The organism is Amycolatopsis sp. NPDC003865 (genome assembly GCF_053605345.1).
The window spans coordinates 1-54,732 of record NZ_JBSGJA010000016.1; the positions used below are offsets into that span (position 1 = coordinate 1).

At 73.4% G+C, this 54,732-nt stretch carries 57 protein-coding genes (1 of these 57 only partly in view); 25 read left to right on the forward strand and 32 right to left on the reverse strand.

Annotation, left to right across the window (positions count from 1 at the left end; genetic code table 11):
* The first annotated feature begins 115 nt into the window (after positions 1-115).
* On the forward strand, positions 116-1,993 hold the full coding sequence (locus ACWEVP_RS32360) for a glycoside hydrolase family 5 protein (RefSeq protein ID WP_452066349.1): 1,878 nt from the start codon (positions 116-118) through the stop codon (positions 1,991-1,993).
* On the opposite strand, the gene ACWEVP_RS32365 is transcribed toward ACWEVP_RS32360, so the two are convergent.
* The 3 genes from ACWEVP_RS32365 to ACWEVP_RS32375 all read right to left on the reverse strand — a co-directional run bounded on the left by ACWEVP_RS32365 (position 1,990) and on the right by ACWEVP_RS32375 (position 4,885).
* A complete protein-coding gene (locus ACWEVP_RS32365) occupies positions 1,990-3,342 on the reverse strand; it encodes a protein kinase domain-containing protein (RefSeq protein ID WP_452066350.1) in 1,353 nt (450 codons plus the stop codon). The genes ACWEVP_RS32360 and ACWEVP_RS32365 overlap by 4 nt on opposite strands.
* Positions 3,343-3,433: 91 nt before the next feature.
* A complete protein-coding gene (locus ACWEVP_RS32370) occupies positions 3,434-3,895 on the reverse strand; it encodes an HNH endonuclease (protein WP_452066351.1) in 462 nt (153 codons plus the stop codon).
* Between the two features lie 63 nt (positions 3,896-3,958).
* Positions 3,959-4,885: an alpha/beta hydrolase family esterase gene (locus tag ACWEVP_RS32375; protein WP_452066352.1), complete on the reverse strand. Its 927-nt coding sequence runs from the start codon at positions 4,883-4,885 to the stop codon at positions 3,959-3,961.
* 154 nt (positions 4,886-5,039) lie between these two features.
* Here ACWEVP_RS32375 and htpG point away from each other — a divergent pair, with 154 nt between their 5' ends.
* Entirely contained in the window at positions 5,040-6,935 is a 1,896-nt protein-coding gene (gene htpG, locus ACWEVP_RS32380) for a molecular chaperone HtpG (protein ID WP_452066353.1), read from the forward strand.
* Positions 6,936-7,004: 69 nt separating this feature from the next.
* On the opposite strand, the gene ACWEVP_RS32385 is transcribed toward htpG, so the two are convergent.
* The 6 genes from ACWEVP_RS32385 to ACWEVP_RS32410 form a co-directional block, all read right to left on the reverse strand.
* Positions 7,005-8,447, reverse strand: coding sequence for a glycoside hydrolase family 76 protein (locus ACWEVP_RS32385; RefSeq protein ID WP_452066354.1), 1,443 nt, complete (start codon positions 8,445-8,447; stop codon positions 7,005-7,007).
* A gap of 92 nt (positions 8,448-8,539) precedes the next feature.
* On the reverse strand, positions 8,540-9,157 hold the full coding sequence (locus ACWEVP_RS32390; RefSeq protein ID WP_452066355.1) for a cupredoxin domain-containing protein: 618 nt from the start codon (positions 9,155-9,157) through the stop codon (positions 8,540-8,542).
* Complete coding sequence (locus ACWEVP_RS32395; RefSeq protein ID WP_452066356.1) at positions 9,154-9,561, reverse strand: hypothetical protein; 408 nt, start codon at positions 9,559-9,561, stop codon at positions 9,154-9,156. The genes ACWEVP_RS32390 and ACWEVP_RS32395 overlap by 4 nt, the downstream gene beginning before the upstream one ends.
* Positions 9,562-9,625: 64 nt before the next feature.
* Entirely contained in the window at positions 9,626-10,594 is a 969-nt protein-coding gene (locus tag ACWEVP_RS32400) for a cupredoxin domain-containing protein (protein ID WP_452066357.1), read from the reverse strand.
* A 25-nt stretch (positions 10,595-10,619) separates the two neighbouring features.
* Complete coding sequence (locus ACWEVP_RS32405; protein ID WP_452066358.1) at positions 10,620-11,528, reverse strand: CopD family protein; 909 nt, start codon at positions 11,526-11,528, stop codon at positions 10,620-10,622.
* Between the two features lie 3 nt (positions 11,529-11,531).
* Positions 11,532-12,128: a hypothetical protein gene (locus ACWEVP_RS32410; protein WP_452066359.1), complete on the reverse strand. Its 597-nt coding sequence runs from the start codon at positions 12,126-12,128 to the stop codon at positions 11,532-11,534.
* 393 nt (positions 12,129-12,521) lie between these two features.
* Here ACWEVP_RS32410 and ACWEVP_RS32415 point away from each other — a divergent pair, with 393 nt between their 5' ends.
* From ACWEVP_RS32415 to ACWEVP_RS32435, 5 genes are read left to right on the forward strand one after another with little or no spacing between them, the layout of a single operon-like run.
* A complete protein-coding gene (locus tag ACWEVP_RS32415; RefSeq protein WP_452066360.1) occupies positions 12,522-13,058 on the forward strand; it encodes a copper resistance CopC family protein in 537 nt (178 codons plus the stop codon).
* A gap of 47 nt (positions 13,059-13,105) precedes the next feature.
* Positions 13,106-13,444 (forward strand): hypothetical protein, encoded by a 339-nt coding sequence (locus tag ACWEVP_RS32420; RefSeq protein WP_452066361.1) that lies wholly within the window; start codon positions 13,106-13,108, stop codon positions 13,442-13,444.
* 37 nt (positions 13,445-13,481) lie between these two features.
* Positions 13,482-14,675, forward strand: coding sequence for an erythromycin esterase family protein (locus ACWEVP_RS32425; RefSeq protein WP_452066362.1), 1,194 nt, complete (start codon positions 13,482-13,484; stop codon positions 14,673-14,675).
* The gene (locus ACWEVP_RS32430) at positions 14,665-15,318 is read left to right on the forward strand and encodes a phosphoribosyltransferase (RefSeq protein ID WP_452066363.1); all 654 of its coding nucleotides are present in this window, start codon (positions 14,665-14,667) and stop codon (positions 15,316-15,318) included. The genes ACWEVP_RS32425 and ACWEVP_RS32430 overlap by 11 nt, the downstream gene beginning before the upstream one ends.
* 58 nt (positions 15,319-15,376) lie before the next feature.
* A complete protein-coding gene (locus ACWEVP_RS32435; RefSeq protein ID WP_452066364.1) occupies positions 15,377-15,814 on the forward strand; it encodes a DUF6292 family protein in 438 nt (145 codons plus the stop codon).
* Position 15,815: 1 nt separating this feature from the next.
* On the opposite strand, the gene ACWEVP_RS32440 is transcribed toward ACWEVP_RS32435, so the two are convergent.
* From ACWEVP_RS32440 to ACWEVP_RS32455, 4 genes are all read right to left on the reverse strand, one after another.
* Complete coding sequence (locus tag ACWEVP_RS32440) at positions 15,816-16,163, reverse strand: VOC family protein (RefSeq protein WP_452066566.1); 348 nt, start codon at positions 16,161-16,163, stop codon at positions 15,816-15,818.
* Positions 16,164-16,168: 5 nt separating this feature from the next.
* Complete coding sequence (locus ACWEVP_RS32445) at positions 16,169-16,597, reverse strand: hypothetical protein (RefSeq protein WP_452066365.1); 429 nt, start codon at positions 16,595-16,597, stop codon at positions 16,169-16,171.
* A 12-nt stretch (positions 16,598-16,609) separates the two neighbouring features.
* A complete protein-coding gene (locus tag ACWEVP_RS32450; protein ID WP_452066366.1) occupies positions 16,610-17,071 on the reverse strand; it encodes a DUF4383 domain-containing protein in 462 nt (153 codons plus the stop codon).
* 153 nt (positions 17,072-17,224) lie between these two features.
* The gene (locus tag ACWEVP_RS32455) at positions 17,225-18,049 is read right to left on the reverse strand and encodes an SDR family oxidoreductase (RefSeq protein ID WP_452066367.1); all 825 of its coding nucleotides are present in this window, start codon (positions 18,047-18,049) and stop codon (positions 17,225-17,227) included.
* A 77-nt stretch (positions 18,050-18,126) separates the two neighbouring features.
* Between ACWEVP_RS32455 and ACWEVP_RS32460 the strand changes: the two genes are divergently transcribed.
* On the forward strand, positions 18,127-19,146 hold the full coding sequence (locus tag ACWEVP_RS32460; protein WP_452066368.1) for a Ppx/GppA phosphatase family protein: 1,020 nt from the start codon (positions 18,127-18,129) through the stop codon (positions 19,144-19,146).
* Between the two features lie 25 nt (positions 19,147-19,171).
* On the opposite strand, the gene ACWEVP_RS32465 is transcribed toward ACWEVP_RS32460, so the two are convergent.
* Positions 19,172-20,317, reverse strand: a complete 1,146-nt coding sequence (locus tag ACWEVP_RS32465) for a DUF4268 domain-containing protein (protein WP_452066369.1) — start codon at positions 20,315-20,317, stop codon at positions 19,172-19,174.
* Between the two features lie 84 nt (positions 20,318-20,401).
* Here ACWEVP_RS32465 and ACWEVP_RS32470 point away from each other — a divergent pair, with 84 nt between their 5' ends.
* Entirely contained in the window at positions 20,402-20,590 is a 189-nt protein-coding gene (locus ACWEVP_RS32470; protein ID WP_452066370.1) for a DUF2795 domain-containing protein, read from the forward strand.
* Positions 20,591-20,633: 43 nt separating this feature from the next.
* Here ACWEVP_RS32470 and ACWEVP_RS32475 read toward each other — a convergent pair whose 3' ends face one another.
* Genes ACWEVP_RS32475 through ACWEVP_RS32485 form a run of 3 tightly spaced genes read right to left on the reverse strand, consistent with a single transcriptional unit; the run spans position 20,634 to position 23,697 of the window.
* The gene (locus tag ACWEVP_RS32475; protein WP_452066371.1) at positions 20,634-21,179 is read right to left on the reverse strand and encodes an antibiotic biosynthesis monooxygenase; all 546 of its coding nucleotides are present in this window, start codon (positions 21,177-21,179) and stop codon (positions 20,634-20,636) included.
* Positions 21,180-21,187: 8 nt separating this feature from the next.
* A complete protein-coding gene (locus tag ACWEVP_RS32480) occupies positions 21,188-22,222 on the reverse strand; it encodes a glycosyltransferase family 9 protein (protein ID WP_452066372.1) in 1,035 nt (344 codons plus the stop codon).
* Complete coding sequence (locus tag ACWEVP_RS32485; protein WP_452066373.1) at positions 22,219-23,697, reverse strand: HAD-IIIA family hydrolase; 1,479 nt, start codon at positions 23,695-23,697, stop codon at positions 22,219-22,221. Before ACWEVP_RS32485 ends, ACWEVP_RS32480 begins: the two co-directional genes overlap by 4 nt.
* 89 nt (positions 23,698-23,786) lie before the next feature.
* Here ACWEVP_RS32485 and ACWEVP_RS32490 point away from each other — a divergent pair, with 89 nt between their 5' ends.
* Positions 23,787-25,136, forward strand: a complete 1,350-nt coding sequence (locus ACWEVP_RS32490; protein WP_452066374.1) for an aldehyde dehydrogenase family protein — start codon at positions 23,787-23,789, stop codon at positions 25,134-25,136.
* Entirely contained in the window at positions 25,133-26,290 is a 1,158-nt protein-coding gene (locus ACWEVP_RS32495) for an FUSC family protein (RefSeq protein WP_452066375.1), read from the forward strand. The genes ACWEVP_RS32490 and ACWEVP_RS32495 overlap by 4 nt, the downstream gene beginning before the upstream one ends.
* 15 nt (positions 26,291-26,305) lie before the next feature.
* On the opposite strand, the gene ACWEVP_RS32500 is transcribed toward ACWEVP_RS32495, so the two are convergent.
* The 9 genes from ACWEVP_RS32500 to ACWEVP_RS32540 form a co-directional block, all read right to left on the reverse strand.
* Positions 26,306-26,485 carry a hypothetical protein gene (locus tag ACWEVP_RS32500; RefSeq protein WP_372672827.1) on the reverse strand — a complete coding sequence of 60 codons (180 nt, stop codon included), beginning with the start codon at positions 26,483-26,485 and terminating at the stop codon, positions 26,306-26,308.
* A gap of 96 nt (positions 26,486-26,581) precedes the next feature.
* On the reverse strand, positions 26,582-27,187 hold the full coding sequence (locus tag ACWEVP_RS32505) for a flavodoxin family protein (RefSeq protein ID WP_452066376.1): 606 nt from the start codon (positions 27,185-27,187) through the stop codon (positions 26,582-26,584).
* Entirely contained in the window at positions 27,184-28,488 is a 1,305-nt protein-coding gene (locus tag ACWEVP_RS32510) for a UDP-glucose dehydrogenase family protein (protein WP_452066377.1), read from the reverse strand. Before ACWEVP_RS32510 ends, ACWEVP_RS32505 begins: the two co-directional genes overlap by 4 nt.
* Complete coding sequence (locus ACWEVP_RS32515) at positions 28,481-29,431, reverse strand: glycosyltransferase family 9 protein (RefSeq protein WP_452066378.1); 951 nt, start codon at positions 29,429-29,431, stop codon at positions 28,481-28,483. The genes ACWEVP_RS32510 and ACWEVP_RS32515 overlap by 8 nt, the downstream gene beginning before the upstream one ends.
* Positions 29,422-30,108, reverse strand: a complete 687-nt coding sequence (locus ACWEVP_RS32520) for an SDR family oxidoreductase (protein WP_452066379.1) — start codon at positions 30,106-30,108, stop codon at positions 29,422-29,424. The genes ACWEVP_RS32515 and ACWEVP_RS32520 overlap by 10 nt, the downstream gene beginning before the upstream one ends.
* Positions 30,109-30,138: 30 nt before the next feature.
* Entirely contained in the window at positions 30,139-31,506 is a 1,368-nt protein-coding gene (locus ACWEVP_RS32525; RefSeq protein ID WP_452066380.1) for a PfkB family carbohydrate kinase, read from the reverse strand.
* The gene (locus tag ACWEVP_RS32530) at positions 31,503-32,063 is read right to left on the reverse strand and encodes a D-sedoheptulose-7-phosphate isomerase (RefSeq protein ID WP_452066381.1); all 561 of its coding nucleotides are present in this window, start codon (positions 32,061-32,063) and stop codon (positions 31,503-31,505) included. Before ACWEVP_RS32530 ends, ACWEVP_RS32525 begins: the two co-directional genes overlap by 4 nt.
* Positions 32,063-33,736 carry a carbamoyltransferase family protein gene (locus ACWEVP_RS32535; protein ID WP_452066382.1) on the reverse strand — a complete coding sequence of 558 codons (1,674 nt, stop codon included), beginning with the start codon at positions 33,734-33,736 and terminating at the stop codon, positions 32,063-32,065. Before ACWEVP_RS32535 ends, ACWEVP_RS32530 begins: the two co-directional genes overlap by 1 nt.
* Positions 33,737-33,851: 115 nt before the next feature.
* Positions 33,852-34,817: a UDP-glucuronic acid decarboxylase family protein gene (locus ACWEVP_RS32540; RefSeq protein ID WP_452066383.1), complete on the reverse strand. Its 966-nt coding sequence runs from the start codon at positions 34,815-34,817 to the stop codon at positions 33,852-33,854.
* A 72-nt stretch (positions 34,818-34,889) separates the two neighbouring features.
* On the opposite strand from ACWEVP_RS32540, the gene ACWEVP_RS32545 reads away from it, so the two are divergent.
* Genes ACWEVP_RS32545 through ACWEVP_RS32555 form a run of 3 tightly spaced genes read left to right on the forward strand, consistent with a single transcriptional unit; the run spans position 34,890 to position 37,470 of the window.
* Positions 34,890-35,738 carry a polysaccharide pyruvyl transferase family protein gene (locus tag ACWEVP_RS32545; protein WP_452066384.1) on the forward strand — a complete coding sequence of 283 codons (849 nt, stop codon included), beginning with the start codon at positions 34,890-34,892 and terminating at the stop codon, positions 35,736-35,738.
* On the forward strand, positions 35,735-36,601 hold the full coding sequence (locus ACWEVP_RS32550) for a glycosyltransferase family 2 protein (protein WP_452066385.1): 867 nt from the start codon (positions 35,735-35,737) through the stop codon (positions 36,599-36,601). The genes ACWEVP_RS32545 and ACWEVP_RS32550 overlap by 4 nt, the downstream gene beginning before the upstream one ends.
* Complete coding sequence (locus ACWEVP_RS32555) at positions 36,580-37,470, forward strand: glycosyltransferase family 2 protein (protein WP_452066386.1); 891 nt, start codon at positions 36,580-36,582, stop codon at positions 37,468-37,470. Before ACWEVP_RS32550 ends, ACWEVP_RS32555 begins: the two co-directional genes overlap by 22 nt.
* Positions 37,471-37,472: 2 nt before the next feature.
* On the opposite strand, the gene ACWEVP_RS32560 is transcribed toward ACWEVP_RS32555, so the two are convergent.
* Together ACWEVP_RS32560 and ACWEVP_RS32565 are read right to left on the reverse strand one after the other, a co-directional pair.
* Positions 37,473-38,681 (reverse strand): glycosyltransferase, encoded by a 1,209-nt coding sequence (locus ACWEVP_RS32560; RefSeq protein WP_452066387.1) that lies wholly within the window; start codon positions 38,679-38,681, stop codon positions 37,473-37,475.
* A 22-nt stretch (positions 38,682-38,703) separates the two neighbouring features.
* Entirely contained in the window at positions 38,704-39,633 is a 930-nt protein-coding gene (locus ACWEVP_RS32565; protein ID WP_452066388.1) for a glycosyltransferase, read from the reverse strand.
* Positions 39,634-39,726: 93 nt separating this feature from the next.
* Here ACWEVP_RS32565 and ACWEVP_RS32570 point away from each other — a divergent pair, with 93 nt between their 5' ends.
* The 7 genes from ACWEVP_RS32570 (at position 39,727) to ACWEVP_RS32600 (ending at position 48,853) form a co-directional block, all read left to right on the forward strand.
* Positions 39,727-40,341, forward strand: coding sequence for a DUF47 domain-containing protein (locus ACWEVP_RS32570; RefSeq protein ID WP_452066389.1), 615 nt, complete (start codon positions 39,727-39,729; stop codon positions 40,339-40,341).
* Positions 40,342-41,337 (forward strand): anion permease, encoded by a 996-nt coding sequence (locus tag ACWEVP_RS32575; protein WP_452066390.1) that lies wholly within the window; start codon positions 40,342-40,344, stop codon positions 41,335-41,337.
* Between the two features lie 67 nt (positions 41,338-41,404).
* Complete coding sequence (locus ACWEVP_RS32580) at positions 41,405-42,595, forward strand: zinc-dependent alcohol dehydrogenase (protein ID WP_452066391.1); 1,191 nt, start codon at positions 41,405-41,407, stop codon at positions 42,593-42,595.
* A gap of 22 nt (positions 42,596-42,617) precedes the next feature.
* The gene (locus ACWEVP_RS32585) at positions 42,618-44,642 is read left to right on the forward strand and encodes a CocE/NonD family hydrolase (protein ID WP_452066392.1); all 2,025 of its coding nucleotides are present in this window, start codon (positions 42,618-42,620) and stop codon (positions 44,640-44,642) included.
* Positions 44,643-44,675: 33 nt separating this feature from the next.
* Complete coding sequence (locus tag ACWEVP_RS32590) at positions 44,676-45,749, forward strand: NAD-dependent epimerase/dehydratase family protein (protein ID WP_452066567.1); 1,074 nt, start codon at positions 44,676-44,678, stop codon at positions 45,747-45,749.
* A gap of 14 nt (positions 45,750-45,763) precedes the next feature.
* On the forward strand, positions 45,764-47,356 hold the full coding sequence (locus tag ACWEVP_RS32595) for a phytoene desaturase family protein (RefSeq protein WP_452066393.1): 1,593 nt from the start codon (positions 45,764-45,766) through the stop codon (positions 47,354-47,356).
* Between the two features lie 93 nt (positions 47,357-47,449).
* A complete protein-coding gene (locus ACWEVP_RS32600) occupies positions 47,450-48,853 on the forward strand; it encodes an FAD-dependent monooxygenase (RefSeq protein WP_452066394.1) in 1,404 nt (467 codons plus the stop codon).
* Here ACWEVP_RS32600 and ACWEVP_RS32605 read toward each other — a convergent pair whose 3' ends face one another.
* The gene (locus ACWEVP_RS32605) at positions 48,854-49,321 is read right to left on the reverse strand and encodes an SRPBCC family protein (protein ID WP_452066395.1); all 468 of its coding nucleotides are present in this window, start codon (positions 49,319-49,321) and stop codon (positions 48,854-48,856) included.
* Between the two features lie 82 nt (positions 49,322-49,403).
* On the opposite strand from ACWEVP_RS32605, the gene ACWEVP_RS32610 reads away from it, so the two are divergent.
* Together ACWEVP_RS32610 and ACWEVP_RS32615 are read left to right on the forward strand one after the other, a co-directional pair.
* Positions 49,404-50,390 (forward strand): YihY/virulence factor BrkB family protein, encoded by a 987-nt coding sequence (locus tag ACWEVP_RS32610; RefSeq protein ID WP_452066396.1) that lies wholly within the window; start codon positions 49,404-49,406, stop codon positions 50,388-50,390.
* Between the two features lie 4 nt (positions 50,391-50,394).
* A complete protein-coding gene (locus tag ACWEVP_RS32615; RefSeq protein WP_452066397.1) occupies positions 50,395-50,781 on the forward strand; it encodes a VOC family protein in 387 nt (128 codons plus the stop codon).
* 67 nt (positions 50,782-50,848) lie between these two features.
* Here ACWEVP_RS32615 and ACWEVP_RS32620 read toward each other — a convergent pair whose 3' ends face one another.
* Complete coding sequence (locus ACWEVP_RS32620) at positions 50,849-51,181, reverse strand: hypothetical protein (RefSeq protein WP_452066398.1); 333 nt, start codon at positions 51,179-51,181, stop codon at positions 50,849-50,851.
* Positions 51,182-51,314: 133 nt separating this feature from the next.
* Positions 51,315-52,328 carry a DNA topoisomerase IB gene (locus tag ACWEVP_RS32625; protein ID WP_452066399.1) on the reverse strand — a complete coding sequence of 338 codons (1,014 nt, stop codon included), beginning with the start codon at positions 52,326-52,328 and terminating at the stop codon, positions 51,315-51,317.
* 96 nt (positions 52,329-52,424) lie between these two features.
* On the opposite strand from ACWEVP_RS32625, the gene ACWEVP_RS32630 reads away from it, so the two are divergent.
* Positions 52,425-53,210, forward strand: coding sequence for an SDR family NAD(P)-dependent oxidoreductase (locus ACWEVP_RS32630; protein WP_452066400.1), 786 nt, complete (start codon positions 52,425-52,427; stop codon positions 53,208-53,210).
* On the forward strand, positions 53,207-53,719 hold the full coding sequence (locus ACWEVP_RS32635) for a DUF1360 domain-containing protein (protein WP_452066401.1): 513 nt from the start codon (positions 53,207-53,209) through the stop codon (positions 53,717-53,719). The genes ACWEVP_RS32630 and ACWEVP_RS32635 overlap by 4 nt, the downstream gene beginning before the upstream one ends.
* 132 nt (positions 53,720-53,851) lie before the next feature.
* Here ACWEVP_RS32635 and ACWEVP_RS32640 read toward each other — a convergent pair whose 3' ends face one another.
* Positions 53,852-54,732, reverse strand: the 3' portion of a protein-coding gene (locus ACWEVP_RS32640) for an FAD-dependent oxidoreductase (protein ID WP_452066402.1). It continues 622 nt past the right edge of the window; only the last 881 of its 1,503 coding nucleotides appear in the window; its start codon lies beyond the right edge, outside the window; it ends in the stop codon at positions 53,852-53,854.

A 54,732-nucleotide genomic window follows, 5' to 3' on the forward strand; every position in this document is an offset into this window, starting at 1 on the left:
GCTGCCGAAGGGCGACCCGACGAACGTGCGGGGTTCGCAGAACGCACCGGGAGGACAGCCGTGAGCGTGAGTGAGAAACAGTGTTCTAACCCTGTTTCTCACTCACGACCTCCTTATGGCCCTTATCCGGCGGGCCGGGAGTTGGTTCACTTCCTCCGTGAGGATCTTGGGTGCGCTGCTCACCGTCCTGCTCGTCACCGCCGGCTTGGCGGTTCCCGTCGCCGCGGCGGATCCGCCGTCCTGGACCGGGCCGCTGAGCACCCGGGGCCGGTACATCGTCGACGCGCACGGCGACCGCTTCAAGCTGAAGGCCGCCAACTGGCACGGCGCGAGCGGCACCTGGACCGGCTCCGGCGACGTCAACGACCCGGCCAACCACCACGCCGGCGAGATCGCCTACCAGACCCCGCTCGGGCTGGACCGCGCGTCGATCGACACCGTCGTCGACGGGCTCGCCCAGCTCGGCCTCAACAGCGTCCGCCTGCAGTTCTCCAACGCGATGCTCCACGACACCCGGCCCGTCCCGGACCTGCCGGCCAACCCGGACCTGCACGGGCTGACCCCGCTGCAGGTCTACGACCGCGTCGTCGACCGGCTGACCGCGCGCGGGTTCGCCGTCATCCTCAACAACCACACCACGACCTCGCGCTGGTGCTGCGGGCTGGACGGCAACGAGCGCTGGAACACCGCGCAGACCGAGCAGCAGTGGCAGGACGACTGGCTGTTCATGGCCCGCCGTTACGCGGCGAACAAGCGGGTCGTCGGCGCGGACCTGTACAACGAGGTCCGGCGGAACACCTTCGACGACCCCAACTGGGGCTGGGGCAACGGCACCGACTGGCAGCGCGCGAGCCAGCAGGTCGCCGACCGCATCCTGACCGAGGCGAACCGGGACCTGCTGATCTTCGTCGAAGGCATCAACTGGACCGGCCTGCCGATCGACGGCTTCGCGCACGGGCGGCCGACGCTGGAGCCCGCCCGGACGCTGTCGCACACGCTCGTCGACTCCGGCAAGCTCGTCTATTCGGCGCACTTCTACGGCTACACCGGCCCGAACCACTCCGGCGCGACCGGCATCGGCGAAACCCACGACCCGCGTTACCGCGACCTCTCGCCCCAGGAACTGCGGGACACCCTGTACCGGCAGGCGTTCTTCGTCTCGGCCGACACCGGCAAGCACTACACCGCGCCGCTGTGGATCAGCGAATTCGGGGAAGGCCGCAACACCACCGACCCGGCGTCGCGCGCGTTCTTCGAGAACTTCGTGAACTACCTGGCCGAGACCGACACGGACTTCGCCTACTGGCCCGCGGTCGGCTTCCAGACCAACGGCGCCGGCGACGGCTGGGCCCTGCTCGAATACGACTCGGCGGGCCGGCGCGTCGACGTCCTCGACGGCACGGACTGGCGCGGTGCCGCGTGGCAACGGCTGGTGAACGCCCCGTCGCGGACCGGGCAGATCTCACCGGCCGACCGCTGGTCGATGCTGAACCTGGACTACGGCGACTTCCAGGAGTCGCGCCAGGTCCGTGCCGTGGGGGACTGGAACTCCGGCGCCCGCAAGGGCGTCTGCCCCGACGGCCAGCGGCTCGCCGGCCTGGCCCACACCGGCAACCGCGGCCTGTGCACCGGGACGCTCCCCGCCGCGACCGGGTACGTGGTCGTGCGCGACGAGACCTACGTCGACACCGACTGGGCGTCCGGCTACACGAAGACGCAGTGCCCGCCCGACCACGCGGTCGTCGGGTACAGCGTGCAGGGCGCGGCCTTCTCCGCCGTGTTGTGCGGCCGGTCGGCGACGCCGCTGGGCCGCGCGGGCCGCACGGTGTGGTTCGACCGCGGCGACAACCGGCCGTCCGGCGATCCCGGCGGCGACTTCGCGTCGGGGAACTACAAGGGCCAGTGCGCGCCGGGGGAGTACGTCGCCGGTGTCGCCTACACCGGCCGGATCGGGTCGAACCGGACGCCGGACGCGCTGCTCTGCCGGTCCTAGACCGTCCGGCAGGTCAGTTCGGGGCGGCTCGTGGCGTTGCCGCTGCCGGTGAGGGCGATGAAGCCGAACGTCGTCGCGCCGCCCGCGTCGAGCTTCGCGTTCCACGCCGCGTTGCCGACCGTGACCGTGGAGCCCTCGACCGTGAAGTTCCCGTTCCACAGGCCGGTGATGCGGTGGCCGCCCGGCAGGGTCCAGCGGACGCTCCAGCCCGAGAGGTCGCCGGCGCGGTCGTTGCGGACCGTCACCTCGACCTGGTAGCCACCCGGCCAGGAGTTCGTCACCTGGTAATTGGCGGCACAGCCCAGGTCCGGCGGAGCGCTGGTGCCGGTGGTCGCCGGCGGCGGGGTCGACGAAGGCGCCGGGGCGGCGACCGGGGTGGTGTCCGGGACGAGCGCGGTGCCGATCACGACGCCGAGCGCCAGCAGGACGGCTCCGGCGGCGCCGGCCAGCACGACCCGGCGGCGGGGGCGGTGGACGCGCAGGAGCCGGGTCTCGGTGCGGGGCCGCGGACGCGGCGGCGGCAGCGGGCGGCCGTCGGTGACGGCTTCGAACAGCTCCTGGACCTCGGCCATCGACGGGCGCTGGGCGGGTTCGCGCCGCAGCAGCCTGCCCAGCACCTCGGCCAGGGGGCCGCGGTGGCGCGGCGGGATCGGTTCTTCGCGGGCGACCCGCAGCAGCAGCGCGATCGGGTTGTCGTCGTTGCCGAACGGGGGGTGACCTTCGAGGGCGCGGTAGAGCGTCGCGCCGAGGGAGAACACGTCGGCCGGGAAGCCCGCGTCACCGCCGCCGGCGACTTCGGGGGAGAGGTAGGCGGGGGTGCCCGCGATGAAGCCGCCACCGGTCACGGTGCCTTCACCGGTGGCGCGCGAGATCCCGAAGTCGGCGATCTTGGCGACCCCGCCGTCGGCGAGCAGGACGTTGGCGGGCGTGACGTCCCGGTGCACGATGCCTTCGGCGTGCGCGGCGGCCAGCGCGGAGGAAATCTGCCCGCCGATGCGCGCGACCTCGTCGGCGGGCAGGGATTCGCGGTCGAGCAGCACGTCGGCGAGGCTGCGCGAGGGCAGGTACTCCATGACGAGGTACGGCTCGCCGGCTTCCTCGACGACGTCGTGCACGGTGACGGCGTGCGGGTGCCGCAGCCGCGCGGTCAGCCGGGCTTCGCGCAGCGCGCGCTGGGCGGCCTGCTCGCCGGCGGCCTGCCCGATGGCGGGGTCGTAGCCCAGCTGCTTGACGGCGACGACGCGGTCGAGCCGCTCGTCGCGCGCCCGCCAGACGACGCCCATGGCGCCCTGGCCGACCCGCATCGCCAGGCGGTACCGCCCGGCGATCAGCTGTCCTTCGTCGGTCACGACGACCTCCCGGCCTTCCCCGGAACACACGGATGCGGGGGACGATCGGTTCGAGCTTAACGACGGGCGGCCCGCCTCGCCGACGGGCGCCTCAAGCGGTGAGCGCGTGCAGCTGGTCCCACGTCGGGACGTACGGGGTGAACCGCAGCTTCATCCCCGCCTCCGCCGGTAGCTTGTCCGCCTTGCGGGCGTTGCAGCTGCGGGACGTCCCGCAGCACGCGGCGACGGTGTTCAGCCACGACGTCCGCTCGCCGCCGCGGCTCAGCGGCGTCACGTGGTCGATCGTCGTCGCCCGGCCGCCGCAGTAGGCGCAGCGGTGGCCGTCACGCGTCAGCACCCCGCGGCGGGACCAGCGGGGCGGCTGCGTATATCGCCACTTCATCACCACGTACCGCAGCAACCGCACGATCTTCGGGCGCGGGAACAGCCCGTACGCGAGACCGTCCTCGGCCTCGTGGATCTCGGCGACGTGCCGCACCAGCATCCGGATGGCGTGCGGCACCGAAACCGTCTGCAGCGGCTCGTAACCGGCGTTCAGGACGAGAACCTTCACAACGCACCTCTTTCCTCTCGGCGGAAATCGTCGCCGAGGGGAAAGAGGTGCGTCAATCGTGTTTCAGCGCAGCGGATGCGCGCGGAAGAAGCGCCAGATGACCGGCGTGGCGTCGATGACCGTCGGCGTGGCCGAGTCGTTGTTCGGCTCGGTGCTCGGCCAGACGTGCCCCGCGCCTTCGACGCGGTAGTGCTCGAGCGCGCAGCCCAGCCACTTCTGCACGACCACGCCGTCGACCGGCGACCACGACACGGGTCCGGCGAAGCAACCGTCCCTTGTGGACCACGCGGCCAGCCAGTCCGGGATCGCCGGGAGGCCCTTGGCCGGGTTGCCGGTGTAGGGGATCGTCGTGTCGGCCGTCCCGTGGAAGTCGAGGATCGGCGCCGGGCGGCTCGGGTCGCACGCGCCGCCCTGCGGGTAGAACGCGCCCGACACCGGGGCGAACGCCGCGATCCGGCCGGGCAGGCGGCAGGCGAGCACGCCGACGAACCCGCCGCCGTTCGACTTCCCGGCCGCGAAGATCCGGTGCTCGTCCACGCAGAGCGTGCGCTGCAGCGCGGTCAGCAGGTCGCTGGTGAACAGGACGTCGTCGGCCGCGGCCGAGTAGGGCGCGCCGGTCCAGGCGGACTCGCCGTCGGTGCCGATCAGGCCTTGCGGGTAGACCGAGATCGCGTCGAGCGCCGAGAAGCCCGACAGCTCCTCCTGGTACTGCGACGTGCGCTTGTGCCCGTGGAACGACAGGACCAGCGGGTACGCCCGGCGCGGGTTGTAGTGCGCCGGCAGGTGGACCGTGTACTCGCGGTCGAGGCCGCCGGAGACGACGTGCTGTGTCGTCGTCACGCCGGCCGGAACCGGGGCCGCGCGCCCGCAGCCGGTGGTCCGGACGGGGTGGTCGGCGACGCCGGCCGCGGCGGCGGGAGCGGCGAAGACGGTGGTCAGGGCGCAGGCCGCGGCGAACGCGGCCGCCCACCGGGGCAGGGGTCCGGGCACTCGATCCTCCTTGATCGGCAGCGGGGCGTGGCCAGCATCACCCCGGCGGCCGAGCCCGTCTGCATTGCGTTCATAAAGTGCGCGGCCGGGACTGTCGGGGGCACTCGGTAGGATCGACCCAACCACCGGCCGAGGCACCCGGAAAGGAACGGAAGTGACCACCCCGATCGAGACGCTGGAGTTCCAGTCGGAAGCGCGTCAGCTCCTGCAGCTGATGATCCATTCGATCTACTCGAACAAGGCCACCTTCCTGCGCGAGCTCGTGTCCAACGCCTCCGACGCGCTCGACAAGCTGCGGCTGGAGTCCTACCGCGACAAGGACCTCGGCGCGGACACCTCCGACCTGCACATCACGCTCGAGGCGGACGCGGCGGCGCGGACCCTGACCGTGCGTGACAACGGCATCGGCATGACGCGCGACGAGGTGGTCGCGCTCATCGGCACCATCGCCAAGTCCGGCACCGCCGACTTCCTGACGAGGCTGAAGGAGGCCAAGGACGCGGCCGCGTCGCAGGACCTCATCGGCCAGTTCGGCGTCGGGTTCTACGCCAGCTTCATGGTCGCGGACAAGGTCACGCTCGTGACGCGCAAGGCCGGCACCGGCGAAGGCGTGCGCTGGGAGTCGACCGGCGAGGGCACGTACACGATCGAGCCGGTCGAGGACGCGCCGCAGGGCACCGCGGTCACCCTGCACCTCAAGCCCGAGGACGCCGAGGACCACCTCTACGACTACACGTCCCCGGCCAAGATCCGGGAGATCGTGAAGAAGTACTCCGACTTCATCACCTGGCCCATCCGCATGCAGGGCGAGGGCGAGGACGCGGAGGTCGAGACCGTCAACTCGATGAAGGCGCTGTGGGCGCGCTCGTCGAGCGAGGTCACCGAGGACGAGTACCACGAGTTCTACAAGCACGTCAGCCACGACTGGCAGGACCCCCTGGAGACGATCCGGCTGCAGGCCGAGGGGACGTTCGAGTACCAGGCGCTGCTGTTCCTGCCCTCGCACGCCCCGATGGACCTGTTCCTGCGGGAGCGCAAGCGCGGCGTGCAGCTGTACGTCAAGCGCGTCTTCATCATGGACGACTGCGAGTCGCTCGTCCCCGAGTACCTGCGGTTCGTCAAGGGCGTCGTCGACGCGCAGGACCTCTCGCTCAACGTGTCGCGGGAGATCCTGCAGCAGGACCGGCAGATCCAGCTGATCCGCCGTCGCCTGGTGAAGAAGGTCCTCTCGACGGTCAAGACGATGATGACCGCCGACGCCGAGAAGTACGCGACGTTCTGGCGCGAGTTCGGCCGCGCGGTCAAGGAGGGCCTGCTCGACGACTTCGAGAACCGCGAAGCCATCCTCGAGATCTCCTCGTTCGCTTCGACCCACGACGCGGAGAAGCCGACTTCGCTGCGCGACTACGTCTCGCGGATGAAGGAGGGCCAGGAGCACATCTACTTCATGACCGGCGAGTCGCGCTCGGCCATCGAGAACTCCCCGCACATGGAGGCGTTCCGGGCCAAGGGTTACGAGGTGCTGGTGCTCACCGACCCGATCGACGAGATGTGGGTCGACGCGGTCCCGGCGTTCGACGGCAAGCAGTTCCAGTCGATCGCCAAGGGCCAGGTGGACCTGGAGTCGGAGGAGGACAAGAAGGCCACCGAGGTCGCGCGCGAGCAGCAGAAGAAGGACTTCGAGAGCCTGCTGGGCTGGATGGGCACGGCGCTGGGCGAGAACGTCAAGGAGGTCCGCCTGTCTTCGCGGCTGACGACCTCCCCGGCGTGCATCGTCGGGGACACCCACGACCTGACGCCGACGCTGGAGAAGATGTACCGCGCGATGGGGCAGGAGCTGCCGCCGATCAAGCGGATCCTGGAGCTGAACCCCGAGCACGGCCTGGTCACCGGCCTGCGCGAGGCGCACGCTTCCCGGCCCGATGACGAGGGGCTGGCCGAGACCGCCGAACTGCTCTACGGCATGGCGCTGCTGGCCGAGGGCGGCGAGCTGGCCGACCCGGCCCGGTTCATCAAGCTGCTGGCGGGCCGCCTGGAGAAGACCCTCTGACGCTCGCCCGCGGTCGTGAGTGAGAAACAGGGTTAGAACACTGTTTCTCACTCACGACCGGGTTCGGCGTCAGGGGGCTGCGTTCATCAGGTCCAGTGCGCTTTGCTGGCGGGCCGCGTCGGCTTGGTCGAACGGGCCCGCCCACAGCAGGCCGTAGGCCTCCGCGCTGTTCCGGTCGTTCGCGTACGCCGAGTTCGCCTGGCGCTGCAGGTACCCCGTGTACGGGTGGTCCGACAACGCCGCGTTCAGCACCGCCAGATCCCGCGCGTACACGCCCTTGAACGTCGGCCCGTCGGCGCCGCCACCGCCGGCCGTCTCGCCCGGGTCGCGGAGGATGCCACCCGGGTTCAGGGACCCGTTCGTCGTCGACGCGTTCGCCATCGCGCGGGCCTTCGTCAGCAGGCTCGCGTCGCCCGTCGCGCGGTACAGCTCCGTCAGCGCCGCCAGGGGCACGCCCTGGTTGTACGACCACACCGCCTGGCCGTTGTTCGTGCAGGTCGACGTGGTCAGGCCGTCGTTGACCAGGTTCGAGCCGTTGATCATCCCGCTGCCGGCGAACCAGCTCCAGCCCGCCCGCGCCCGCGCCAGGTAGACCGTGTCGCCCGGGATGCGGTTGTGCAGCGCCGCGTTCAGCTGGATGTAGAGCGAGTTCGGGATCGCGTTCTTGTACGTGCGGCTCGTGCTCCACCAGACCCCGCCGCCGCAGACGCCGTCCCAGTACGCGTACATGTGGTCGGCGTCGGCGCGGGCGGTGTTCAGGTACTTGCCGTCGCCGGTCAGGTCGTACGCGTCCACCCACGCCAGGCCCCACCAGCCCGTGTCGTCGATGTAGTCGTTGCGGAACTGGCCGCCCTGGGCCGCGAGGTTCTTCGTGTACGTCGTGTCGATCGCGTACCGGTAGCTGCCCATACCGCTGATCCGGGCGTTGTCGATGATCGCCGTCAGCGCGTTCGCCGAGTTCCACCAGCCGGTCGTGTCGAACAGGCCGGTGCCGAGGTTGTACCGCTCCATCAGCGCCGTCGCGGCGGCGGTGCGCCGGTCCCACGCGTTCCACGTCGTGCGCGCCCAGCCGGTGCAGGCGATCGTGCCCGAACCCGCGGGCTGGCCGCACGCCCGCAGCAGGCCGACGCCCTTGGTGTTCCAGTCGTCGACGTTGTACATCAGCGTCCGCCAGCCGGTGCTGCCCGACGGCGTCGCCGTGTCGCCCAGCTTGCTGCCCGACGCCCAGCTGCGCCCGGCGTCGAACGAGCGGTCCAGCCAGACGTGGTCGCCGGCCGCACCCCCGGTGATCGCCGCCCAGCCCATGTCGTCGCCGTCGTCGAGGTGCAGGGAGAGCCGGCGGCCGCTGACGGTCGCCGAAGCGCCTTCGCGGTCGCCGGGGGAGAGGGCGGGATCCCGGGCGTCGCAGTACTTGTCGCAGATCGCCGCGAGGGTGGCGGCAGGCGCCGCGGCCGGCGTCGGGGTGGGGGTGGCCGCCATGACGACGGCGAGCAGGGGAATCAGGAAGCTCATCTGTCACCTTCCGCGCTGAAGGGCGATGACTCCATTTTCGGGGGCTAATAATATTGGTCCAGTCCTCACCGGGACAGGTTTCGGACAGGAATTCACTCGCGGCGCGAGCTCAACAGCAGCAGGCACAGCACGGCGACCCCGGTGACGAGCCCGGCGACCAGCAGCATCGGGCTCATCGTCGGCGGGGTCGCGGCTGTCGCCTGCTGCACGGCAGGCGCCTCGGTGGCGGGAGCCGCGGCAGGCGTGCTCGTGACCGGCGCGCCGGTCACCGGCGGAGTGGCCGCCGGCGGCGCGGCGGCCGCCGCGGTCGTCGTCCGTGCGGGTGCGGGCTTGGCCGCCGGCGGGGTGCTCGCCGGTTTCGGGGCCGCCGTCGTGGGCGCGGGCAGGACCGTCACCGACGCCCGCATGTCGGGGTGCACCGAGCAGTAGTAGGAGTAGGTGCCGGGCTGCCGGAACGTGTAGCTCCAGCTCTGGCCGGCCGACAGCCGCGGGCTCCGGAACGCGACCGGCGCGCTCGTCGTGACGACGTCGTGGGGTGCCTCGTCGTGCTGCACCCAGGTGACCGTGTCGCCGGCTCGCACGGTGAGCGAGGCGGGGGAGTAGGCGTAGTCCTGCATCATGACGACCTGCGTCGCCGCGGCCGCGGGCGCGGCGAAAGGCACGGCCAAGAACAGCAGGAGACCGGCGAGGGCGGCCGCGGCCCGCCTCATCGGACGAACTCGATCGCGATCTCGGCGTGCAGCCGGCGGCCCGCCACGAACCGCGCGACCCGGCCTCGCCGGGGTTTGCGCCGAGCCGGGAGGACCGGACCCGCGGCCCAGACGACCAGGCTGCGTTCGTCGCGGTGCCGGACGTCGCCGCGCAGCCGCACCGCCCGGCCGGCGACGCTCCCGTCGATCACCAAGGGCTGGTCGGCGACCTCCTCGGCGGTGAACACGGCATCGGGGGTCCGCAGGGTGACGGCGAGCGCGGCACCGGGCGTCCAGTGTCCGTCGGTCGCGGTGAGCCGGCGGCGCAGCAGCGGGATCCCCAGCACGCGCAGGGAGAGCTCGATGACGCACCGGTCGCGGCGCAGGGAGTAGCCGGTCCGCGGCAGCACGGCGGTGTCGGGCATTTCGGGAAGACCTCCGGGGAAGGGGGGCGGGTGGCCCGGCGGGGAACCGGGCCACCCGCGGCGGTCAGCAGCTCGCCTGGTCCAGCAGCGGGGTGAGGACCGACTCGAGCCACACGGTGTGGGTCTTGATGTACTGGTCGAGGTTCAGCAGGTCGGTCACCTGCTGGCCCAGCGACGTCTCGAGGTGCGCGCTCTTGATGTGGGCGACGATCGGCGCGAGCGTGTCGGTGACGACCTTGTCCGCCGACCCGTCGAAGGCCGGTGCGAGCACGGTTTCCAGCCACACGGTGTGGGTCTTGATGTACTGGTCGAGGTCGAGGATGTCCTGCACCTGCTGACCCGGTGACGTCTCGAGGTGCGCGCTCTTGACGTGGTCGATGATCGGCTGCAGCACCGACTTCGGCACGCAGGAACCGCCGCCCGCCGGGGTGGAGGGCATCGGCATCGAGTGGGTCGGGGCCGAGGTCGGCGCGGACGTCGGGGCCGACGTCGGCGGGGCGCTGGTCGGCGCCGAGCCGGTGACCGTGACCGTCGCCTTCATGTCCGGGTGGATGGCGCAGTAGTAGGAGTAGGTCCCGGCCTTCGTGAAGGTGTGGCTGAAGGTCTGCCCGGTCTGCAGCGTCGGGGACGTGAACTTCTCCGGCCCGTCGGTGACGACGATGTTGTGCGGCGCGGTGTCGTGGTTGGTCCACGTCACCGTGTCGCCGACCGAGATGGTCAGGCTCGCCGGGCTGAACTTGTAGCCCATCGCCTCGACGGACTTCGCCGACGGGGCGGCGGCCGCGGCCGCGCCTCCGGCCTGTTCCTGCTGAAGCCCCTGGTACAGCGGGACGGCCAGCGGGCCCTGCTTCGCGAGCGCGGCGAGGTCGACGTTCGCCGACGCGGCCGGAGCGGCCTGCTCGCTCCCGCCGCGCAGCGTGGCGAGGCTGACCAGCGCGGCGGCCAGGGCGAGGATCGCGACGGCGACGGGCCAGTTCCGTCGTCGCCGCACCACTTCCGGCTGCTCGGGGGTGGCGGGGGTGGGGTTGTCCACTGAGGACTCCTTTCGCGGGGTGCGATCAGCGGCCGGGACTGGCCGTGACGAGGAAGCTCGCCGCGAGGAGGACCACGACGACGAGGGTGGTCTCCGCGGCGACGGAGTAGACGAACGGGCGGACGGTGCCGGCGTCCCCGCGCAGGACGACGGCGAAGTCGAGCCGGCGGCCGACCCAGCCGCGGCTGGCCTGCGCGGCGAGCAGCACGACGGCCAGCACCGCGAGCTTGACCAGCAGGGTGCGGCCGTAGGCGGTGCCGAAGACCCGGCCGACGCTGCCGATGGTCTGCCAAGCGAGCAGGACACCCGCGGCGACCACGACGGAGACCGAGACCATGGCGAGTTTCGAGTACCGCGGGATCACCGACGCGAGCTCGCCGGGGTCGCGGCGGGCCAGGACGCCGAAGAGGAGCACGGCCAGACCCCCGATCCACGCGCTCGCCCCGGCGAGGTGGGCGAAGTCCGCGAGCTGGGTCAGCCACGGCGAGGTGCTTTCCGCCGCGTGGCCGGTGAGACCGGTGGTGCGCAGCAGCCCGAGCAGGATCGCCCCGCTCCCGGCGCGCCAGGGCAACGCCCTCGCGGCGGCCGGGCCGCGTTGCAGCAGCCAGGCGAGCACCACTCCGCCGAGCAGCCACAACAGCGCCCTGGCGAACCAGATCCGGCCGAACTGGCTGTCCAGCGCCTGGCCGAGCAGGTCCCAGGCCAGGAAGTCACCGGCCGGGCGCTGGGCGGCCCACGCCGCCTGCAGGCCGAGCCCGGCGAGGGTGCCGAGCAGGCCGAGGACCCAGCCCGTCACCACCACCGAGCGGGCACCGCGGTGGCCGGCCCCCGCCGGCCAGAGCACGGCGAGGAACAGCAGCCCGCCGGCGAACAGGGTCAGGCCGGTGTAGTCGACCGTGCGCGCGAACACGTACCACGCCTTGACGTCGTCCACCCGTCACCGTCCACTCGCGACGGTGGTGGCCGGGACGCCGACGGACTCCGCCGGGACCATCGCGGGCTCGAGGCCGCCGCCGGAGGTGCGGCAGTAGCCGAGGACGAGCGCGCCGAGCCCGTCCGGGCCGGTGACGCCGAGACCGGTGGTCACGGCGCCGACGAGCGGCAGCGCCCCCACGGTGTCCAGAACCTGTTGCGCCGCAGCGGGTTGGCAGGCGGGCACATCGGTCCCCGGCGGCGGTGGTGCCGGTTCCGGTGGGGACGTCGGGGCGGGCGGCGGCTCCGGGGCCGGCGTCGGCGTGGCGTCGATGTCACCGGGCATCGACGGCGTCGTCCCGGCCGGCTGGTCGCCGACGGGAACCGCGGGCAGCGGGACGACCGGGACGTCCGACGGCGGCAGCGCGGACGGAAGCGGTGGCGCGCCCGGGGTTTCCGGCGCGGCCGGGTGCCCGCGGTCGGCGACCGCGGGCGGGGTGGCCGCGTCCGCGGCGCCGCCGGGCCGCAGGCCGATGCCGGACGCGTAGCCGACGACGACCACGACCGCGCCGGCCAGGCTCGCGGCGATGACGTGGTCTCGGCGCAGTGCGGGTCCTCGCACGGTGTGGTCCTCCAAGGAAAGCGGATCGCCGCCCGGGAAAAGGAATGACCCGGAATGGCGGGAGCGGCGGGGAAACAACGGGATGCGGGGAGCAGAAAACCAGCTGCCGCGTTACCGGGCGTGATCCTCACATGAAGGCCGCGTTAAGTCCGGCGGCCGCCGAGGGGCGTCGCGCGGTGAGATGCTCCGCCGGACGCCGGTTTCACTGCGCCGTTCGGGTGATTCGACGGGCGAACCGAAGGGGTAGCTGTCCGATATGGCCGGTTTCGGGGGTGCGGCTCCGGTGGTCGGTGAGAATTGCTTAACGCAGCCGTTTCAGAAGGGCCGTTCGTGGTTCCCGCCGTGCTCGCTACGGTTCGCGCAGTCCCCGAATTCGCGAGAACGCGAGGAAATATGGCCGTCCCCTTGTCATTTCCCGTCCGGATCGCCGCCGCGCTGGCGGCCGCGAGCTGCGCGGTCCTGCTCGCCGCGCCCGCTGCGGACGCGCACAGCGTCCTGGTGTCCAGTTCGCCCGCCGAGGGCGCGGCGATCGCCACTTCCCCCGCCGAAGCGGTGCTTGAGTTCGACGAGCCCGTGGAGAACCGGTTCACCGAGCTCGCGGTGCTCGGCCCGGACGGCGTGTCGCACTGGGAAGCGGGACCTGTGTCCGTTGTGGACGGACGGGTTTCGGTGCCGCTGCGCCCACTGGGCCCCGCGGGGGCCTACACGGTCCGGTACCGCGTCACCTCCGCCGACGGCCACCCGGTTTCCGGCACCGTGCCCTTCCGGCTCACCGTCGCGGGCCCGGGTTCGGCGGTGCCGGCCGTCGCGACGGCGGTGAGCCCCGCCGGCGACGCCGGCGTCCCGCTGTGGCCGTGGATCACCGGCGGCGCGATCCTGCTCGGTACCGGGTTCGCGGTCGCCCGCCGGCTGGCGCGCGCCGACGCCTGAAACCGCGGGCGTGTGTGCGTCCGCGCCGGCGCGGGTAACCCGCGGCCATGACGAACCTCGACGACTCCCCGGCCGCGAAACTGGACGAATTCGTGCTCGCCCGGCTCGCGGAGGACGAAGCGCGCGTCCGCGACGGCGAACTGCCGCTGCTCGACGAGGCCGAACGGCGGGGCAGGCTGCGGATCATGTACGCCGACGACTCCGAAGGGCTCATCCTCGCCGGCGGCCCGGTCGAAGCGATGGAGGACCGGCATCCGGTGCCGTTCGCCGAAAAGGCCGAGTTCCTGCGCCGCGAGATCTCCGGCGCCCACGACGACGCCTCGGTGAAACTGATCGCTTCGGTGTACGAAGCCCACCCGGACTGGCAGGACGGCTGGCGGCCCTGAAGGTTTCGCGGCCCGGCGGAACGGGAACGTGCGGGGTATGTCCGGAACCGTGCTCACCGACGTGACGGCGATCCGCGAAGCGGCGACGGCCCTGCGCAGCCCGCAGGACCTCGACCCGCTGGTCCGGCGCATCGGCCGTGCCCGGATCGTCTTGATCGGCGAGGCGACGCACGGTACGGCCGAGTTCCACCGCTGGCGCTCCGAACTGACCCGGCGGCTGCTGGCCGAGCGGGACTTCTCGTTCGTCGCCGTCGACGGCGACCGGCCGGAGTGCCACCGGGTGCACTGCTGCGTCGCCGGGGCGCCCGGCGCGCCCAACGACGCCGGCCAGGCGCTGTGGGGGCTTCGCCGCTGGCCGACCTGGCAGTGGGCGAACGAAGAAGTGGCGGAGTTCGCTCGCTGGCTGCGCGCGTTCAACGCCACCGGCGACGGCGTCCCGTGCGGCTTCCACGGTCTTGACGCCTTCGGCCTCTGGGACTCCCTGCGCGCGGTCCTCGACTTCGTCCGCGAGCACGCGCCCGGCCGGCTCGACGCGACGATCCGGGCGTTCCGCTGCTTCGAGCCCGATGGTGGAGATCCGCGCGGCTCCGGCGAGCTGGTCCCGGAGAACCGCCGCGAAGAGGTCGTGCGCTTGCTGACGTCGGCCCGCGGCGGTGTGCCGGGCGCCGAGGGCCACTACCGCGAACTCCTCCACGGGGGAGTGCGGGCCTGGAACGCCCGTGCCGCCCACCTGAGCGACACCCTCGACCGGCTGCTGGAGGCGTACGGCCCGCGTTCGAAGGCCGTGGTGTGGGCGCACAACGCGCACGTCGGGGGCACCCTCGGGCAGCTGACCCGGGAACGGCACGGCGACGGCGGCGTCGTCGCGGTCGGGTTCGGCACCCACCACGGGTCGGTGATCGCCGCCGGCCACTGGGGCGGGTCGGTGCGCCGGATGACGGTCGAGCCGGCACGCCCGGACAGCTTCGAAGGCGTGCTGCACGACGCGGTGCCGGGCGGGAACAGCCTGTTCGTCTTCGGCGACGACGACGCGTGGGCGCGCGAACCGCGCGGGCAGCGCGCCATCGGCGTCGTCCACCGCGGTGGCGGGTACGTCCCGATCGTCCCGGCGGTCCGCTACGACGCGTTCGTCCACTGCGACGAGACCACCGCGATCACCCCGCTGCACCACGGGGAGCCGGCGGCGGATCCCCCGTTCGTCCCGGCACAGTCCAGTCCGCGTGGCAGCTGACGGGCGGCTCGTCTTCGCCGACCGCGAGGACGGCGGCCGGCGCCTGGCCGGCGAACTGCTGTCCCGGCGGTGGGTGTCCCCGCTGGTGCTCGGCCTCGCCCGCGGTGGCGTGCCGGTGGCCGCGGTCGTCGCCCGGCGGCTCGGGGCGGAGCTGGACGTCGCGGTGGCGCGCAAGATCGGCGCGCCGGGGCGGCGCGAATTCGGCGTCGGCGCGGTCACCCCGGACGGCCCGGCGATCTACGACGAAGCGATCCTGCGCGGGCTGAAGCTCACCGCGGCCCGGATGGCGCGGGCCGAGCACCGCGAACGCGCGGAGGCGCGCCGCCGGCTCGAGCGCTACCGGGACGGCCGCCCGCCGGCCGCACTCGAGGGCCGCGACGTCGTCCTCGTCGACGACGGGCTCGCCACCGGCGTCACCGCGACCGCGGCCCTGCGCGACGCGCGGACCGGGAACCCGCGGACGATCGTGTTCGCGGCACCCGTCGGTGCCCCGGGCGCGGCGGCGGCGTTGCTGCGCGAAGCCGACGACGTCGTCTGCGTGATCGAACCGCCGGACTTTCGCGCGGTAGGCCAGTGGTACGCCGACTTCCGCCAGACGAGTGACGAAGACGTGCTGCGCCACCTGGGGGAACGCCGGGGTTGACCGGACGGGTGGCGGGGTATCACCCGGCGGGGGTACCGACCGGATGGGCAGGCGCGGGATGATCGAACGGGACGGGCTCGGCGCCGCGGCGCGCGGGCTGAGGCAGTACCTGCTGGCCGTCGCGGCCGAGCTGGACGCGCCCGCCTGGTTCTGCGAGGTGGACGCGCCGGCGACGGCGTACCTGGCGCTGGAACGGCGGCTCGCGCGGTTCCCGGACCACGAGACGGCGCTGCTGTGGGACGAGCGGGACGGCTGGGCCGCCGCCGTCGAGTCGGCCACCGGCGAGGACGTCGTGGTGCTGGCCTACCTCGGTTCGGACGTGCTGCCGGCGCCGGAGGCGGTGGTGGCGTTCGTGCGCGGCCTCTACGGCGACCGCTACCCGGGGCAGCCGGAACCCCCGGACTTCCGGAGACCCGGGGCCCCGGACGGCTTCGACGAGCGTCTCGCCGCTTATGCGAGCGACGATCCCGTCTGCCTGCCCGAGGGCCAAGCCTGAGCTAACGCGCCGGGAGGACGCAGAACTCGTTGCCTTCCGGGTCCGCGAGCACGATCCACGGATCGCCGGGCGGATCGTCGAGGACCTTCGCGCCCAGCATCACCAGCCGCTCGACTTCCGCGCGCTGGTCGCCCTCGGCCGGGGCCAAGTCGAGGTGCAGGCGGTTCTTCACGGCCTTCTCCTCGGGCACCGGCTGGAACAGCAAGGCCGGCCCGTCGGGGAAGTCCACCTGCCGGTAGGTCAAGCCGCGGGAGTCGGTCCAGGTCCGGGTCTTCCCCGGCCCGAGCGCCTTTTCCCAGAACTCCGCCAGCAGGTCGGGCTGCCGGCAGTCGACGGCGACGGCCAAGATCCCCGTCACGCCCGCACCACCCGGTTGATCGCCTCGGCGACCAGGTCCGGTTCGCAGACCGTGACCGTCAGGCCGGGGTGGCGGATCAGGCCCCACGGGTCGATGCCGCGGACCGGCTCCCGGAACCGCAGGCACACGCCGCCTTCGGTGGTCGTGCCGAACGTCAGGCCGCGGTCGGCGAGCGACAGCCGGACGCCCAGCGCGCGCAGCGGGGTGAACGGCCCGCTGGCTTCGGCGCCGGCGATGTTGGCCAGCGGAGTCGTGACCGACCACGGCCCGAACCGCACGCGCAGGCCGTCGGCGTCCAGCTCCAAGCCGCTGCGGGCGCCCAGCGCGCGGCGCAGCCTCGGGGACCCGACGCAGAAGTCCGCGTGCAGCCGGTAGCGCACGACGACGGTCGCTTCTTCGACCGTCGAGGGGTCAGTCGTCGTCACCAGAGGCCTCCTTCACGCGGCGTCTTCCCCGGCTACCCGGCGTGCGTGCGCCGAAACCGAGCGGGCACCGGCGATCCCGAGCGCCAGCCCGGCGATCGCGGTGAGCCCGTGCAGCACGTTGTCCGCCCAGTTGATGTTGATCGGGTCCTCCGGCGTGCTGAACGCCGTGGCGAGCACGCCGTAGGCGGTCATGCCGGCGAACCCGACGAACAGGACCCAGCAGTAGATGACCGCGCCGGCGGCGCGCGTCGCGGCGAGCAGCCCGAGCACACCGACCGCGGTGTGGACGAGGTTCAGGAGCACGCTCGCGCTGAACAGCCCCACCACCTGGCCACTGGTCACGTGACCGACCGTCGCCGTCTCCGGCGTCAGCCACCCGGCGATCCCCAGCGCGAGGTAGATCAGCCCGAGAACGGCGACCACCGGCCGGAGCCGGCCGGCGCCGGTCCGGGAGCGGATCTCGGCGGACGTCATGAAAGCCTCCTTTTCCCCTCCGGCCGGATACCCGGCGAACCGGACGGGAAACCGGGGAGTGGAAGGGGCCGGACGGCGGGCTGGGGGAGCCGCCGTCCGGCCCGCGGCCGGGACCCGCGCCGGTCCCTGCAGCCAGGACGCGGGCCCCTGGTCTCAGGGGGAACGCCAGTCGTTCCCGTCGTGGGCGGTGCCGTGCTGGGCGCCCATCAGGAGGAGCCCGCCGTCGACGACCAGCGACGTGCCGGTGATGTAGCCGGCCGCGGGGGTCGCGAGGAACGCGACGGCGGCCGCCACCTCGGCGGCGTGCCCGGTGCGGCCGAGCGGGATCCCGGGCCGCCGCTGCCGGCGCGGGTCGGCGTCGGCCTGCCCGGTCATCGGCGTCGAGATCTCCCCCGGCGCCACGGAGTTCACGGTGATGGCGTGTTCGGCCAGTTCCATGGCGAGCACCTGCGTCAGCGCGCCCGCTCCGGCCTTGGCGGCGCAGTAGGGCGCGGCGCCCACGCGGGGCGTGTGCTCGTGGACGCTGGTGATGGTGATGATGCGGCCGCCGCGGCCGGCGTCGATCATGTGGCGCGCCGCGCGCTGCGACAGGAGGAAGACCCCGTCGAGGTCGACGTCGAGGACCTCCCGCCACTTCTCGTAACTCAGGTCGAGCGCTCGCCGGCTGCTGCCGGTGCCGGAGCAGTTGACCAGGACGTCGATCCCGCCGAGGTCGCCGGCGAACGCGTCGACGACGTCGGCGGCTTCCGGGAGCCGGGTCAGGTCGAGCTGCCGGACGTGCGCCGTCACCCCGCACGAACGGACTTCGGCGGCGGTTTCCTCGGCACCGTCGGCGTCCGAGTGGTAGGTGATGCCCACGTCCAGGCCGCCTCCGGCGAGCGCGACCGCCACCGCGCGGCCGATGCCGGAGTCCGCGCCGGTCACGACGGCGCGTCGCGGCGAAGCGGCGTCGGCGGGAAGTGGCGCCGGGAGGGACACGGGCTGCTCCTTTCGTTCCGGGTCGGCTACCACGTCCTCCCGGGACTAAACGCCGCCCTCGCGGGTAACCCGTCCGGATGAGATTGGCCGTGCTGGACATCGGGTCGAATTCCGCTCAGCTGCAGGTGGTGGACGTGTCCGCCGGGGCGCCGCCGCTCCCGGCGCACGCGGTGAAGGAGCCGACGCTGCTGGCTGAAGAGCTGCTGCCCGACGGGACGCTGGGCGAGGCCGGTGTCGAGCGCGTCGCGGCGGCGGTGAGCCGGTCGGTCGACGCGGCGGTCCGGCTCGGCGTGGACCACCTGTACCCGTTCGTGACGGCGGCGGTGCGCGACGCGGTGAACCGCGAGGACGTCATCGACCGCATCGAGGCGGACTCGGGTATCCGGCCGCAGTTCCTGTCCGGCGAGGAAGAAGCGCGCCTGACGTACTTCGCGGCGCGCCGCTGGTACGGCTGGTCGGCGGGCCGGCTGCTGCTGATCGACATCGGCGGCGGGTCGATGGAGCTGGTCCTCGGCCGCGACGAGCAACCCGAGCTGGCGATTTCGCTCCCGCTGGGCGCGGGCCGCCTGACGCGCGAGTTCCTGACGGCCGACCCGCCGACGCGCACGCAGCTGAAGGCGGTGCGCCGCCACGTCCGCGACACGCTGTCCGAGGTCCTCGACCGGTTGCGCTGGGAGGGCCCGCCGCGCCGGGTGGTGGCGACGTCGAAGACGTTCAAGCAGCTGGCCCGCTTGACGGGCGCGGCACCGCAGCGCAAGGGCCCGTTCGTGACGCGGGATCTGTCACTGGCGGACCTGCGGAAGTGGCTTCCCCGGCTGGGCCGGGTCCCGGCAGCGGAGCGCGTGGGGCTCCGGGGAATCTCCCGCCCGCGGGCGCGTCAGGTGGTGGCCGGGGCGCTCGGGGCGGAGGTGACTTTGTCGGCGTTGGACGTGGCTCGCGTCGAGATCTGCCCGTGGGCGTTGCGGGAGGGGATCCTGCTGCGGCACCTGGAGCGGGTGGTGGACCAGCCCGAGCTGCCGCTGCAGCCGTTGACCAGGCATCCGGACGCTGTGGTGCGGAGGCTTCACACCGCGGAGGAACAGCCGGCGCCGAGCTGAGTCTGCACGGCGGGCCTCGTTTCCCTCAGCGCGGCACCGCGCCGATGGCGGCGCGCAACCGCGTCTGGGTGTCTTCCATCCACCGCAGCACATCGGACCAGTGGTCTTCGTCGTCGACCGTGGGCCCGAGCAGACGGGTCTCGATCCGGCAGCCCTTCCTGGTGGGGAGGTCGTCGAAGATCAGGCCGTCCCCGAACCGTTCCGTGATGTTGCCGCGCCGGTCGGCGAGGGCCTGCCAGCGGTTCAGGTTGACCGCGGCGTCGGGATCACCGAAGAAGAGCTCCGACCGGCAACCGAATCTGGTGAAGGAGACCACCCAGTTCGCGCCGGTGACTCCAGCGGGCATCGAGAACCAGCTGACCGTCGGGGGACTTGCGTTGCTCCATCCGCGCCGCTGGGCGAGGGAGGTGAACCGGGTCCAAAACCGCCGGTACAGCTCCTCTTTGACCGAGCCGGTGCCTTCTTCCGAGTCGTCTTCGACGGCTGGTGCGACCGTCGCCGCCGGTGGCCCGATCACTCGGATGATCGCGGTGGCCACCGTCTCGACTTCGGCGATCGCGTTCGACGCTTCATCGGCGGTGATGGACTGCTTCGCGTCGGTTCGTGCCGGGTCCCGATCGGCTTCGTGAGCGATCCGGTTGCGGCGCTCGACGACCTTTTTGAGGGCGTCCTGAACGTCGCCCGCCGACACGGTCTCCCCACGACGATCGGTGAGCCAGGTGGCGACCGAAGGCCACAACGGGACGTCGCTGACGTGGCTGAGCGCTTCCCTGATCTTCTCCGGTGCCTGGAACGACTGCCAGCCGAACTGGTCGCGCAGGTACCCCGCGAAGGCGGCAGGCAGCTTCTTCGCGTCGTTCTGAACGTCCTCGAACAGCGACAGCGGGATGCGCAGCTTGAGGAACTTCGGCGGGCGCTGAGCCGATGCGTCGAGCGCGAACGCGAGCGCCCGGTCGTACAGCTCACGGTGGACCCAGTGGTCCAGCGCGGAGACGGCTTGAACCCAGGCTGCCCGGTAGAGGTCGGCGACGTCGAACGCCCCGACCTGGAGCCGTTCGAGGTGCCGGCCACCTTTGACGAGGTTCCTGGCGTAGTCCAGATTGCTCCGGAACTCGGCGAAGCCCCCTGTCTCCCAGCCCGGCTCGTCCGCAGTCTCCGAAAGGTCCGCCATGGCTGCATTATGACCGGGCGACCCCACGTGTGTCCGGGCTCCGACCGGGTAACCGCGCCGTTCCCCGAGCGGAAGGAGACTCCCTTGAGCAAGCCGAACCCGATCGAACTGCAGAAGTACCTCGCCGGTGTCGATTACCCCGCCCAGCGCGATGATCTCGTGCGCGCGGCCGAGCGGAACGGGGCCGATGACGGCACCCTGGACGTCGTGCGGCGCCTGCCCGACCGGACCTACGACGGACCGAGCGGAGTGAGCAAGGAGATCGGCGGCTGACCCCCCGAACGCGGCCCGGGCGGGGTGCCGCTCGCCCGGGTCGTCACAGCCACCGGCGGAACAACCGCGTCACCGCCGGCATCACCACGTACGTCATCGTCGTCAGCAGCACCAGCGGGAACAACGCCGCTCGCAGCGGCAGCGGCCAGGACGCCGTCAGCGGGACCACCCACGCCTGGAACCCCAGCACCAGCGGGTACACCGCCACCAGCGAGATCAGCCACATCTTCCAGCGCGGCGGGGGCTTCATCGTCGCGATCGCCTCGGAGGGGACGTGGAACCACGTCTCCAAGCCCGTCCGGTGCTGCTGCGCCGTCTTCGTCGCGGCCAGCCGGCGCGCCTGGCGCAGCCACTTCTCGCGCTCGGGGGATTCGAGCCATCGGCGCAGATCACGGCGGGTGGCGAACTGGTGGACGACGTGGAAGTCGCGGCTGTCTTCGTTGTGCACCACCGTCGCCGCGAGGTTGCCCGGGTAGTGGGCCGCCTCGGCCGTCGCGCCGCGGGCCCACTCCGCGAACTCGCCGACACGGTCCGGCTTGGCGCGCCAGCTGTACACCGTGGTCACCGGTTCGATGTCCGATGTGGACATGACTCTCCCTACAACAGGGAACTGATCGCGGCCGGGGCCACCGCGCCGAGGTCGGCGACCGCGCGGCAGACCTCCGCCGGGTCGATCTCCTCGAGGCACGGGTGGCCCGGCACCGGGCACACGCGCGCGCGGCTGGCGCGGCACGGTGCCCGCTGGTCGCCCAGCAGCACCACCGGGACGCCGTACGGGGCCCAGCGCTCGGCCGGCACCACCGGCGCGAACAGCGACACCACCGGTGTGCCCGCCGCCGCGGCCAGGTGCGCCGGGCCGGTGTTGGGCGCGACGACGACCTGTGCGCCGGACAGCACCGCCGCCAGCTCGGCCAACGACGTCCGGCCGCCGAGGTTCACCGCCGACGTCCCCGCCACGCCCGCCGTCAGGTGCGCCTCGCCCGGCGCGCCCGTCACGAGCACGCGATGCCCCTCGGCGGCCAGCGCCCGCACCACTCGGTGGCTCCAGGCCGGTGACGGCTGCCGTGCCGGTACCGACGCGGCCGGGTGGACCACGACGTACGCGCCGCCGCCTGTCAGGCGCGTGACGGGGGGCAGCGGGCGCCGCAGGGCCAACGCGCCGTGGTCGTCGGGCGGCAGCGCGTAGCCGGCCGCCTCGGCGAGCGACAGCATCCGGACCGCTTCCGGCGGGTCGCCGTCGACGCGGTGGCGCAAGTCGAGCAGGCTGCCCGGGTAGTCCTCGGAGATCGCGCCGATCCACGGCACGCCGGCCTGGCGCAGCAACAGCGCCAAGGGCAGCGGCGACTGGTGGAACGACGTCAGGATCAGCGCCCGGTCGAACGACTCCTCCCGGACCAGCGACACGAACGCGCCGGTGTCCTCGGCGGTGACCGGCGGCGGCGACGGGTCGATCCACGGCGCCGTCCACGTCAGGACTTCGTCGACGCCCGGCAGCAACTCGGCCGCGGCGCGTCCGTGCGGGCCGGCCAGCAGCGTCACGTGCGACGCCTGCGCGGCGACCGCGCGGACGCACGGACCGGCCAGCAGGACGTCGCCGAGGTTGTCCTGACGGGCGACGAGCACCCGGCTCATCCGGCGACCCCGGCCACGCGCAGCGCTTCGGACAGGTCCTTCGCGACGGCGGCGTGCCGGCGCGCGCGGGCGATCTCGGGCTCGAGCGTGCGGGCCGTCGGCACCAGCACCGCGCGGGCTCCCGCGGCCAGCGCGGCGTCGACGTCGGCGCCGGTGTCGCCGATGACCACGCACGACGCGGGATCGACGCCCAGCTCGTCTGCCGCACGCAGCACCATGCCCGGTCGCGGTTTGCGGCAGTCGCAGCCGTCGCCGTCGTCGTGCACGCAGACCTGCCACGTGCCGAACGGACCGAGCAGCTCGTCCACGCGGGCGTTCACGGCGGCGAGCTGGTGCGGGGCGATCAGTCCTTTCGCGACACCCGACTGGTTGCTGACGATCCCGACCGGGATGCCGCGCTCACGCAGCCGGCTCACCAGGTCCGCGGCGCCGGGCACCGGGCGGACCCCGGCCGGGTCGTTGAGGTAGGGGACGTCGACGATCAAGGTGTCGTCACGGTCGAACAGCACCGCGGCCGGCGGCTTCGGGCGCCGCGCCGCGATTTCCCCGCGCACGCGGTGGTAGCACGCGGCCGGCGGGATGAGCGCGCTCGTCACGGCCATCCGGGCGATCTCGCCCGGGGTGCGCGGGCCCGGCAGGATCCGGCGGGCGGCGAACTCCGCCGTCAGCCCGGCCCAGATCCCGGCGGCGACGACGGCTTTCCCGCGCTGCCGCACCAGCGGCAGCGCCAGCGCCGCCAGACCGGCCACTGTGGACAGTGCGTGCAGGCCGAGCCGGCCCTGGCCCGCGCCGGTGCGCTGGCGCCAGAGGACGCCGTGCTTGGCGCGCATGAGCGCGTTGTCCGCGTTGCCGCGCTGGGCTTTCAGGCTGTAGAAGAACCCCGAGCGCCGCGCCGGGTGCGTCGTCAGCCGCTCGCCCTGAGCGATCCGGTGCCCGGCTTCGGCGACGCGCAGCGCGAGGTCCGAGTCCTCGCGGAACGCGCGCGGGAACCGCTCGTCGAACCCGCCCGCTTCGACCAGCGCCGCGCGCCGGTAGGCCATGTCCGCGGTGATCCACCGCGCGTGCTCGAGGCCCGCCGTGCCGCGCTCGTCGTCGGTCGGACGGCGGTCCGCGGGCAACGGGACGGTGATCCGGCCCTGGGACGCGGCCACTTCCGGGGGCAGCCACAGCAGGTCTTCGGCGAGCCGCCGGGGCCAGTCGGGGGCGAGCACGACGTCGTCGTCGACGAACGCGATCCACTCGCTCTTCGCCGTGCGCCAGCCGAGGTTCCGCGCGGCCGCCGGGCCGCGCCCGCCCGAGCGCAGGACGCGCACGCCGCCCGGAACGTCCAGTTCGGACCCACCGGGGCGGTCGTCGACGACCAGGATCTCCGCCGGTCGCGGGCCTTCGCCGCCGAGGACGGTGTCGAGCAGTGGCCGAAGCGTCTCCCGGCCCGTCGTGGGGATCACCACGGTGTAGTCGAGCGAAGCAGTCACCGGACCGGGCTACCCGCGAGACGCCCGGTCAAACGGCGTGTCGATCGCGGGCGCGGGGGTAACCGGGCAGGGACACGAAGGAGGTGCGGATGACCGCGGGGACGATCGAAATCCGGAACCCGGCCGACGGCAGCGTGGTGGGCAGCGTGCCGACCGCGGGCGAAGACGAGATCGACGCCGCGCTGTCGCTGGCGAACGAGACCCGGGCCGCGTGGGCGCGGACGCCGGCCGCCGAGCGCGGCGCACTGCTGCACACCGCGGCCGAGCGGCTCCGGGCCCAGGCCGACGACCTGGCCGCCGCGAACGAAGCGGAAACGGGCCGCCCGCGCGACGAAGCCCGCGAAGGCGTGCTCGCCGGGGCCGGCACGCTGGACCAGTACGCCGAGCTCGGCCCGGTCCACCGCGGGCGCAGCCTGCTCGGCGACCCGGGCGCGACCGACCTGATGGTGCCCGAGCCGCGGGGCGTGGTCGTCGCGCTGACGCCGTGGAACGACCCGGTCGCGGTCGCGTGCGGGCTGCTGGGCGCGGCCCTGGTCACCGGGAACACCGTGGTGCACAAGCCGAGTGAGCGCGCGCCGCACACCGGGCAGCTGCTGGGCGAGCTCCTGGCCGGCGTGTTCCCCGGCGGCGTGGTGCAGACCCTGCAGGGCGACGGCGGGGTCGGCGCGATCCTGGCGATGCGCGACGACGTCGACGTCCTCGCCCACGTCGGCAGCACCGCGACCGGCCGGTCGATCGCCGCGAGCGCGGCCGCGACCGGCGCGAAGACGCTGCTCGAGAACGGGGGCAACGACCCGCTGCTGGTCGACGCCGACGTCGACCCGGCGTGGGCCGCGAGCCAAGCGGCGCTGGGCGCGTTCGCCAACTCGGGCCAGATCTGCGTGTCCGTCGAACGGATCTACGTCCACGACGCCGTCGCGGAGGAGTTCCTGGCCGCACTGGTCAAGGAGGCCGAAGCCCGGACCCTCGCACCGCTGGTCGACCGGCGGCACCGCGACCACGTGCACTCGCACGTCGCGGACGCGGTCGAGCGCGGAGCCCGGCTGCTGACCGGGGGAGCGGTGCCCGGCGGTCCCGGCGCGCACTACCCGGCGACCGTGCTCACGGGCTGCACCGCGGACCTGCGGGTGATGACCGAGGAGACGTTCGGCCCGGTGGCCCCGGTCCAGGTCGTGCCGAGCTTCGACGAGGGGCTCGCCGAAGCGGCGAAGGGCGACTACGGGCTCGCGGCGACCGTGCTCACGGCGTCGATGGCGAACGCCCAGCGCGCGTGGCGGGAGCTGCCCGCCGGGACGGTGAAGGTCAACGACGTCTTCGGCGGCGCTCCCGGCGGCGCGGCGCATCCCCGCGGCCGCAGCGGGAACGGCTACGGCTATGGGCCGGAGCTGCTCGACGAGCTGACCCAGACCAAGCTCGTCCACGTGGCGCCGCCCGGATGACCGAGCGCCGCCCTCCGCGGCTGAAGGCGGGCGAGGACGTCAAGCGGGGCCTGGCCGTCGTGTTCGGCACCGAAGCCGACCACCACGACCGGACGCCGCTGGGCTGGTTCGCCCGCGCCCTGCGGGTCCCCGGCCGCGAACGCCGGATCCTCGTCCAGACGGCGAAGGCCACGCTGGCCGCGACCGCGGCGTGGCTGCTGGCGACGCTGGTGCTGAAGCTGCCGCAGCCGTTCCTCGCGCCGTACGCGGCCATCTTCCTGGTGGAAGCGACCGTGTACCGGTCGCTGCGCGGGTGGCTCCAGCAGGTCGGCTCGGTCGCCACCGGCGTGCTGCTGGCCGCCCTGGCCGGCCAGTTGATCCCGGTGCAGGCGGTCGCGCTGGCCGTCGTCGTGTTCGTGGGCCTGCTCGCGGGGAACTGGCGGCGGTTCGGCGACGCGGGAGTGTGGGTCGGCGTCACCGGCATGCTGCTGATCTCCTACGGCACGGCCCGCGACCTTTCGCTGCTGGGCGACCGCCTCCTGGAGACGGCGCTGGGCGCGGCCATCGGCGTCGCCGTCAACACGCTGATCTTCCCGCCGCTGTACGGCGAACGCCTGGCCGCGGCGACCGCCCGGCTCGCGACGGCGCTGGCCGGCCTGCTGGAGTCGCTGTCGGACCTGGTGCGCCACGACGAACCGGGCGACCTCGATGACCTGCCGGCGCGGGCCCAGGACACCCGCAGCCAGGTGCTGGCGGCCGAGGAGGCGGTCGGGCTGACGCGCGAGGGGCGGATGCTGAACCTGCGCCGGGGTCGGCGGACGGCGGGCGCGGACCACGAACGTCCACTTCGGACGCTCACCGCGCTGTGGCCCGCGGTGGCCCAGCTGATCGCCGCGGTGCGCACCACGACCCGGGCGCGCGACCGGCACCCGTTCGAGTACCCATGGGCGGACGCGCGGGACTCCTTGGCCGACCTGCTGCACCTGCTGGCGGGCGCCGTGCAGGCGGTGGCCGCGGTGGGGGAGCCGGTCGACCTGGAGGAGTGCCGCGCGCTGCTGGAGAAGCTGGAGGAGCGGCTGGTCACGGCGGACGAGGACGGCGTCCCGGCCCGGCTGGGCCTGGGCACGATGATCCTCCCGGCGCGCTTGCTCGTGGAGAAGCTGGCGAACCGCTGAGTTCGGGACGCGCTGTCACGGGACCGCGATGGCCTCGGCTTCGGAGCGGTGGCGTCGGCAGGCCGTGCAGACCATCGTCTGGCCCAGCAACGACCCGTCCCCCGCGACCAGCCGGGCGACGTGCAACGTCGGCAACCCGCACTCCTCGCACGGGATGGGCTTGCTGTCGCGGCTGATCATGACTCGGTTCGGCATCGGTGGAGCCCCCTGACGGGATCGAAGGTCCTCCCCGGCTACCCCGTGGCCTGGGCCACACTCTTCCGGAGCAAGGACCTCACTCGAAAGGAGTAATCAGGACGCCGGGTACCGCTGCGCGCCGAGCAGGGTGGCCAGGTGGACGGCGTTGCGGACCAGCGTCGCGTTCGTCGAGGCCACGGCCTTGGGCGTCTCGTCGAGGTCCTGGTAGTCGCCGCCCTGCATGGCCTCCCCGTTCCAGTACGTGCCGCCCTGCGCGGGGACCGTGAAACCGGTGTCGTTCAGCGCCTGGAACAGGTCCGCGATGATCTTGTGCGCGCCGTCCTCGTTGCCGACGACCGCGGCCACCGCGACCTTGCCGAACATCGCCGGCCTGCCCTCGTCGTCGGTTTCGGACAGTTCCGCGTCGAGCCGTTCGAGCACCCGCTGCGCGACGCTCGACATGTGGCCGACCCACGTCGGCGTGGCGATCAGCAGGATGTCGGCGGCCGCGATCCTGCGGCGGATCTCCGGCCATTCGTCGCCGGCGCCCATGTCGGCCTCGACGCCCGGGCGGACGTCGTGGTCGACCACGCGGATCACCTCGCCGGTGGCGCCGCGCTCGGCGAAGAGGTCGAGCAGCTGGCGCGCGATCAGGTCGCTGCTCGACTTCGCCGGCGACGGCTTGAGCGTGCAGGTCAGCGCGAGGACGCGCAGGGTCATGACTGCCTCCTGGGTGGGGTTCCGACGCCCACGTGCGTGAAGCCCGCGAGAGCGTCGGGATCGAGCAGGTTGCGGGTGTCGACGACGACCGGCCGCGCGGCCGACGCGGCCAGCCGGGCCCAGTCGAGGTCCCGGAACTCCGGCCATTCGGTGAGCACGACGAGCGCGGCGGCGTCCTTGGCCACCAGGTACGGGTCGTCGACGACCTGGACGGTGTCCAGGCCGGGCACGGCACCCACGGCCGGGTCGTGGGCGGCCAGTTCGGCGCCCGCGCGGGCGAGGTCGGCCGCCACCGCCAGCGCGGGTGAGTCGCGCAGGTCGCCGGTGCCGGCCTTGAACGCCAAGCCCAGCAGGCCGATCCGCGCGCCGGCGAGCGAACCCGCCGGTGACCCGGTGACGGCCTGGCGCACGGCCCGCACCACCCGGGCGCGCTGCCGGGCGTTGACGCGGACCGCGTCGCGCAGGATGCCGAACTCGACGCCCGCCGCCTCGGCCGCGTGCAGCAGCGCCGAGGTGTCCTTGGGCAGGCACGAGCCGCCCCAGCCGGGGCCGGGGGCGAGGAACTCCGGGCCGATCCGCGCGTCCAGGCCCATGGTGCGGGCGACCTCGCGAACGTCGGCGCCGAACCGTTCGCACAGTTCGGCGAGGACGTTCACGTAGGACAGCTTCACCGCGAGGAACGCGTTGCTCGCGTACTTCGCGAGTTCGGCGCTGGCCGAGTCGGTCGCCACCACGGGCGCGCCGGTCGGCTCGTACAGCCCCGCGACGCGGTGCGCCGCGGCCGATTCCGGCGGGTCGGTGCCCACCACGACCCGGTCCGGGTGCAGGAAGTCCTCGACGGCGTGCCCCTCGCGCAGGAACTCCGGGTTGGCCACCACCGGCAGGTCGTCCCGGCCCAGCAGGCCGGGCAGCCGGGCGGCCGTGCCGACCGGGACCGTCGACTTCGTGACCACGACGCAGCCGGGGCGCAGCAGACGCCCCAGCTGCGGCAGCACGTGTTCGAGCACGCCGAGGTCGGGCCGTCCGTCCGCGGCGGGTGGCGTCGGCAGGCACAGGAAGACCAGGCCGGCGCCGTACAGCTCGGCCTGGGCGCCGGTGAGGGTGAGCGTGCCGTCGTCGAGGCCTTGCCCGGTCAGCTCGGCCAAGCCGGGCTCGGCGATGGCCACTTCGCCGCGGCGCAGGGCGTCCACTTTGGACTGATCGGCGTCCACGCAGGTGACCCGGTGCCCGAGCCGCGCGAAGCACGCGGCACTGGTCAGCCCGACGTAGCCCGCGCCGACGATCCCGATGTGCTCAGCCATGCGCCACCCGCATTTCCAGTGCCGAGCGGGTCGCGGCCAGCACGCGGTCCTCCCCGAGCAGCAGGAGCCCGCCGTCGGGCTCTTCGCCGTGCGGGTCGCCGACGTTGCCCGCCCAGAGCACGACGTGCTGCCGCGCGTCCGGCGGCGGGCCCCACAGCCGCGGCGGGGTCGGGCCGAACAGCAGCACCGACGGCGTGCCGAACGCGGTCGCGAGGTGCCCGACACCGGTGTCGCCGCAGACGACCAGCGCGGCCCCGGCCACCAGCGCGGCCAGTTCCGCCAGGTCCGTCCGCCCGGCCAGCACGGCGTCTTCGCCGAGCCCGGCGCGGTCGGCGATCGACGACGCCAGCTCGCGTTCGGCGCCGCTGCCGGTGAGCACCACGCGGTGCCCGGCCGCGGCGAGCGCCCGCACCACGCCGGCGAACCGCTCCGGCGGCCAGCGCCGGGCGGGGAAGGCCGCGCCCGGGTGCACCACGACGGCGTCCGGGGCGGGACTCGGGCCCGGTGGCACGGGCAGCCGCAGCGCCGTGCGGTCCGCCTCCAGGTGGGCGTACTCGACGAGCCGGCACCAGCGGTCGACCTCGTGGACGTCGTCGCGCCACGGCAGGCCGGGCACGTCGGGGAAGTCGGGGTGGTGGTGGGTCAGCAGTTCGCCGGGATCGGCCGCCAGCAGGTCGTGAATACTCTCCGGGCCGCTGCCGTGCAGGTTGACGGCGAGCCTCGGCGGCGGTCCGGGCCACGCGAGGTCGCCCAGGCCCGCGGTCGGCAGCAGCTCGTCGACCGCGTCGATCAGCTCGACGAGGTCGCGCAGGCCCTCCGGCGCCGCCAGCACCAGGCGGTCGTCCGGGTACGCGGCCCGCAGCGCCCGCAGCGCGGGGACCCCGGTCAGCAGGTCCCCGAGCCCGAGCGCGCGCAGCACGAGGACCGCGGAGCTCACGGCCACGACCCCTCCTCCGACGCGCACACCACGAGTTCGCGCACCTCGGAGCCGGGCGGCTGCCGAAGGGCGAAGACGACGGTGTCGGCGACGTTCTCGGGCTGGTTGAGCTTCGCGTCCGGCGGCGGCTTGTACTGATCGGTGCGGCCGTCGAAGAAGTGCGTCCACATCCCGCCCGGGATCAGCAGCGTGACACCGACGCGCCCGGCCAGCTCCGCGGCCAGCGCGCGGGTGAACCCGACGACCCCGAATTTCGAAGCGCAGTAGGCGGTCGCGTCGCTCACGGCCTTGATGCCCAAAGTGGACGCCACGGTGACGACCGTCCCGTGCGAACGCTCCAGGTAGGGGAGCGCGGCGCGGATCACCGCGACGGTGCCGAGGAGGTTGACCTTGACGACCCGCTCCCAGGCTTGCGTGGACACTTCGCCGAGCGGGCCGCAGGCGTCGGTGCCGGCGGCGGTGAAGACGCCGTCGAAGCCGCCCGCGCGCTCGGCCAGCTCGCGCACCGCGGCCTCGGTCGCGGCGGTGTCGGTCAGGTCGGCTTCGACGTATTCGGCCGGGTCTTCGGGGCGGACGCGGTCGAGGACGTAGGGGGTGCCGCCCGCCTTGCGGACGGCGTCGACGGTGGCGGCGCCGAGGCCGGAGGCACCACCGGTGATCAGGACGTTGCCGAGGGGTCGCATCGCACTCCTTCGGGAGTCGTCGGACGGGGTTCAGGCACTGGCCGCCGCGGCGACCAGCCGGGACGTCGAATAGCCGGGGACGGTCGGGACGAGCACCACTTCGCCGCCGTGGCGTTCGACGACCGCGCGTTCGGGCAGGTCGGCGGCCGCGTAGTCGCCGCCCTTCACCCACACGTGCGGGCGCAGCCGGTCCAGCACGGTGGCGGGGGAGTCCTCGTCGAACACGACCACGGCGTCCACAAAGGACAGCGCGGTCAGCAGGCGGGCCCGGTCGCGGTCCCGCACGAGCGGGCGGCCGGGTCCTTTGAGGCCCCGCACCGACGCGTCCGAGTTGAGGCAGACGACGAGCGCGTCGCCGAGCGCGCGGGCCTGCCGCAGCAGACTCACGTGCCCGGGGTGGAGCAGGTCGAAGCAGCCGCCGGTGGCGATGAGGCGGCCGCCGCGGTCCCGGACGCGCTCGGCGAGGCCGAAGGCGTCGGTGGCCGGCTGCGGGTCCGCCACCGGACCGTCGTTCGTGGACAGCGCGGTGGCCCCGCCGTCGGCGACGAACCGGGCGGCCGCCTCGACCGCGGTCGCCACGGCCTCCCCGGCGCCGGCCCCGGCGAGCAGGGCCGCGGTGGCGGCCGCGGCGAACCGGTCACCCGCACCGCACGTGTCGGGCGCGGCGTGCCCCGGCACCCGCGCCGCGGCGGGGATCGGCACGGCCGATTCGCCGAGGCCGTCGGACACCACCGCGCCGGCCGAGCCGACGGTCACCGCGACCGCGTCGGCGTGCCAGTGCCCGCGCAGCAGCTTGGCCAGCTCGGCCGGCTCTTCGTGCCCGGCGAGCACCGCGCGGGCTTCGGCGAGATTCGGGGTGACCAGCGCGATCCCGGGCACCGGCTGGGCGCCGCGCGGATGCGGGTCCCAGACCACCGGGACCTCCCCGGCCCGGTCGCGCAGGAGCCGCCGGACGTGCGGGTTGCGGGTCAGACCGCGCCCGTAGTCGGCGACGAGGATCGCGCCGGCTTCTTCGAGGGCCTCGCGCACCGGCGCGGGCAGCGGTCCGGCGGTGGCCGTACCGTCGCCGGAATCCAGGCGCAGCAACGACTGCCCGCCCGCGCGGACGCGGGTCTTGCACACCGTCGTGCCCCGCAGCGGCAGCGGCAGCACGGTGACGTCGGGTTCGAGCAGGCCGGTGAGCGCGTGCCCGCCTTCGTCGTCGCCCAGCGGCGTCACCAGCACGACGTCGGCTGCGGACCGCGCGGCCAGCAGAGCGGCGAGGCCGGCGCCACCCGGGCGGCGGCGCCGCGCGGTCAGGTCCACCACCGGCACCGGCGCCTCCGGGCACAGCCGCTCGGCGGTCCCTTCGACATCGACGTCGAGCAGCGTGTCGCCGAGGACGACCAGCGGCCTCACGCGGTCACTCCGAGCGCGTCGTCCAGCGCCGCGCACAGGCCGTGCACCAGGGCCAGATGCATTTCCTGGACGGTCGCGACGGTCGGTGCCTCGACCGTGACGGCGTCGTCGCACAACGCGGCCAGGGGGTTCGGCGCGGGCCCGGTCAGCGCCCACGTCGTGACGCCCAGCTCGTGCGCGGCCTTCGCGGCGGCGACGACATTCTGGCTGGTGCCGCTGGTGGACAGGCAGACCAGCACGTCGCCGGGGCGCCCGTGCGCGCGCACCTGGCGGGCGAAGACCTCGTGGTCGCCGTAGTCGTTGACGATGGCGGTGGTCGCGGAGGTGTCCGCGTGCAGCGCGATCGCCGACAGCGGCTGCCGCTCGTCGCGGAACCGGCCGACGAGCTCGCCGGTCAGGTGCTGGGCCTCGGCCGCGCTGCCGCCGTTGCCGCAGGCGAGCAGCCGGCCGCCGGCCTCGAAGACGCCGGCCAGGTGCCGGCCCCAGCCGGTGATCTTCGGGGCGGATTCGCGCATCCGCCCGGCGGCTTCGGCCAGAGCGGCGAGATGGTCTTCCATCACGGCACCTCCTTCTCCTCCGGCGACGCCGCGCCGGGTCGTGTCGGACGGGGACGCCGGAGCACGAACGGCCCCAGCGCCAGCAGGTCGATCGGCGCGGAGCCGAAGCACTCGAGCGCGTCGCGGGGCGAGTCGACCATCGGCCGGCCCGCGGTGTTGAGGCTGGTGTTGATCACGACCGGCAGGCCGGTGCGCCGTTCGAACCCGGCGAGCATCCGCGCCAGGACGGGGTTTTCGCGGTCCTCCACGGTCTGGACCCGGGCGGTGCCGTCGACGTGCGTCACGGCCGGGATCCTGTCCCGCCAGTCTTCCGCCACGTCGTGCACGAACAGCATGTACGGGCTCGGCAGGGGGCCGCGGGTGAAGATCTCGCCGGCCCGCTCGGCCCGCACCATCGGCGCCACGGGGCGGAACTGCTCGCGGCCCTTGACGTCGTTGAGGCGTTCGAGGTTCGCCTTCCGGCCCGGGTGGGCCAGCAGCGAACGGTGGCCCAGCGCCCGCGGCCCGAACTCGGCGCGGCCCTGGAACCAGGCGATCACTTCGTCGTTCGCCAGTGCCTCGGCCACGGTCTCGGCGACGTCGTCGGGACGTTCGTAAGGCAGCTTCGCCTTGACCAGGATCTCTTCGAGCTGCTCGTCGGTCCATTCGCGACCCAGGCCGGCGCCGCCCATCGGCGCGCCGCGCTCGCCGGCGTCGGCGGCCAGCTGCAGGGCCGCGCCGAGCGCCGTGCCGGCGTCGCCCGCCGCGGGCTGCACCCAGACCCGGTCGAACGGGCCTTCGGCGTGCAGACGGGTGTTGGCGACGCAGTTCAGGGCGATGCCGCCGGCCAGGGCGAGGTCGCGGTGGCCGGTCTGGTCGTGCAGCCAGTCCGTCAGCTCCAGCAGGATGTCTTCGAGGACCTTTTGGACACTCGAGGCCAGATCGGCGTGCCGGCGGGTCAGTTCTTCGCCCGCCTCCCGGCGCGGGGCCAGTGCGGCGAGGTTGACGCCGGAGGCGTGGAAGCCGCCGTCGCCGGTGACGTGGACGTGCTCGCACAGCTCGTCGAGGAATTCCGGCTTGCCGTAAGAGGCCAGCGCCATGACCTTGTACTCGTCGCTGGAGCGGGCGAAGCCGAGGTGCTCGGTCAGGTCCTCGTAGAGCAGCCCGAGCGAGTGCGGGAGCTGCTGCGCGGCCAGCTCCTTGAAGCGGCCGTCGCGGTACTCACCGGCCAGGTAGGACGTGCTCTCGCCGCGGCCGTCGGCCACGAGCACGGCGCAGTCGCCGAAGGGCGCGGCCAGCGCTGCCGACGCGGCGTGCGCGACGTGGTGGCGGACGAATTTGACGATGCCGGGGTCGAGACCGGGCAAAGCGGACTTGAGGAACAGCGGGGCCCGTTTCGCGAACTCGGTCCGCAGCTCCTCGCCGCTCGGGTCGTGGCCGGCCAGGCCGGGCTCGACCAGCGCGGGGTCGTAGGAGTACCCGACGGCGTCGAGGTCCTTCGCGGACAGTCCGGCCCGCTCCAGGCACCAGGCCGCGGCCTGCGCGGGCTGTTCCCACGTGGAGAACGGGACGGCCTGCTTGCCGTGCTTGCGGCGGCTGAAGCGTTCTTCTTCGGCCGCGGCGACGATCTCGCCGTCCACCACCAGCGCGGCGGCCGGGTCGTGGAAGACGGCGTTGATCCCGAGGATGCGCATCGACCTGCCCCTGGCGTTCCGGTGCGGACTCCATCGCCGGTCCGCTCTCGCCTATAGCGCTACCCGGCGAAGTCACCCATAAACGATCGCGGGCGAAAGCCCTGGGCGTCGCTACTCAGCGCAGCGGCGCCCGGCGGAACCACGCCGCGGTGCGGAGAAGCCCTTCCTCGGCGTCGATCTTCGGTTCCCACCCGAGGACGTCCCGGGCGAGGGAGATGTCGGGGCAGCGGCGCCGCGGGTCGTCGACGACGGCGTCGATCTCCACGACGGGCGAGTCCGAGCCGGTGATGTCCTTGATCCGCTCGGCGACCTGGCGGACGGTCAGCTCGTGCGGGTTGCCGATGTTGACCGGTCCCGGGTGGTCCGACCGGGCGAGGGCGAGCAGGCCGCGCACGGTGTCTTCGACGTAGCAGATGGACCGCGTCTGCTCACCGGTGCCGGTGACGGTGATCGGTTCGCCCTTGAGGGCCTGGTCGAGGAACGCGGGGATCATCCGGCCGTCGTGGGCGCGCATGCCGGGGCCGTAGGTGTTGAAGATCCGCGCGATCCCGGTGTCGACGCCGTGTTCGCGGCGGTAGGCCGCCGTCAGTGCCTCGGCGAAGCGCTTGGCCTCGTCGTAGACGCTGCGCGGGCCGATCGGGTTGACGTTGCCCCAGTACTCCTCGCGCTGCGGGTGTTCCAGCGGATCACCGTAGACCTCGCTGGTGGAGGCGAGGACGAACCGGGCGCCGTCGCGGCGGGCGAGGTCGAGGGCGTGCTCGGTGCCGTGCGAGCCGGCGCGCAGCGTTTCCAGCGGCAGGGCGAGGTAATCGCGCGGCGACGCGGCCGACGCCAGGTGGAACACGACGTCGGCCCGGCAGTTCAGCGGCATCGGCTGCGTGACGTCGTGGCGCACGAAACGGAACTTCTCGTGGCGGCGCAGCGCGTCGAGGGAGCTGGGCGAGGAGGTCGCGAGGTTGTCCACGGCGATCACTTCGATGTCCTCTTCGAGCAGCAGCTCGCACAGGTGCGCGCCGACGAAGCCGGCACCCCCGGTCACCACCGCACGCTCGAACCGCCTGGTCACTCCCGGATTCGTCATGCCGTGGCGGCTACCCCGCGGCTCCGGGCGCAAACCCCGTGTAAGCCCGAGGCGAGCGGGTACGCGCCGGACATGCGAGTTCTGCTCACCGGATGGGCCAGTTTCCTGCACGGCGAAGCGACCGCGGGTGACGTCCTCAGCCTGCGCGCGGTGGGGGCCGCGCTCGCGCGAGCCGGGATCGGCCACGACGTCGTCTGGAGCCCGGGCTTCCGGCCCGGTACCCGGCACCTGCCCGACGCGCCGCCTTCGGACTACACGCACGTGGTGTTCGCCTGCGGCCCGGTGCACGGGCCGCAGGTGCGCTCCCTGCACGAGCGGTACGCCTCCTGCCGCCGGATCGCGGTCGGGGTGACCGTGCCCGACCCGCGGGACCCGGCGGTGACCGGGTTCCACCGGGTCTTCCCCCGCGACGACGGGGCCACCCCGGACCTCTCCCTGGCCGCGTCGGTTTCCCGGACCCCGGTGCTCGGCGTGGTCCTCGCGCCGCACCAGCCCGAATACGGCGGCGCGGGGCGGCACGACGAGGTCCACGACGCGCTGACCGGCTGGGTCGCCGGCCTGGACTGCGCGCGGGTGCCCCTGGACACCCGGCTGGCGCACGAAGACTGGCAGCGCTGCGCGACGCCGGACCAGTTCGTCTCCCTGGTGTCCAAAATGGACGCCGTCGTCACCACGCGGCTGCACGGGCTGGTGCTCGGGCTGAAGGCCGGCGTCCCGGTGATCGCCGTCGACCCGGTGGCCGGCGGCGGAAAGGTGACCGCGCAGGCGAACGCGCTGGGCTGGCCGGTCCTCGCGGCCGAAGACGCCGCGGACACCGCGCTGCTCGACGCCCGCCTGAAGTGGTGTCTGTCCACTGTGGTCCCGCCACCGCCGGCACCGTCCTTGGCCGGGTTGCTCGACGAGCTGGCGGGTTCGCGGTGAGCGCGCGCACGACCGTCGTCATCGCCACCCACAACCGCGCCGGGGAACTGGCGCGCACCCTCGCCCGGCTGTCCTCGTTGGACCCGCGGCCGCCGGTCGTGGTGCTGGACAACGCCTCGGACGACGACACGGCCGACGTCGCCGCGCGCTTCCCCGGTGTCCGGCTGATCCGGCTGCCGCACAACCTGGGGGCGGCGGCCCGGACGCTCGGGGTGCTCGTCGCGGAGACGCCGTACGTGGCCTTCAGCGACGACGACTCGTGGTGGGCGCCCGGCGCCCTGCCCGAAGCCGAACGGATCTTCGACGAACACCCGCGGGCCGGCCTCCTCGCCGCGCGCACCCTCGTCGGCCCGGAGTGCCGGGACGACCCGGTGACACCCGACATGGAACGCAGCCCGCTCGGCCGTCCCGACGGCGCGCCCGGGCCGCTGGTGCTGGGATTCCTCGCCTGCTCGGCGATCGTCCGCCGCACCGCGTACCTGCAGGCAGGTGGCTTCAGCCCGCTGCTGCACTTCGGAGCGGAGGAGCAGCTGCTGGCCTACGACCTGGCCGCACGCGGCTGGGACGTCTGCTACGTCGGGCACCTGCGCGCCCACCACCACCCGTCGCGGTCGCGGCCGCCGTCGTCCTGGCGCCGCCGCGCCGAGCTGCGCAACCGGCTGCTCATCGCCGTGCTGCGCCGGCCGCCGCGGGTCTGCCGCCGGGAGGTGGCCCGGACGCTCGTCACCGCACCCGGCGCCGTGCTCGGCGCGGTGGCCCGGCTGCCGCGGGCGCTCGGCTCCCGCCACGTCCTGCCCGCCCACGTCGAAGACCAGGCCCGGACTCTGGAAAGGACCGCCGAATGGCGCGCATCTCGGTCGTGATCATCACCTGCAACCGCCGTGAGCAGCTGCGGGAGACCTTGGCGCACATGACGTCCCTGCCGGACGATCCGCCGGTCTTCGTCGCGGACAACGGGTCCGCCGACGGGACGGCCGCGATGGTCGCGCGCGAGTTTCCCGGCGTCCGGCTGTTCGCCCTGGCGGAAAACCTCGGCGCGGTGGCGCGCAACGTCGCCGTCGAGGAGGTCACGACGCCGTATGTGGCGTTCTGCGACGACGACACGACCTGGCAGCCGGGCGCGCTGACCCGGGCGGCGGACCTGCTCGACGAGTACCCGGGCCTCGGCTCGGTGACCGGGCGCTGCCTGGTCGAGCCGGGGCTGGCCGAGGACCCGATCACGCCGGAGCTGCGCGATTCGCCGGTGCCGGGCCCGTCGTGGCTGCCCGGGCCGGCGCTGCTGGGCATCATGGCCGGGCTGACCGCGGTGCGCGTCAGCGCGTTCCGCCAGGTCGGCGGCTTCTCGACGCGGATGTGGCTGGGCGGCGAAGAGGAGCTGTTCGCACTGGACCTCGCCGCGCGCGGCTGGTGGATGTGCTGGGCCGAGGACGTGGTGATCCACCACGCGCCGTCGAAGCTGCGCGACCCGCGGCACCGCCGCCGCCTCGGCATCCGCAACACATTGTGGACACTGCTGCTGCGCCGTCCCTGGCCGGCGGTCTTCCGCCGCGGTCGCGAGGTGCTGCGCACCGCCCCTCGCGACCGTGCGACGGCGGCAGCCCTGCTCGACGTGCTGCGCGGCCTCCCGTGGGTCCTCGCGGACCGCAAGGTGGTCCCGCCGCACGTCGAGCACGGCCTGTGCCTGCTGGAAGAACCCCAGCGGAACTCGACGGCCCGCCGCTACGTGGGCTGAGGTCAGCGGGCCTCGGCGGTGGCCGCCTGCTGCGGGACGAGCTTGTGGTACGCCCGGAGCGTGTCGGCCGCGACGCGGTCCCACGAGTAACGGGCCACCGCGCGGTCGTGGCCCGCGGTGCCGTACGCGTGGCAGAGCGCCGGGTCGTCCAGCAGCCGCCGGACCCGGGACGCGAGCTCCTTCGGCTGGTGGGGCCGGACCAGCAGCCCGGTGACGCCGTCGACGACGGTGTCGGTCAGCCCGCCCACCGCGGCCGCGACCACCGGGACCCCGCACGCCATCGCTTCCAGCGGCACGATCCCGAACGGCTCGTACCACGGCGTGCAGACGACGGCGTCGGCCGAGCGCAACAGGGCCGGCATGTCCTCCCGGGACACCTGGCCGGGCCACCGGACGCGCTCGCCGACCCCGAGCCGGTCGGCCAGCTCCCGCAGCCGCTTCGCCTCCGGGTCCTGCGACAGCCGCCCGCGTTCGGGACCGCCCGCGATCACCAGTTCGGTGTCCGGCAGCTGGGCGAGCGCGGTGATCGCGAGGTCGAACCCCTTGCGCGGCACCAGCCGCCCGACGGCCACCAGCCGGTGGCGTTCGCGGCGGCGGGCGACCGGCCCGTCGGGGGAGAAGCGCCCGAGGTCGACGCCGCAGGGCACGATCGAGATCCGCGACCGGGGCACGCCGAGCCGCGACAGCTCGAACACCTCGTCGGAGCAGGTGGCGATGACGCGCCCGGCATGCCTGCCGATGATCCGCTCCAGCCGGATCCGATCCGCCGGGCTGGTGTCCTGGTCGCCCTGGTAGCGCTTCTTGACCACGCCGAGGGCGTGGAACGTCTGCGCCACCGGCGTCCCGGTCGCGCTCGCCGCGAGGGCAGTCGCCAGGCCGGACATCCAGAAGTGCGCGTGCGCCACGTCGGGCCGGTCGGCGGCCCACCGGTCGCGCAGGAAGCTGCCGAACTCGCCCATGTACGGCAGGAGGCGGTCCTTCGGCTCCTTCCGCGGCGGCCCGGCGGGCACGTGCACGACCCCGTACCCCTGCGGCGCCCGGACCTCGCCCGGTTCGTCGAGGCTTTCCCGGCGCGTGTAGACGGTGACGTCGTGCCCGGCGCGCGTGAGGGCCGCCGACAGCTCGGCGACGTGCACGTTCTGTCCACCGGCGTCGGCTTCGCCCAACGCCGCCAGGGGGTTGGCGTGCTCGGACACCATCGCGATCTTCATCGGAGAGGCGTTCCCTTCGGGTTCAGCGGGCCGTCTCGGCGAGGAGGTGGTCCCAAGTGGTGAGGAAGGCGTCCAGCCCGTGTTTTTTCAGGGCGTGTTCGCGGGCGTTCTTGCCCGCCAATGCGGCGAAGTCGGGTTCGTGCACCAGCTCGCGGAAGCCCTTGGCGAGCACGGAGACGTCGGTGGAGAGCACGCCCGCGTCGGGTGGCACGGCCTCGATCGCCTCGGTGGCGGCGAAGACGACGACCGGCATGGCCAGGTGCATCGCCTCCAGAAGGGACAGTCCCAGCGACGTCCAGCGGGCGGTGTGCAGGTAGACGCGGCGGCGGGCGATCTCGTCGTGCAACGCCGGCGCGGGGACGTCACCGTGGCCGCCGGCCTCCTCGGTCCCGATGCCGAACAGGTCGACCGGCGCGGCCCCGGCCAGCGTTTCGAGGAGGTCGGCGCCGGTCACGCGGCGGCGCCGCACCGGTTCGTTGATCATCGACACGCCGGCGGCGAGCTCGCCGGTGTAGCGCGCGCCCGGGTCGGGGATGCCGTGCGGGACGACGGTGGTCGGCGCGCGGCCGCAGTCCCACATCGCCTGGTTGAAGTGGGTCACGTGCGCGACGGTGATGTCCGAACGCGACGCGAGGGGGTGCTCGCTCGAAGCGGCGTACGGCCGGGGCGCGTTGTGTTCGACGTAGACGGCCGGCGCGCCCAGCCGGGCCACGAACTCGAGCTCCTCCGGGCGCTGCACCACGACGACGTCCGGTTCGGCTTCGGCCAGGCGGTCGAGCGGCACCTCGGTGACCGACGGCCAGTCGCGGCCCGCCTTCCCGAGCCCCCAGGGCGCACCTTCGGGGGACACCGGCAGCAGGTACCGGTGGCGGCCGCGGACGAAAGCGTCGGTCCACGAGCCGTGCACGTGCCAGAGCAGTACTCTCAGGCGCCGGGATCCGGGTTCGGTCATGGCCCCCTGGTTTCCCGGAGATCGCCTGTTAAACGTGCCCCCGCCGGGGGTACCCGGCTCACGGCGGTTGCGTCGACGAAGGGACGGCCATCGATGCGGTTCACCCCACGGGGTACCCGGTTCTTCGACCTGCTCACGGACGCGGCGAGAAACCTGGTGACCGCCACCGCGGTGCTGCGCGAGCTCGTCGCCGCCGAGCCCGGTGAGCGGGAGCCGCTCGCGAAGCGCCTGCACGAGGTCGAGCACCACGGCGACGAGCTGATGCACACGATCATGGTGGAGCTCAACAGCTCGTTCGTGACGCCGTTCGACCGCGAGGACATCCAGGCGCTGGCCGGGAAGATCGACGACGTGCTCGACTTCATGGACACCGCGGCGGACCTGGCGGTGCTCTACCGCATCGACGCGTTCCCGCCGGGCACGGACCTGCTGGTCCGGGTGCTGTGCCGGTGCGCCGAGCTGACCGCGAACTCGATGCCCGGCCTGGCGAAGGTGGGCGATCTCGAGCCGTACTGGATCGAGATCAACGAGCTGGAGAACGAGGCCGACCGCGTCTACCGGCGCGTGCTGGCCCACCTGTTCGAACCCGGCGGGGACGCCCTGGAGGTGCTGAAGACCAAGGAGGTCGTCGAGCAGTTCGAGCTCGCGGCCGACGCGTTCGAGCACGTCGCCGACGTGGTGCAGACCATCGCCGTCAAGGAGTCCTGAGTGACGGGCACGGCCGCCCTGGTCGTCGTGATCGTCCTGACGCTGTTCTTCGACTACACCAACGGGTTCCACGACGCGGCGAACGCGATCGCGAGCGCGGTCTCGACGCGGGCGTTGACGCTGCGCGCGGCGCTGCTGCTGGCGGCGGTGATGAACCTGGCGGGCGCGCTGCTGTCGACGGGCATCGCCGCGACGGTGGCGAAGGGCATCATCGACGTCCCGGCCGGCCCGGACGCGCTGACGGTGGTGTTCGCCGCGCTCGCCGGGGCGATCACCTGGAACCTGGTCACCTGGTATTTCGGGCTGCCGTCGTCGTCCTCGCACTCGCTGATCGGCGGGATGGTCGGCGCCGCGCTGGCGGCCGCGAGCACCGTGCACTGGGCCGGGATCGCCGAGAAGGTGCTGATCCCGATGGTGGCCTCGCCGCTGCTCGGGCTCGGGCTGGGCTACGCGGCGATGGTGGCGGCGCTGTGGCTGCTGCGCCGCGCCAACCCGCACCGCAGCGGCCGGGTGTTCCGCCGGTTCCAGATCCTTTCGGCGTCGGCGCTCGCGCTGGGCCACGGGCTGCAGGACGCCCAGAAGGGCATGGGCGTGATCGTCCTGGCGCTGGTGGCGGCCGGCGAGCAGACGACGTTCGCGGTGCCGCTGTGGGTGACCCTGCTGTGCGCGGCGGCCTTGTCGCTGGGCACCTATTCGGGCGGCCTGCGGATCATGCGCACGCTGGGGCGGCGGGTGTTCCCGCTGGACCCGCCGCACGGGTTCGTGGCGGAGTCGGTGGCCTCGTCGGTCCTGTACGTGACGGCGTTCGCGGTGAAGGCCCCGATCTCGACGACCCACGTGATCACGGCGGCGATCATGGGGGTGGGCGCGACCCGGCGGTTGTCGGCGGTGCGGTGGGGGATCGCCCGGGACATCGTGCTGGGCTGGGTGCTGACGTTCCCGGCGGCGGCCGCCGTGGCGGCGGCGGTGTACCTGGTGGCGGACGCCCTGACCTGACCCGCGTTTGCCACTTCCTCCCGCGGGAAACCGGGCCCCAAGAGCCCGTACGCGGAAAGGGAGAGCCATGAAGGCAGTGACCTGGCACGGCAAGCGCGACGTCCGCGTCGAGGAGGTACCGGACCCCAAGATCGAGGAGTCCACCGACGCCGTCGTCCGCGTCACCTCGACCGGGATCTGCGGTTCCGACCTGCACCTGTACGAAGTGCTGGGCGCGTTCATGACCGAAGGCGACATCCTCGGCCACGAGCCGATGGGGATCGTCGAAGAGGTCGGGGACGCCGTCACCGGCATCAAGCCCGGTGACCGCGTCGTCATCCCGTTCAACATCTCCTGCGGCCACTGCTGGATGTGCGAACGCGGCCTGCAGTCGCAGTGCGAGACCACCCAGGTCACCGAGTACGGCAAAGGCGCGTCGCTGCTGGGCTACACCAAGCTCTACGGCCAGGTCCCCGGCGGCCAGGCCGAGTACCTGCGCGTCCCGCAAGCGCAGTACGGCCCGATCAAGGTGCCCGAGGGCCCGCCGGACGAGCGGTTCGTCTACCTCTCCGACGTCGTCCCGACCGCGTGGCAGGCCGTCGAGTACGCGAACATCCCGAAGGACGGCACCGTCGTCGTCTTCGGGCTCGGGCCGATCGGGCAGATGAGCTGCCGGATCGCGCGGCACCGCGGCGCGGCCCAGGTGATCGGCGTCGACCTCGTGCCCGAACGGCTCGCCCGCGCCCGCGAGCACGGCGCCACCGTGCTCGACACCCGCGACCACAAGGACATCGGCGACAGCATCCGGCAGCTGACGAACGGCCGCGGCGCGGACTCCGTCATCGACGCCGTCGGCATGGAGGCCCACGGCGCTCCGGTCGGCAAGCTCGCGCACACCCTCGTCGGCCTGCTGCCGCAGCCGCTGGGCGAGAAGATCACCGAGAAGGCCGGCATCGACCGCCTGAGCGTGCTCTACGCCGCGATCGACGCCGTCCGCCGCGGCGGCACCCTCTCGCTGTCCGGTGTCTACGGCGGCATGGTCGACCCGATGCCGATGATGGAGCTGTTCGACAAGCAGGTGCAGCTGCGGATGGGCCAGGCCAACGTCCGGCACTGGCTCGACGCCATCATGCCGGTGCTCACCGGCGACGGCGACCCGCTCGGCGTCGAGGGCTTCGCCACCCACAAGCTGCCCCTGGCCGACGCGCCCCGCGCGTACGAGATCTTCCAGAAGAAGCTCGACGGCGCGCAGAAGATCCTGCTGCAGCCGCACGCGTAGACTCCCGGGAGGGAACTGACTCTTGCGAGCCGTCACCTCGCTGCCGTACGAAATCACCACCGAGGACCACGTCCGGATCCCGGCGTCCGACGGGACCGTGCTGTCCGCCCGCATCTGGCGGCCGGTCTCGTCGGACACCGAGCCCGTTCCGGCGATCCTCGAGTACATCCCGTACCGCAAGCGCGACCTGACCGCGCCGCGGGACTCGATCCACCACCCCTACCTCGCCGGCCACGGTTACGCGTGCGTGCGGGTGGACATCCGCGGCACCGGCGAGTCCGGGGGCGTGCTGGCCGACGAGTACCTCGAGCGGGAGCAGCTCGACGCCGAGGACGTCCTGGAGTGGATCGCCGCGCAGCCGTGGTGCACCGGCGACACCGGGATGATGGGGATTTCCTGGGGCGCGTTCGCCGCTCTCCAGGTCGCGGCGCGGAAACCGCCGAGCCTGCGCGCGATCGTGATCTCCTCGTTCACCGACGACCGGTTCGCCGACGACATGCACTACATGGGCGGCTGCCTGCTGTCGGACAACGTCGCCGAGTCGGGCACCATGTTCTCCTACGCGACGCTGCCGCCCGACCCGGCGGTCGTCGGCGAGCGGTGGCGCGAGATGTGGCTGGAGCGGCTGGAGAACTGCAGCCTGTGGATCGAAAACTGGCTCGGCCACCAGCGGCGCGACGACTACTGGCGGCACGCCTCGGTGTCGGAGAACTACAGCGACGTCGGAGTCCCGGTGCTCGCCTCCAGCGGCTGGGCCGACGGCTACTCCAACGCCGTCATCCGGCTGCTCGCCCACCTCGACGTCCCGCGGCGCGGGCTGATCGGGCCGTGGTCGCACAAGTACCCGCACCTCGGCGAGCCGGGCCCCGCCATCGGCTACCTCCAGGAAGTCGTGACGTGGTGGGACCACTGGCTGCGCGGTGCCGAGAACGAAGCCATGGACGGGCCGATGCTGCGGACGTGGATGCAGGAGAGCGTCCCGCCGTCGACGTCGTACGAGGACCGGCCCGGCCGGTGGGTGGGCGAGGCCTCCTGGCCGTCGCCGCACGTGAAGCCGCAGGAGCTGCCGCTGGCCCGGCACCGGCTGGCCCACCCGGACGAGACCGTGGAAGACGAAGCACTGACGGTGTCCTCGCCGCTGTCGGTCGGGCAGTTCTCCGGCAAGTGGGCGTCCTACAGCGCCCCGCCGGACCTGCCCTACGACCAGCGCGAAGAGGACGGCGGCTCGCTGGTCTTCGACACCGACGTGCTCACCGGGCGGTGCGAGATCCTCGGCTCGCCGAAGGTGCGGCTGGAGGTGTCGGCGGACCAGCCGGTGGCGATGATCGCGGCCCGGCTGTCCGACGTCGCTCCGGACGGGCGTGCCACCCGCGTCACCTACGGCCTGCTCAACCTGACCCACCGGGACGGCCACGACGAGCCGGCGCCGATGCAGCCGGGGCAGCGGTGCGCGGTCGAGATCGAGCTGAACGCCGTCGCGCAGGCTTTCCCGGCGGGGCACCGGATCCGGCTGTCGCTGTCCACTTCGTACTGGCCGCTGGCGTGGCCGCCGCCGAAACCGGTGCTGCTGAGTGTCCACACCGGACACAGCGCGCTGGAGCTGCCGGTGCGGCCGGTCGCCGAGCCGGACGAGCTGCCCGCCCGGCCGTTCGGCGAACCCGAAGGCGCGCCGCCGATCTCCGTCACGCCGGTGAAGCCCCGGGAGCAGCGCTGGACTGTCTCGCGTGACCTCGTCGACTACCATTCCGCGCTGGACATCGTGAAGGACGAAGGCACCGTGCGCTTCGACGACCTCGACCTCGAGGTCACCCGCGACGTCCGCGAGCGCTACAGCTGGGAAGCCGACGACTTCTGCTCGCCGGTCGCGGAGACCGAGTGGCACGTCACGTTCGCCCGCGGCGAGTGGCTGGCGCGCAGCGAGACCCGCACCCGGGTGTCCTGCACCGACACCGAGTTCGTGATCGACGCTCAGCTCGACGGCTACGACGGCGCGCGCCGGATCGTCTCCCGGAACTGGCACCGGCGGATCCCGCGTGACCTGGTCTAGTTTCACCGGCGCGTGACGGGGTACGCACTGCGTGTGCGGATCGTGATCACCGGGGCCACCGGAAACGTCGGAACGGCGCTGCTGGCCGCCCTCGACCCCGCCCACGACGTCGTCGGCTTGGCGCGCCGGCTGCCCGACACCACGGCCGAGCCGTACCGCCGGGCGGGCTGGCGTGCCGCCGACCTCGGGGTGCGGGGCGCCGAGCAGGAACTGACGCGGCTGTTCGACGGTGCCGACGCCGTCGTCCACCTCGCGTGGGCCATCTCGCCGGTGCGCGGCGACCCGCCGATGTGGCGCACCAACGACCACGGCACCCGGCACTTCCTCGCCGCGGCCGCGGCCGCCGGGGTGCCGCACCTGGTCGTCGCCTCGTCGGTCGCCGCCTACGGGCCGGCGCCGCGCTGGGAAAAGGTACCCGAAACCCATGCGTGCACCGGCATCGCGCACAGCGCGTACAGCCGGGGAAAGGCCGCGCTGGAGGCCCTGCTCGACCGGTTCGGGGAGCGGCACCCCGAGGTGCCGGTGGCCCGGCTCCGGCCGTGCGCGATCGTCCACCGGCGCGCGGCGGGGGAGTTCGCGCGCTGGCTGCTCGACCCGGTCGTGCCCGCGCGGATCGTCGGCGGGCGGAGGCTGCCGGTTCCGCTGTGGACCGGGTTGCGCGCCCAGGCGGTGCACACCGCCGACGTCGCCGAAGCGGTCCAGCTGATCCTCGAGCGCCGGTTCGCCGGCGCGGTCAACCTCGCCGCGCCCGAAGTGCTCGACTCCGACGCGCTGGCCGAAGTCCTGGGCGGACGGCGGATCCCGGTCCCGAAGCCGGTGGCGCAGGTCGCCGTCCGGGCGGCGTGGGCGGGCGGCGTGCTGCCGGTGCACCCGGGCTGGCTGGAACTCGCCGACCGCGCGGCGCTCGCGGACACGACGCTGGCGGAGACCGCGCTGGGCTGGCAACCTCGGTACGACGCCGCGTCCGCGGTCGCCGAGCTGGTCGCCGGGCTCCGGTCGGGCGAGGGGGCGGCGAGCCCGCCCCTGGCCCCGCCGCGCCGCGGCGGGGTGGTGTCCAGGCTGCGCTCGCTCACGCGGGTGGGGCCGAGTCACCAGTCGCAAGCCTGAACGGGAGGCCGCCAGTGCGCACCGAAGCCGTCGACGCCGTGGTGATCGGCGCCGGCCACAACGGACTGGTGGCGGCGAACCTGCTGGCCGACGCGGGCTGGTCGGTGCTCGTGCTGGAGGCGACCGAGCACGTGGGCGGCGCGGTCCGCACCGCCGAGGTCACCGAGCCGGGCTTCCGCAACGACCTGTTCAGCGCGTTCTACCCGCTCTCCGCCGTGTCACCGGTGCTCCGGGGCCTGAAGCTGGAAGAGCACGGCCTGCGCTGGCGGTACGCCCCCGACGTCCTCGCGCACGTCCTGCCCGACGACCGGTGCGCCGTGCTGTCGCGTGACCTCGACCGCACGGCCGCGTCGGCCGACGAGTTCGCCCCGGGCGACGGCGACGCGTGGCGGCGGCTGTTCGAGCAGTGGCGGGAGATCCGCGAGCCGCTGCTGAACGCGCTGTTCACGCCCTTCCCGCCGGTCCGCCCGGCGCTGAAGCTGCTGCGGCGCACCGGAACCGGCGACGCGCTGCGCCTGGCGCGGATGCTGACGCTGCCGGCGCGCCGGTTCGGCGACGAGCTGTTCGCCGGCGAAGGCGCGAAGCTGCTCGTGGCGGGCAATTCCGCGCACAGCGACCTGTCCGTGGACAACGCGGGCAGCGCGGTCTTCGGCTGGCTGCTGGCGATGATCGGCCAGGACGCGGGCTTCCCGGTGCCCGAAGGCGGGGCGGGGGAGCTGATCGCGGCCCTGGTGCGCCGGCTGGAGGCCAGGGGCGGACAGGTCCACTGTGGACGTCCGGTGCGCGAGGTCCTCGTCGGCGACGGCCGGGCGCTCGGCGTCCGGGACGGCTCCGGGGTCGCGGTGCGGGCGCACCGGGCCGTCCTCGCCGACGTGCCCGCGCCGGTGCTGTACCGCAAGCTCGTCGGGGAGGAGTGGTTGCCGTCGCGGCTGCTCGAGGACCTCGGCAAGTTCGAATGGGACAGCGCCACGGTGAAGGTGGACTGGGCGCTGTCCGGCCCGATCCCGTGGACGGCCGAAGCCGCGCGCGGCGCCGGCACGATCCACCTCGGGACGGACCTGGACGGGCTCTCGGCGTTCGGCGGCGAACTCGCCCGCGGCCGGACCCCGCGCCGCCCGTTCCTGTTGCTGGGCCAGATGACCACGACCGATCCGACGCGCTCGCCGGCGGGCACGGAGGCGGCCTGGGCGTACACGCACGTGCCGCGCGGGACGATGGAGAACCGCGCGGCGCTGGAGCGGCGGGCCAAGCGCATCGAGGAGACCGTCGAGGCGAACGCGCCGGGGTTCATCGGCCTGATCAAGGCGCGGTACGTGCAGGGGCCCGCCGAGCTGGCCGACCACAACCCGGGCCTGGTCGGCGGCGCGATCAACGCGGGGACGACGGCGATCCACCAGCAGCTGTTCTTCCGCCCGGTCCCGGGAACCGGCCGCGCGGACACCCCGGTGGACCGGCTGTACCTGGCGGGCGCGTCGGCGCACCCGGGCGGCGCGGTCCACGGCGGACCCGGCGCGAACGCGGCCAAGGCGGCGCTGGCGCGGTCGGGTGTCCTGGGCGGCGGGTACGCGGCGGTGATCCGGGCGGCCCACCGGGCGATCTACGGCTGAGAGCCGCCGTCCCGCGCCGTATTTCGCTTGTGGCCCCACCCTGCTTGCCGCATACTCGGCCGCCGATGCCGGGACCTGCGGAAACGGAGCTTCGTGGTCGACGTGATCATCGCCGGGTGCGGGCCGGCCGGCGCGATGCTGGCCGCCGAACTGCGGCTGCACGACGTGCGGGTCCTCGTGCTGGAACGGGAGCCCGCGCCCGCGTCGTCGTTCGTGCGCATCGTGAGCCTGCACGTGCGCAGCCTCGAACTCATGGCCATGCGCGGGCTCCTCGACCGCCTGCTCGAACACGGGCGGCGGCGTCCCGTCGGCGGCGTCTTCGCCGGCCTTCCCGGGCCCGCGGCCGAGGGGTACCAGCTGGGCATCCCGCAGCCGGTCGTCGACCGACTGCTCGGCGACCACGCGGCCGGGCTGGGCGCGGAAATCCGCCGCGGGTGCGCGGTCACCGGGTTCGAGCAGGACGACGACGGCGTGACCGTCGAACTGGCCGGCGGCGAGCGGCTGCGGTCGCGCTACCTCGTCGGCTGTGACGGCGCGCGCAGCACCGTCCGCAAAGTCCTCGGTGTCGGCTTCCCGGGCGAGCCCGCGCGGACCTTCACGCTCATGGGCGAGCTGGAAGCCGGTGCGCCGCCCGGGGAGATCGCCGCCAAGGTCGCCGAAGTCCGCGAGAAGACCCGATCGCTCGACTTCCGGCCCTTCGGCGAACGCGTCTACCGCGTCGTGGTCCCGGAACCGGAGGTGGGTGCGGACCCGCCGGACGTCGAAGACTTCCGGCGAGCGCTGCGCGCCGTCGCCGGAACGGACTTCGGGGTGCACTCCCCGCGGTGGACGTCCCGTTTCGGCGACGCCACCCGGCTGGTGGAGCGGTACCGGACCGGGCGCGTGCTGCTGGCGGGCGACGCCGCGCACATCCACCCGCCGGCCGGTGGGCAGGGCCTGAACCTGGGCGTGCAGGACGCGGTCAACCTCGGCTGGAAGCTCGCCGCGCAGGTGCGCGGCTGGGCGCCGGGCTCTCTGCTGGACACCTACCACGCCGAACGCCACCCGGTCGCCGCGGACGTGCTGGCCACCACCCGCGCCCAGGTGGAGCTGCAGTCCGACGGGCCGGGACCGCGGGCGGTGCGCGCGCTGCTCGCCGAACTGACGGACTTCCCCGGCGTGCACCGCCACCTCATCGAGAAGATCACCGCGACCGGCATCCGCTACGACTTCGGCGCGGTCGCGGACCCGGTCGGCCGCCGCCTGCGCGACGTCGACCTGGAGCGGGGCCGCCTCTACGACCGGCTGCGCGGCGGCCGCGGTCTGGTGCTCGACCGCACCGGGCGGCTGAGCGCCGGGGGCTGGGCGGACCGGGTCGACGTCATCGCGGATCCCACGGCGGCTGTGGACGGGCCGGCGCTGCTGCTGCGCCCCGACGGGTACGTCGCGTGGATCGGCGAGGACCAGCCGGAGCTGGATGCCGCGCTGACCCGCTGGTTCGGCGAGCCCGCCGGCTGATCACGGCCGGGGGTGGCCGCTCTGCGCGCGGGCGTGCTTGCCCGTCGCCAGATCCGCCAGCCGCGCCAGGGATTCGGTGTTCCGGGGCTTGATCAGCAGCGCCTGCACGGCCGCCGGCAGCACCTTGCCCGGCCCGCGGACGATGTGCTCGGTCATCCGGACCAGCGTGCCGCCCTCGCCGTGCGGCACGAGCGTCAACCCGACGGCGGCGGCGCCGAGCGGCCAGCCGCGGGCCTCCAGGGCCAGCGAAAGACCCGGCTCGACCGCCGTCACGACCGTCTCGTCCTGGATGTGCACCGGCCACGGGCCGACGCTGTGGTGGATCCGCGAGCCCACCGCGGGCCAGTCCTGGTCGACGTCGCGGATGTGCGAGCTCCCGACCACCCAGCCGGCGTAGAGCCAGCCGTCGGCGAGGACGTCGAACACGGCGTCGGGGGGTACGTCGATCACGCGGCTGACCTCGGGCACGGCTTCCTCCTGCTGGTCGGGACGAAAGAGGAGTACCCCGTCGCGGACGGGGTATGCCCAGCGCCGACGCAGGAGGTGGCGGATGGCAGCCGGACGACGGAAAGCGCCCGAAGGCCCGGGCGAGCTGGACAAGCGGACGTGGGGCGGGGTGCTCAAACGCACCTTCAAGCAGTTCGGCCGCGACAACCTGACCGACTGGGCGGCGGCGCTCACCTACTACGGCGTGCTGTCGCTGTTCCCCGGCATCATCGTGCTCACGGCGATCCTCGGCCTGCTGGGCCCGACCGCGATCCAGACGGTGATCGACAACATCAACCAGGTGGTTCCGGGGCAGGGCAAGGACATCCTCGTCGGCGCGATCCGGGAGCTGGCCGGTTCGCGCGGCCTGGCCGGGCCGCTGGCGATCCTCGGCCTGCTCGGCGCGCTGTGGTCGGCGTCCGGCTATATCGGGGCGTTCATGCGCGCGTCGAACGCGATCTACGGCATGCCGGAGGGGCGGCCGATCTGGAAGACGGTCCCGCTGCGGATCGCGCTGACCGTCGGCATCGTGGTGCTGCTGGCGGCGTGCGCGCTGGGCGTGGTGGCGACGGGTTCGGTGGCCCGCCGGATCGGCGACCTGATCGGGCTCGGCTCGACGGGTGTGCTGGTGTGGGAGATCGCCAAGTGGCCGGTGATCGCGCTGCTCGTCAGCCTGGCGTTCGCGCTGCTGTACTGGGTGGGGCCGAACGTGCGGCTGCCGGGGTTCAAGTGGCTGACGCCGGGCGGGCTGCTGGCGGTGTTGCTGTGGGTGCTGGCGTCGGCCGGGTTCGCGTTGTACGTGGCGAATTTCGGGTCGTACAACAAGACCTACGGTTCGCTGGCCGGGGTGATCGTGTTCCTTGTATGGTTGTGGATCTCGAACGTCGCGGTGCTGCTGGGGGCGGAGCTCGACGCCGAGCTGGCCCGCGGGCGCGCGATCGAGGCGGGCCGCGAGGACGACCAGGCGGAGCCGTTCCTGCCCCCACGTGACACCAAGGCGATGGACGAGGACGAAGCCGCGGACGTGGTGAAGGAAACCGAACGGAGCTGAGTGGATGGCCTGCCGGATCACGGAACTGGTGCTGGACTGCCGCGACCCGGACCGGCTGGCGGAGTTCTGGTGCGCGGTGCTCGGCTACGAGGTGATCGGCCACGAGCCGGACGGCCTCGAGCTGGGCCCGCCGGGCGGCCGGTTCGGTGCGGGGCCGCCGACGCTGATCCTGGCGCAGACCGAGAATCCCCGCCGGGGGAAACTGCCGTTGCACCTGGACGTGAGCCCGGCGGGGACGGACCAGGAGACGGAGCTGGCCCGGTTGCTGGCGCTGGGCGCCCGGCGGGCGGACGTGGGGCAGGACGGCAGTGAGTCCTGGGAGGTGCTGCAGGACCCGGAGGGCAACGAGTTCTGCTTGCTGCGCAAGGACGTGGGGGAGGCCGTGGGGTGAGCCGCCGGGGTCGATCGACTCGCGCGGGAACGTCTCCCTGTCCGCCCGACCAGCCCTACGAGAGGCTTCAGCCGTCCGCGGCGCAGCGGCGCCACCGGACCTGATCGCCGGCCGGGTCGGCGTGCCAGACCGCGGTCTCCTCGGATTCCCAGGTCGGCACCAACCGGCCGGTCACGACCCGCCCGCGGGCGACCTGTCCGAACAGCTCGACCCCGTCCGCTCGGCGGGCCGCCGGGATCCACGCCGGGAACCTCGTCCGCGGCAGCTTGCGTTCGACCCACTCCCGTGCCGAGCCCTCGCTGCCGTGCTCGGACTCCACGATCCTCGACACCGGCCCGTCGCCGCCGACCGTCAGGCCGATCGACGCGCGCCAGCGCACGGGGGAAGCGTCGGGGTTCATCGGTCCCAGGTTCCCGGACGAGCGGGGCCGCGGGCCAGTACACGGACGGGTGGATCGACGCTCACTCACCGTGTCTCCTGTCACTCGCCGGGGTTACCGCGTCCCGAGGGTTCCCCGCCTTGGTGATCTTCAATCACGCGCGGCCGAGCAGCCGCGCGCACGCTTTCTCCAGCACTGCCCGCGCGTCGTCGCCGTCGAGCTTGGCCGCGCGCTTCAGTGCCGCCGAGATCGTGCGCTCGTCGCGGTACGCCTCCACCAGCCGAGGGTCCACATAGGACGCCCGGCACACCGCCGGGGTGTTGCCGAGCGCCTTCGAGACCTCCTTCATCACCCCGGACTCCGCGCGCTTGGCCGCGGCCTTCGACGCGGGCGCCTCCGCCGTCGCGAACGCGGCGGCCGCCAGCACCGTCGCGTTCCACGTCCGCAGGTCCTTGGCCGTGCAGTCCTCGCCGGCCAGCTCCTTGAACCGCTCGTTGACGTCGGCCGCGTGCACCTCGTGCCAGGTCCGGCCTTCGCGGTAGACCAGCAGCCGGTCGCTGCCGGACCTGCTGCGGAGCAGCGACTTCACCACCGAAGCCAGCGCGGCGTCGCGGATCGCGACCTCGCGGTCGAGGCCGCCCTTGGCGACGTAGCGGAACCGGCACTCGTCCCCGCGGACCGACGCGTGCGAGCGCAGGAGCGTCGCCACGCCGTGGGTGCCGTTTTCCTCCGCGTACTCCTCGCCGCCGGTGCGGAAGATGCCCCGGTCGAGCATCCGCAGCGCCGCCGCGAGCACCCGCTTCCGGGTGAGGCCGGACCCGGCCAGGTCCTCCTCGACCGACGCGCGCCACGACGGCAGCCGGCGGGCCATCGCCAGCACGCGGTCGTGCTTCTCCTCGTCGCGGTCCCGGCGCCACTGCTCGTGGTAGAGGTACTGGCGCCGGCCGGCGTCGTCGGTGCCGACGGCCTGGACGTGCCCGTTCGGGTGCGGGCAGATCCACACGTTCCGCCAGGCGGGCGGGATGACCAGGCCCTTGATCCGGTCGAGCAGCTCCGGGTCGGTGACCGGCGAGCCATCGGGCATGGCGTAGGAGAAGCCCCGGCCGCGGCGGATCCGCCGGATGCCGGGGCCGCGCAGGTCACTGCGGCGGAGTCGGGTGCGTCCCATCGCCGCCAGATACCCGCCCGGCGCACCGGGAAACCATGATTGCCCGGCGGTGGGCGGGGTACGCCGAGGGGAAGCCAACCGGAAGGGAGTGGTCGCATGACCGCCGCCACCAGGCCGCTGGCCGTCGTCACGGGCGCCTCCAGCGGTATCGGGCTCGAGCTGGCGAAGCAGTTCGCCCGGCACGACTTCGACCTCGTGCTCGCCGCCGAAGACGCCGAGCTGGCCGACGAGGTCCGCGCCTGCGGCGCCCAGGTCGAAGCGGTCCGGACCGACCTCGCCGCCGCGGAGGGGGTCGAGGAGCTCGTCCGGCACCTCGAGGGCCGCCCGGTGGAGGCACTGGCGGTCAACGCCGGGGTCGGCATCAACGGCGAGTTCGCCGGCGACACCCTGCTGGAGGACCAGCTGACGGTCGTCGACCTCAACGTGCGCTCGGCCGTGCACCTCACCAAGCGGGTCGTGCCCGGCATGGTCGGCCGCGGCCACGGCCGGGTGCTGTTCACCTCCTCGATCGCGGGCACGTCCCCGGCGCCCTACCAGGCGGTCTACGCCGCTTCGAAGGCGTTTCTGACGTCGTTCTCCGAAGGCCTGCGGGCCGAGGTGAAGGACAAGGGCGTCACCGTGACGGCGATGCTGCCCGGCCCGGTCGACACGGAGTTCTTCGAACGCGCGGACATGGAAGACACCAAGATCGCCGCGGGGGACAAGGACTCGCCCGCCGAGATCGCCGAGGCCGGCTACGAGGCCCTCATGAACGGCGAGGACAAGATCGTGCCCGGCGCCGCGAAGAACAAGATCCAGTCGGCCGCCGCCCGGGTGCTGCCGGACCGGGCCAAGGCGAAGCAGCAGGGCAAGATGATGAAGCCCGGATCGGCGGACGGATGAGCGTCCTCAAGGAGAAGGCGAAGCAGGTCCAGCGCGGCTACGCCGGTGACGCCGACCGCCCGCTGGCCGGGTACCTCGGGGTGCTGGGCGCCTACGGCACCCTCGTCGGCGGGCTGACCGCGCTGGGCCGCGTCCTCGGCAAGCGGCTGCCCGGCCGGTTCGGCGCCGCCGACACGGTGCTGCTGGGCACGGCGACCTTCAAGGCCAGCCGGCTGCTGGCGAAGGACGCCGTGACGAGCCCGCTGCGCGCGCCGTTCACCCGCTACGAAGAGCCGGCCGGCGACGACGAGCTGAACGAGTCCGTCCCCGCGAAGGGCCACGTCGGGCACGCGGTGGGCGAGCTGCTGACGTGCCCGTTCTGCCTGAACGTGTGGGTCGGCACCGGGCTCGCGGCGGGCCTGGTGATCGCGCCCCGCCCGACGCGCCTGGCAGCGACGGTCCTGACGGCCGTCGGCCTCGCCGACGCACTGCACCTGCTCTACGACGCCGGCAAGAAGCTCGCCTCCTGAGCTCGCCCGGCACCACCTCTGCCGGTGGTGGCGCGCCCGCCGCTCCGCGGACCGGTGATCCCGGCAGCGTCTCCTTGCCCCGGCTTGATCATCCGCGCGCTGCCCGCGAAGACGCCACCGTAGCGGTCGCGTTCACGCGGGGCCGCGGCGCAGCGGGCGGACCGCGGGTCCCTGCACGACCTCACCGTCGACGCCGAACCGCGAGCCGTGGCACGGGCAGTCCCAGGTCTTCTCCGCGTCGTTGAACGAGACCAGGCAGCCCAGGTGCGTGCAGTGCGCGCCGACGGTGTGCAGCTGGCCGGCCTCGTCGCGGTGCGCGGCGACGAGTTCGCCGCCGACCCGGACGACCTCGGCGTCCCCGGGTGCGAGGTCGTCGAGCTTCTCCGACCGCCACAGCGCCGCCACGTGGTCGCCGATCAGGTACTTCGCGACGGTCAGGTTGTCCTCGGCCACGCCCAGCACCGAGCGGGCGTCGAAGCGGTTGGGGTCGAACAGGTCCGCGGCCGGGTGCGGCTCGCCGAGGATCCGCGCGGCGAGCACGTGGCCCGCGGCGGTGCCGCCGGTCATGCCCCACTGGCCGAACCCGGTGGCCACCCACAGGTGCTTCGTCCCCGGCAGGTACCGCCCGACGTACGGCAGCAAATCCACAGTGGACATGTCGTGCGCGGACCAGCGGTGCGTCACCCGGTGCAGACCCGCGTGCGCGTCCGCCCAGTCCGCGAGCCGCCGGTACCGGCGCTCGACGTGCACGTGCGCCCCGACGCGGTAGTGCTCGCCGCCGGCGATCACCATCGGCGTGCCGTCGCGTGCGTACCCGCGCACGGAGTGGTGCGTGTCGGCGTCGAGGAACATGCCTTCGGGCGGGGCGTTCCCGGCTGCCGGGCCGGCGACGACCAGGTCGCGGACCGGCTCGAGCCGCGCGAAGTACAGGCCGCGGTCGAGCACCGGGTAGTGGGTCGCGACGACGACCTCGCCCGCCACGACGTCCCCGCGCGAGGTCCGGACGGTCTGCC

Excerpts from the sequence above, each read along its gene's own strand:
- ACWEVP_RS32360 (WP_452066349.1), top strand. The coding sequence starts at position 116 with ATGGCCCTTATCCGGCGGGCCGGGAGTTGGTTCACTTCCTCCGTGAGG.
- ACWEVP_RS32385 (WP_452066354.1), bottom strand. The coding sequence starts at position 8,447 with ATGAGCTTCCTGATTCCCCTGCTCGCCGTCGTCATGGCGGCCACCCCC.
- ACWEVP_RS32390 (WP_452066355.1), bottom strand. The coding sequence starts at position 9,157 with ATGAGGCGGGCCGCGGCCGCCCTCGCCGGTCTCCTGCTGTTCTTGGCC.
- ACWEVP_RS32395 (WP_452066356.1), bottom strand. The coding sequence starts at position 9,561 with ATGCCCGACACCGCCGTGCTGCCGCGGACCGGCTACTCCCTGCGCCGC.
- ACWEVP_RS32415 (WP_452066360.1), top strand. The coding sequence starts at position 12,522 with ATGGCCGTCCCCTTGTCATTTCCCGTCCGGATCGCCGCCGCGCTGGCG.
- ACWEVP_RS32420 (WP_452066361.1), top strand. The coding sequence starts at position 13,106 with ATGACGAACCTCGACGACTCCCCGGCCGCGAAACTGGACGAATTCGTG.
- ACWEVP_RS32425 (WP_452066362.1), top strand. The coding sequence starts at position 13,482 with ATGTCCGGAACCGTGCTCACCGACGTGACGGCGATCCGCGAAGCGGCG.
- ACWEVP_RS32435 (WP_452066364.1), top strand. The coding sequence starts at position 15,377 with ATGATCGAACGGGACGGGCTCGGCGCCGCGGCGCGCGGGCTGAGGCAG.
- ACWEVP_RS32450 (WP_452066366.1), bottom strand. The coding sequence starts at position 17,071 with ATGACGTCCGCCGAGATCCGCTCCCGGACCGGCGCCGGCCGGCTCCGG.
- ACWEVP_RS32460 (WP_452066368.1), top strand. The coding sequence starts at position 18,127 with ATGAGATTGGCCGTGCTGGACATCGGGTCGAATTCCGCTCAGCTGCAG.
- ACWEVP_RS32465 (WP_452066369.1), bottom strand. The coding sequence starts at position 20,317 with ATGGCGGACCTTTCGGAGACTGCGGACGAGCCGGGCTGGGAGACAGGG.
- ACWEVP_RS32475 (WP_452066371.1), bottom strand. The coding sequence starts at position 21,179 with ATGTCCACATCGGACATCGAACCGGTGACCACGGTGTACAGCTGGCGC.
- ACWEVP_RS32480 (WP_452066372.1), bottom strand. The coding sequence starts at position 22,222 with ATGAGCCGGGTGCTCGTCGCCCGTCAGGACAACCTCGGCGACGTCCTG.
- ACWEVP_RS32490 (WP_452066374.1), top strand. The coding sequence starts at position 23,787 with ATGACCGCGGGGACGATCGAAATCCGGAACCCGGCCGACGGCAGCGTG.
- ACWEVP_RS32495 (WP_452066375.1), top strand. The coding sequence starts at position 25,133 with ATGACCGAGCGCCGCCCTCCGCGGCTGAAGGCGGGCGAGGACGTCAAG.
- ACWEVP_RS32500 (WP_372672827.1), bottom strand. The coding sequence starts at position 26,485 with ATGCCGAACCGAGTCATGATCAGCCGCGACAGCAAGCCCATCCCGTGC.
- ACWEVP_RS32505 (WP_452066376.1), bottom strand. The coding sequence starts at position 27,187 with ATGACCCTGCGCGTCCTCGCGCTGACCTGCACGCTCAAGCCGTCGCCG.
- ACWEVP_RS32510 (WP_452066377.1), bottom strand. The coding sequence starts at position 28,488 with ATGGCTGAGCACATCGGGATCGTCGGCGCGGGCTACGTCGGGCTGACC.
- ACWEVP_RS32520 (WP_452066379.1), bottom strand. The coding sequence starts at position 30,108 with ATGCGACCCCTCGGCAACGTCCTGATCACCGGTGGTGCCTCCGGCCTC.
- ACWEVP_RS32530 (WP_452066381.1), bottom strand. The coding sequence starts at position 32,063 with ATGGAAGACCATCTCGCCGCTCTGGCCGAAGCCGCCGGGCGGATGCGC.
- ACWEVP_RS32535 (WP_452066382.1), bottom strand. The coding sequence starts at position 33,736 with ATGCGCATCCTCGGGATCAACGCCGTCTTCCACGACCCGGCCGCCGCG.
- ACWEVP_RS32540 (WP_452066383.1), bottom strand. The coding sequence starts at position 34,817 with ATGACGAATCCGGGAGTGACCAGGCGGTTCGAGCGTGCGGTGGTGACC.
- ACWEVP_RS32545 (WP_452066384.1), top strand. The coding sequence starts at position 34,890 with ATGCGAGTTCTGCTCACCGGATGGGCCAGTTTCCTGCACGGCGAAGCG.
- ACWEVP_RS32555 (WP_452066386.1), top strand. The coding sequence starts at position 36,580 with ATGGCGCGCATCTCGGTCGTGATCATCACCTGCAACCGCCGTGAGCAG.
- ACWEVP_RS32560 (WP_452066387.1), bottom strand. The coding sequence starts at position 38,681 with ATGAAGATCGCGATGGTGTCCGAGCACGCCAACCCCCTGGCGGCGTTG.
- ACWEVP_RS32565 (WP_452066388.1), bottom strand. The coding sequence starts at position 39,633 with ATGACCGAACCCGGATCCCGGCGCCTGAGAGTACTGCTCTGGCACGTG.
- ACWEVP_RS32570 (WP_452066389.1), top strand. The coding sequence starts at position 39,727 with ATGCGGTTCACCCCACGGGGTACCCGGTTCTTCGACCTGCTCACGGAC.
- ACWEVP_RS32580 (WP_452066391.1), top strand. The coding sequence starts at position 41,405 with ATGAAGGCAGTGACCTGGCACGGCAAGCGCGACGTCCGCGTCGAGGAG.
- ACWEVP_RS32610 (WP_452066396.1), top strand. The coding sequence starts at position 49,404 with ATGGCAGCCGGACGACGGAAAGCGCCCGAAGGCCCGGGCGAGCTGGAC.
- ACWEVP_RS32615 (WP_452066397.1), top strand. The coding sequence starts at position 50,395 with ATGGCCTGCCGGATCACGGAACTGGTGCTGGACTGCCGCGACCCGGAC.
- ACWEVP_RS32620 (WP_452066398.1), bottom strand. The coding sequence starts at position 51,181 with ATGAACCCCGACGCTTCCCCCGTGCGCTGGCGCGCGTCGATCGGCCTG.
- ACWEVP_RS32625 (WP_452066399.1), bottom strand. The coding sequence starts at position 52,328 with ATGGGACGCACCCGACTCCGCCGCAGTGACCTGCGCGGCCCCGGCATC.
- ACWEVP_RS32630 (WP_452066400.1), top strand. The coding sequence starts at position 52,425 with ATGACCGCCGCCACCAGGCCGCTGGCCGTCGTCACGGGCGCCTCCAGC.
- ACWEVP_RS32635 (WP_452066401.1), top strand. The coding sequence starts at position 53,207 with ATGAGCGTCCTCAAGGAGAAGGCGAAGCAGGTCCAGCGCGGCTACGCC.